Here is a 55,517-nt window from a genome sequence, read left to right as displayed (position 1 = left end):
CAGCCCGTCATCACCTTGCCGGTCATGTCCATGATACGCGCGCCCGGCCGGGTCAGTGCCTCGGCATAGCGCTCCGGCCCCACGCGGACATGCATCTCCTCATTCGAGGTGCCATAGCTCATATGGCCATTCACCATCAGGGCGATACCGCCGAACATCCGGCGGCGCGCCGGCATGGCACCGCGCGCGACCAGGGCGGCCTCCATGCGGTCGGCAAGGTCAGGATCAAACGTCACTGGTTTTCGCCTTGCGGCGCGCCCGGAAAAACCCGCGCAGGAGCGCCGCGCTCTCCTCGGCCAGAATGCCGGATGTGACCTGCGGGCGGGAGTGGCAGGTGGGTTGTTCGAAAAAGCGCGGCCCGTGCGCAACCGCCCCGCCCTTGGCATCATCGGCCCCATAGACCAGACGGCCAATCCTGGCGTGGCTGATGGCGCCGGCGCACATGGCGCATGGTTCCAGCGTCACGAACAGCTCCAGTCCCGGGAGGCGATAATTGCCAAGCCGGGCCGCTGCGGCGCGCAAGGCGAGTATTTCTGCGTGCCCGGTTGGATCATGGCCCGCAATCGGGCTATTATGCGCGCTCGCGATGATCTCGTCCGTGGCCGGATCGACGATGATTGCACCGATTGGCGTTTCGCCAGCTTCCGCTGCCGCTTGCGCCAGGCGTAGTGCCGCCTCCATAAACCCGGTATCTCGCGACGTTGTCATATTGGCGGCGTAGAGCGCCGATGGGAAAGGGTCAAGTTTGACCGACGCAGCAGAGACCGGCGAACGCATCGCCAAATACCTCGCCCGTGCCGGCGTCGCTTCGCGGCGCGAGATCGAACGCATGATCGAGGGCGGACGGGTGAAGGTGGACGGCAAGACGCTCGACACCCCGGCCTTCAAGGTGACGGGCCGCGAGACGATCGTCGTCGACGGTGTCCTGGTGGAAACGCCCGAGGCCACGCGCCTGTGGCTGTATCACAAGCCCGCCGGCCTGGTGACGACCCATAGCGACCCGGAAGGGCGCGAAACCGTCTTCGACAAGCTGCCGAAGGAAATCGGCCGGGTGATCTCGATCGGCCGGCTCGACCTGACATCGGAAGGCCTGCTTCTTCTGACCAATGACGGCGCCCTCGCCCGCGCCCTGGAATTGCCCTCCACCGGCTGGACGCGGCGCTATCGCGCCCGCGCCTTCGGCACGATCGACAATGCCGCCATCGCCAAGCTGCAGGCCGGCATCACGGTGGAAGGCATCAAATACGGCCCGATGGAAGTGGAAGTCGAACGCGAGACCGGTTCGAATATCTGGCTGACGATCGGCATCAAGGAAGGCAAGAACCGCGAGGTGCGCCGCGCCCTCGATGCCGTCGGCCTGCGCGTCAACCGGCTCATCCGGATCGCCTATGGGCCATTCCAGCTCGGTACAATCGATCGCGGTGAAGTCAAATCCGTCGCCTCGCGCGTCCTCAAGGACCAGTGTGGACATCTGATGGAAGACGGGCATGTGTTCGAGGAGCTGGCCGCCGCCAGCACCCGCCCTGCCAAGCGCCCGGCCAAGCGCACCATGGGCGGTGCCGGCCAGCCCGGCTTCGCCAAACCGGTGCAGTATCTCGAGGATTCCCGCACGCGCGGCCCACGGGCCCGCCCGGATTCCAAGCGCCCCGATCCCAAACGTGGTGATCCCAAGCGTGGCGGGCCGAAACGCTCGGACCCGAGAGCGGCCGCGGCCGAGCCGGTTGATACCAAGCGGGCCGATGGCCGCAAGTTCGGCGGCAAGCCACCGGCCGGCAAGACGGGCAGCAGCAAGCCGAAAACCGGTTTTCAGCTCGCCGGCAAAAACCGCAATCCCGCCGCCAGACCCGGCAGCTCCACCGGCAAGCCCGGCACCGACCGCAAGCCAAGGGGGCGCAGCTAGGCCATGAGAATTGTTGGTGGATTATACAAGGGCCGCACCATCGGCGCGCCCAAGGGACGCACGACACGTCCGACTTCGGACCGGGCCCGCGAAGCGATTTTCAACGTGCTCGAACATGCCGAATGGGCTCCGCCCCTGGTCGGCAGCCGGGTGCTGGACCTGTTTGCCGGTTCCGGCGGACTCGGCCTGGAAGCCCTGTCGCGCGGCGCGGCCTACTGCCTGTTCGTCGACAATGAGGCCGGTGCACGCTCAGCGATCCACGAGAACATCCAGACGCTCAAACTCTTCTCCCAGACCGGTCTGCACCGCAAGGATGCCACCGCAATGGGCTCCAGGCCGGCCGCGATGGCCGAACCCTTCGATCTGGTGTTCCTCGACCCGCCCTATGGCAGCGGGCTCGGCGAAAAGGCACTTGGCAAACTGCTGACCGGCAATTGGGTGGCTGAAGATGCCGTCGCCATGCTGGAAGTGGGAATCGAGGAAAAGCCGGAAACCCCCGGCTGGATCTGCGCCAATGAGCGCGAATATGGCGCCGCCAAGGTGATGTTCCTCGAACGCGACAACTGAGCCGCACCTTCCGCCCCCGTCCGCGGGAGCGCGGACCGGGCGCACCCGCATTAACCGTAAATTCGAATTTGTCCCCAATTCTCCCGGAGATAGCGTTCAGCTGGATGCACACGTGACCGGGGCGGACATGACAGGCACGCATCAACTCAGAAGCTTGCATCGCCTGGCCAGGACAGCCGCATCGGCGCGCGTCCTGAACCTGCACGAAATTGCGCGTCTCAATGCGACGAACCCGGCGCACGCCGCCTCGCCCCTGTTCAGCTGCCGGCGGCTCAATGATGCCATCCTGCTGAAACATGCGCTGCGGGCCCAGGACCGGCCCTATGTCCACACGCATCGCGCCACCGCGACGAAGATCGTTTTTCCGTTCAGCAAGTCTGACCTCAAGCTCGGCGGCTATGCCCTGTTTGTCGAGCAACCCAATCTGGACTCGGCCTTTCGCGAGGCAGTCGGGCCGAACACGCCCAATGAAGCGATCAGCCGCGACCTGGAACTGCTGCGGGAAATTGCCCGCCTGCCCTCGCTCGACCCCTATCTGCTGCGCGATGTGACCCAGGGGCTCGGCCGCCAGGTGGCCGATTGTTATTTCGACATTTCATTGCAGGATATCCGCGCGGTGCGCTCCTTCCTGCGCCGCGACATGCGCGCCCTGGTCGACCGGGCCAGCGGAGCGGCGGGGCTGGATATCGATCTCACCGCCGACCGTCTGACCCATCTGATGATGGAAGATCCCACCAACCCGGCGCTCGCGCCGCTGCGTCACGCCCTGCGCTTCGGCATCGATGATTTCGAGCGGTCGCTGAAGGGCTGGAAGGGCGTGCTGTACTACAAGTGGTGCTATGCGCGCCTGCTGCAGGGCTTCCCGGCTGTTGCCACCCGCATGGCCAGCATGCGTCTTGCCAGGGCCAGCCAGGAAGACAAGGTCTTCATCTATGGCCTGGTGCGGCGGATCCTGCAGCGCCTCGACGAGAATTTCGCCTCGGTCAAAGTCCATCTCGTCAATTACGACACCGTGTTCCAGTCACTGATCGACGAGAATGATCCGCTGCCCTTCCAGACCTTCCTGCGCGGTGCCAGCCAGTCCTTTTCCGAGATCGGGCGGGCGATCGGCGAGATCTCGCATGCCTGCGATTTCTGGAATTACCGGCAGGGCAAGGACACCGAGACGCGCGTCGATGTCGACATCGCCAATGAACTCATCGGCGAGCTGGCCCACTCCCTCGATCTCAGCTTCGACAAGGCAACGGACCGGCAGGCCTCAGCCTAGCGCCGTCCGAACAGGCGTTCGATATCCGCCAGTTTCAGCTCGACATAGGTCGGGCGGCCATGATTGCACTGGCCGGAATGGGGTGTCGCCTCCATCTCGCGCAGCAGGGCATTCATCTCTTCGCCATTGAGACGCCGTCCGGCGCGCACCGAGCCATGGCAGGCCATGGTGCCGACGACATCCTCGAGTTTTTCCTTCAGGGACAGCGCCTGGTCATATTCGGCAAGATCATCGGCGAGATCGCGGATCAGGCCCTGGACATTCAGCTTTTTCAGCAAGGCCGGCGTTTCGCGCACCGCGATTGAACCGGCACCGAAGCCCTCGATCACCAGACCCAGTTCGGCGAGCTCATGACTGCGGTCGAGCAGGCGCTGGGCCTCAGCCTCTTCCAGATCGACAATTTCCGGCACGAGCAGGCGCTGGCGCTGCACACCGGTCTCGGCGATCATCGCCTTCATGCGTTCATAGACCAGGCGTTCATGCGCTGCGTGCTGGTCGACGATGACGATACCGTCGGCCGTCTGGGCGATGACATAGGTCTCGTGCAATTGCGCCCGCGCAATGCCCAGCGGCCAGTCCGGCGCCGGAGCCTGCGGCTGGCCCTCCATGCCCGCAGGCAAGCCCGGAGCGTCTTCCGGCGTATCATCGCGCTCGATCCGCGCCGACATGCCCGGCTCGAACACGCCCGGCTGATGCGGTTCCGGCATGCGGCCCCAGAGCGGTGAATGGGTCGGCGCCTGGTACTGGGCGCCCTGTAGTGGCCGATACCCCTCCGGGCGCACCGCACCAAGGGCATGGCCGGCAACGGTCGTGGAGGCCCTGTGACCGGCCCCCGCGAGGGCATGGCGCAGCGCCCCGACGATCAGCCCGCGCACCAGGCCGGCATCGCGGAAGCGGACCTCGGCCTTGGCAGGGTGGACATTGACATCCACCTGGCTGGTCGGGAGTTCGACATTGAGGGCGACGACGGGATGGCGGTCGCGGGCAAGGAAATCCTGATAGGCGCCGCGCACGGCACCGCCGAGCAGCTTGTCGCGCACCGGGCGGCCATTGACGAAGAGATACTGGTGCATCGCATTGCCGCGTGAATAGGTCGGCAGACTGGCGAAACCGGTCACCCGCACGCCTTCGCGCACCTGATCGACTTCCAGCGCATTGGCGCCGAAATCGGCACCGATCACGGCCGTCATCCGGGCCTTGTGCGCCTCGGCATCATCGCCGCTCTCGGCGGCAATCGACAGGCGCTTGCGTCCGTCCTGGACCAGGAAGAAGCCGACATCGGGCCGCGACATGGCCAGACGTTTGACGACATCGGAAATGCCGAGATTCTCCGCCCGTTCACTCTTGAGGAATTTCAGGCGCGCCGGGGTCGCATAGAACAGGTCGCGCACTTCGATTCGCGTGCCCGGACGTCCGAGCGGGGCGACGGGGGCGACGTCTCCGGCCTGCCCGCCCTCGACACTGACCGACCAGGCATCGCCGGCACCGCGTGCCTGGCTGACAATGGACAGACGGGCAATCGAACCGATCGAGGGCAGCGCCTCACCGCGAAAGCCCATGGTGGCGATATTGAGCAGATCGTCCTGACCATCTTCACCCAGGGGGAGTTTCGAGGTTGCGTGGCGCTCGATGCACAGCGCCAGCTCCTCGGCGCTCATGCCCTTGCCATTATCCTCGATCAGCAGGCGCGTAAGGCCGCCACTGTCGGCGACAATATCGATCCGGGTGGCGCCGGCATCGAGGGCGTTCTCCACCAGTTCCTTGACCACGGAGGCAGGCCGTTCGACCACCTCGCCGGCGGCGATGCGATTGACGGTCTGCGCGGGCAGGCGGCGGATGATGGGCTGGGTCATGGTCAAAGACATAGGGCCAACCTTTCGGCTGGCCCTGAGTCGGTCAAGTCCGCGACGGGGTCGCGATCAAAGGCCCGGCAGTTTCGGCAACAGCCGGCGATCGCGTTCGATCTCGACATCGCCGCCACCGGTGGTGTTGAGGATCTGCTCCTGGCGCAGGGCCTCGGCACCGGAATCAAGCGGTGTCGCATCGACGGGCGGGACATATTCGCCATTGCGCCAGAACAGGACCTGGTCGGCAAAGCTGCGGGTCTTGTGCACGACACCGGCGGTTTCGCCATCAATGATCGAGCGGATGAAGGGGTCAGCCGCGCCGCCACCGGCATGGGCGACAAGCAGGGCCTCGGCATCGCTGCCCTGGAATTCACCCTGGGAACCCAGCAGAGCCGCACGGGCCATCTGGTCGGGATAGATTTCGTCGGGACGTGGCGCACCGGGCTCCGGCGGACGCAGATTGAATTCGGGCGGCACGCTCAGCGGCGCAATGGTGACCGTGCGGAATTCGTCCGGCGTGACCTTGCCGCCACCGAAACCCCGCTCAACAGCGGCACAACCCGTCAGGGCGAAACTGGCCGCGGCAGCGGCGATGAGTACGGATGGCAAACGCATGTCGACTAGCTCCAGTCATTCTTCAGATCATATGTAGCGAAGAGTCTCGTCGATCTCCAGCCCGTAGACCATTACATCTTCGTCTACCGCTTATCGCGGTCGAGAATGAACACATCCAGGATGATGGCCGCAACGCCGAGATTGATCCCGACATCGGCGATATTGAACACCCAGGGAAACATCAGGCCCGAAAAGTTCAGGAAATCGGCGACGGCCCCGTAGAGGGCCCGGTCGATGGCATTGCCCAGGGCGCCGCCGATGATCAGGCCGAACGCGATCGCCTGCCAGCGCCGGGCGACCTTGAACGGTCCCACCGACAGCAGGCCGGCGACCAGGGCCAGGGCCACAGCGACCGAAAACCCGACCAGCAGGAACCGGCCAAGCGGACCGTCGGCACCGAGCAGGCCGAAGCTGACGCCTTTGTTCCAGACCATGGTGAGGTCGAAGAAGGGCGAGACTTCGATATGGCCGCAATTATTGGCCATGCTGGCGCGGGCGGCCGCGTCGGCGCGCTGGAAATCCAGACAGCCCGGCGGCGAGAAGGCGAGCCGGTCGAGCACCCACCATTTGCTGAGCTGGTCGAGCACCAGCACGGCCCCGGCGAGGATCAACCCCAGCCGGGACTCAGGTGTGAGCCGGATCGCCTGTCTCATCGCGCGCAGCCGCTCAAGCATTCATCGCGTCCCAATGGGCGACCGCTTCGGCATCGCGCGGGGAGAGTTCGGGATAGCGGCTGTCGCTGCCGACCTCGGTGGAATATTTCCACGAGCGTGCACACTTGCGGCCGACCGCACGGCCGGGAATGACCGCGATATCGGCGACATCCTCGAGACGGAAAGCCCCGTCCGGAGCCGGTTCATCGTGCAGGCTGGCCTGGCTGGTGATCGCGATCTCGGCCAGATAGTCCTCGATATCGCCGTCGGCTTCCTGCGCCAGGGCATCACGATAGGCCGGGTCGGCGACATAGACCTGCGGTGCGGCTTCGAGGCTGGAGCCGATGCGCTTTTCACGGCGCTCCACTTCCAGTGCCCCGTTCACGACCCGGCGCAGGCGGCGAATGGTCTGCCAGCGCTCGGCACGGCTGCCATCATGCCAGTCGGATGGCGTGTGCGGGAAGGTGCGCAGATGCACACTGTCGGTGTCGGACGGGTGCAGGCCGAGCCAGACCTCTTCCATGGTGAAGGGCATGATCGGCGCCATCCAGGCCGTGAGGCGGTCGATGACTTCATGCATGACGGTCCGCGCCGACCGGCGGCGCAGGGCGTCCGGGCGGTCGCAATACAGGCTGTCCTTGCGGACATCGAGATAGAAGGCCGACAGGTCGACGACGCAGAAATTGAACAGCGCCGAATAGACCTTCTTGAAGTCATAGGCCGCATAGCCCTCGCGCACGATACCGTCGAGTTCATGCAGGCGATGCAACACCCAGCGTTCCAGCGACGGCATCTGATTGTGCGGGACGGTTTCCGACTCCTCGAAACCATCGAGGGCACCGAGCACATAGCGCATCGTATTGCGCAGCTTGCGATAGGCATCGACCGAGGTCTGCAGGATCTCCTCGGAGATGCGCAGATCATCGGTGAAGTCCTGGGCCGAGACCCACAGGCGCATGATCTCGATGCCGTATTTCTTGGCGATCTCGTTCGGTGCCAGCGTATTGCCGAGCGATTTGGACATCTTGCGACCGTCACCGGCCATGACGAAGCCATGGGTGAGCACGGCGTCATAGGGCGCACGGCCGCGCGTGCCGCAGCTTTCCAGCAAGGATGACTGGAACCAGCCGCGGTGCTGGTCGGAGCCTTCAAGATAGAGATCGGCCGGCCATTTCAGATCCGGACGCGGTTCCAGCGCAAAGGCATGGGTGCAACCGCTGTCAAACCAGACATCAAGAATATCGGTGACCTTTTCCCACTCATCAGCATTGTACTCCTCGCCGAGGAATTCAGATGCCGGACGCTCGAACCAGGCATCGGCCCCGTCCTCTTCGACGGCCTTGATGATACGGGCATGCACCTTGGGATCATTCAGCACGCGCTTGGTGCCGGCCTCGACGAACAGGGTCAGCGGCACGCCCCAGGCGCGCTGGCGCGAGACCAGCCAGTCCGGCCGTCCCTCAACCATGGAGCGGATGCGGTTTTCAGCGACCTTCGGCGTCCATTCGGTATCGCCGATCGCCTTGAGCGCAGCTTCGCGCAGGGAGCGGCCATCCTGCATCGGCCGGTCGATGGCGACGAACCATTGCGGCGTATTGCGGAAGATGACCGGTGCCTTGGAGCGCCAGGAGTGCGGATAGGAGTGTTCCAGACGCCCACGCGCCAGAAGCCGGTTCTGGGCGATCAGGGCATCGATCACCGCCTTGTTGGCCGGCCCGTCCTGGCCCTGCTTCTTGCCGTCGACACGGATGATGTGCAAGCCGCCGAACAGCGGGATCGTGTCGTAAAACGCACCGTCCTCGCCCACGGTCTGGGGCACCGGCATATTGCGGTCATGCCATTCGGGATGCGCCATCCAGGCGACATAGTCCTCGGCGCCATGGCCCGGTGCCGTGTGGACGAAGCCGGTACCGGTCTCGTCGGTCACATGGTCACCGGCGAGCAATGGCACGCCATAGCTCCAGTATTTGTCGGCATTGGCGAGCGGATGGGCGCAGACAAAACCTTCCGGTTCGACGGTCATGATCCGGTCAGCGCGCTTGATCATGGCCGCGGCGGCGGTCTCTTCCCACAGATTGTCGGCGACGATCAGGCGATCACCGGGCATCGCCCAGGGCTTGAACTCGCTCTCGCCAACCGCCGTGACCTCATACAGGCCATAGCTGATATCGGGCGAATAGCAGATGGCGCGATTGGCCGGGATCGTCCACGGAGTCGTGGTCCAGATCACCACATGCGCACCGATGCACGAGGCCGGAATCGCGGAGCCATCCTTACGCAGGCCGCGCAGCGGGAAGCGGACATAGATCGTGGTCGAGACCTTGTCGTGATATTCGACTTCGGCTTCAGCCAGGGCAGTCTGCTCGACCGGCGACCACATCACCGGAGCGGAGCCGCAATAGACCAGGCCCTGTTTCACGAAGCTGAGGAATTCGCGCACGATGGCCGCTTCGGATTCATAGGCCATGGTGGTGTAGGGATCATCCCAGTTCCCGACACCGCCGAGACGCTTGAACTCCTCGCGCTGGACATCGATCCAGCCGGCGGCATAGGAGCGGCATTCGGCGCGGAACTCCTTGGTCGGAACATCATTCTTGTTCCGGCCCTTGGACCGGTAGAACTGCTCCACCTTCCATTCGATCGGCAGGCCGTGACAATCCCAGCCCGGTCGATAGGGCGCGTCGAAACCGGCCATCTGGCGCGACCGCACGACAAAATCCTTCAGGATCTTGTTCATGCCGGTGCCGATATGGATGTGGCCATTGGCGTAGGGCGGGCCGTCATGCAGCACGAAGCGGGTGCGTTTCTCGCCCTGCTCACGCAGGCGCTTGTAGATTTCCAGCTTCTCCCAGCGCTCGAGCCAGCGCGGCTCCTGCGTCGGCAGGCCGGCGCGCATCGGGAAATCGGTCTTGGGCAGAAACAGGGTCTCGCGATAATCGCGGCTCTCGGCAGTTTCGCTTCCGGTATCGGCGGTCTTATCCGTCATCGGATCAGGTCCTTGCGGTCAGTATCGTGGAGGGTTCTGGAGGAGAGGCAGTCTCCCGGAACCGCCAGGATCAATCCCGGCGGCCCGGGCCGCTAATTCGCCGGACAAGGGATGCCGGAGACAGCTCCGCATCGCATTTCTTCAATCGGGAACAAACCATGCTCCGCGTATATCCGAGCCCGTCAGGCCGGTCCAGCCACACGCGTCAGCACGTCGCGGGCGCGGGTGGCATCCAGGGCGATCTGCGCCTTGAGAGCATCGAGCCCGTCGAAGCGCCGTTCGGCACGCAAATGGTCATGAAACTCGACCGCCAGTTCGCGCCCATAGAGATCACCGTCAAAGTCCAGCAGATGGACTTCCAGCAATTCCGTCACACCGTCGACCGTCGGCCGCGTTCCGATATTGGCCACGGCCGGGCGGTCTGCCGGCTGGCCGTCAATGCCGACGCGGACGGCATAGACCCCGTAGGCCGGGCGGACATAATCGCCCAGATCGATATTGGCGGTCGGGAAGCCGATCGTGCGGCCACGCTGATTGCCCTGCACGACAATGCCGTCCACCGTCCAGCGCACGCCGAGAAGTTCGGCTGCGGCCTGCATGTTGCCGTCATGGATGGCCTGGCGGATCCGGGTCGAGGAAACCTTGTCGGAGCCATTGCCCTCCAGCTCGGCGAAGGCCGACTGAATGCCACGCGCATCACACAATTGCGCCAGCTCGACGGTCGAACCGGTGCGGCCGGCGCCGAACCGGAAATCGGCCCCGGTGACGATACCATTGATCCCGAGACCGTCGGCGAGGACCGTCTGCACGAACCCCTCCGGCGTCATCTGGGCCATCACGGCGTCGAATTCGAGCACATGCAGCTGGTCAACGCCGAGGGAGGCCAGCAGGGCATCGCGGCGCGCCGGGCTCATCAGCCGGAACGCCCTTGCCTCGGGCGCGAAATAGCGCCGCGGATGAGGTTCGAACAGGGCGACGCCGAGCTTTGCCCCGGCCGCGCCGGCCAGATTGCGCGCAACATCGAGCACGGCGCGGTGCCCCAGATGCACGCCGTCGAAATTGCCCAGCGCGACAACCGCACCGCGGTGTCCGGCGTCAATCCGGTCATATCCGTGAAGCGTCTGCATCAACAGCTACTCAACCGGGGCACGGCGCCGCTTGCGGACCATGACTTCCGCCTCGGCCTGCATCGCGACCTTGCCCTCGACCGTGCAGACACAGTCCATGACCAGGCGCCGGGCCTTGATGTCGATATCCTTCACCGTGACGCGCGTCAGCACCTCGTCACCGATCCGGACCGGCTGGAAGAAGCGCATGTTCAGCGCCAGGAAGATCGCGCCCGGTCCAGGCAGCTGGTTGCCGAGCACACCGGAGATGTGGGAGGCGACCAGGGCGCCGTGCACGATCCGGCCGCGGAACGGCGTCGTGCGGGCATAGGCCTCGTCCATATGTACCGGATTATAGTCGCCCGACACCTTGGCAAACTGGTCCAGATCTTCCTCAACAACGACTCGCACTGCTTCCGCAGATTGACCGATTCGCATGTCTTCCAAGGCAATTGCTACGATTTCCGCCATGACTCTCTCCGTGTCTTCGCTCGCTTTAACCGATTTTTATCCGCAGTTGTCTAGGGTCATCGATGAAGACAGCGGAACAAGCTGTCTCAGGTAACACGCCGAGTGGATGGAGACTTAGCATGGCTGTCGATATGACAATGTCGATCCTGGTTGTGGACGACTACAAAACCATGATCAGAATCATACGCAACCTGCTCAAGCAGATTGGCTTCGAGAATGTCGATGATGCCTCTGACGGGCAGGAAGCATTCGCGAAGATGCAGGAAAACAAATATGGACTGGTCATTTCCGACTGGAACATGGAACCGATGACCGGCTACGAGCTGCTGCAAAAGGTTCGCGCTGATGAAGGCATGAAAGCCACGCCCTTCATCATGGTGACCGCAGAGTCCAAGACCGAGAATGTTGTCGCGGCGAAACGAGCCGGCGTGAACAACTACATCGTGAAGCCGTTCAATGCCGGCACCTTGAAATCGAAGATGTCCGCTGTTCTGGGTGATTTCTAGGCCCTGGCCTGAACGACACCCCGTTTGAACCTGCTGAGCAAGGAGGGCCGCATGCCCGCCGCCAATGTCGCCGCGCAAGTCCGCACATCGCTCGCCTCCCTGAAGGCCGGCGATCTGCAAGGTGCGCAGATCATGGAAGTTCTGAAGCTGGCCCACCAGCTGACGGATACGATGAAGCTGTTCTTCAGCTCCCTCGACCAGTCGATCTGCCAGGAATTCAATTATATCGCCGAGTATATCTCACGGACGCGGGACGAAATTGCCGCCCTGCGCCCCAATGATATCAAGACCCAGCGTATCCCGACCGCCGGCGCCGAGCTGGAAGCCGTTGTCGGGGATACCGAGAAGGCCACCGAGACCATCATGTCGGCGGCCGAGGATGTCCTCTGCGATGACAACGAAGATTTCGCTGCCTACCGGGCCAATGTCGAGGCGCAGATGATGACCATCATCGAAGCCTGCAGTTTCCAGGATCTCGCTGGTCAGCGGGTTTCCAAAGTGGTCAACAGCCTGCGCCATGTCGAAGACCGGGTCGCCCGCTTCGCCGAGGTGATGGGTGTCCGCGACGCTGACATGACCCCGCAGGAAGAAACGCCCGAGGAAAAGCGTGCCCGCGAGCAATTGCTCAACGGTCCGGCCATGGGCGGTCCTGAAACCAGCCAGGATGATATCGACGCCATGTTCGCCGCGATGGATGCGCCACCGGTCAATGATCTCGACCAGGGCTCAATCGACTCGCTGTTCGACTAGGCCGACCAGACCAGTTTGGGCGCCCACCAGCGCGCCTGCACCCCATAGTCATCCAACATGTCAGCGACAGTTTCGGAATCGAGACTGTCGCTGTTCAGGTCTGCGGCGTGGATGCCGTCGGCGATGAAGACCGCATCGATGCCGATGCGCATGGCACCGGCGATATCGGTCTCCGGCCCGTCGCCAATGGCCAGAACCCGCTTTAGGTCGACAGACCGGCCCGACGCCTCGACCCTGGCCCGTGCCAGTTCGTAGATCGGCCGGTGCGGCTTGCCCGCGACAATGCTCCGCCCGCCCATCTGGGTGTACAGGCGCGCAATGGCACCGGCGCAATAGACCAGCCGGTCCCCGGACTGCACGACAATGTCGGGATTGGCACAGACCAGATCGAGATCGCGCTCAAGCGCCGCTTCCAGCACGCCGCGATAGTCCTCCGGCTTGCCGTTCCAGTAATCATCCGGCCCGGTACAGCTGATGAAATCCGCGTCGGCGAGGTCGGTGAAGCGGATGTCCAGCCCCTCATAGAGCGCGTCATCATCATCCGGCCCGATCCGCAGGGCGCGGCCGGGCATTCGCTTGGCCAGCTCCGCATGGATCGCATCGCCCGAGGTGACGATCGCATCGATACTGCCACCGGGCATGCCCATCTGGTCCAGGTGGGCCGCCAGGCCGCGCGCGCGTTGCGGCGAGTTGGAGACGAGGCAGACAAATCCGCCCGACTGGCGAAAGCGGATGAGGGCGTCGACAGCGGCGGGCAAGAGCCGGCGGCCATCACGGATCACGCCCCAGACATCGCAATACAGGACGTCATAGCGGTCACGTAGCTCGGACAGGCAAACAGGCTGGGTCATGAGCGGGTTGAAGCAGCGCCGCCGCGTCAGGTCAATCCTGACCCGCTGGGCGCTTGCTAGCTGGCCATCCGGACAACATTGCCGGCTTCGTCGAGCACTTCGTCACGCACCGGGCGCGGCTCGCCGAACAGATGGCCCTGGCCGTAGGCGACGTCGAGCTCGAGCACTTCGACCACGGTCGATTCGGATTCGATCTTGTCGACGATCAGGTCGATGCCGTGGCGGGCAAACACGCCGGCCATGTCTTCATGGGCAATCGAACCCGGCTCCAGTCCGGCAATCGACTCGAGATTATTGACCGCATCGAGCAGGCGCTCGCCGGCGATCTTCACGAAACGTACGCCGGCCCGCTGCATCTCGGCGAGATCGACATCGACATCCGTGACCTGGTCGATCGAGAAGCGGAAACCGAAATCGACCATGCGCGACATGTTGCGCGCCGCAATCGCATTGCGCTCGATGAAGGCACGCTGCGGGATCTCGAAAATCAGGGCCCCGGCGAGGTCATTGTTCTGGCGGATGAAGTCGAGGAAGGACGGGAAGAAGCTCTCATCGGCCAGCGAATGGGCCGAGACATTGCAGAAGATCCCGACACGGCGATCCTGTTGCGTCAGACGGCGCAGGATCTGGACACACCGGAACAGCAGGAGATTGTCGACCTCGGTCATCAGGCCGGCGCGTTCGGCGGCCTCTATGAAGACGCTCGGCGCCAGCAGGCGGCCAGCCGCGTCGCGCAGGCGGGTGAAACTTTCATAAAACATGATCCGCCGCTGCGGCAGGGTGACGATGGGCTGCAGGTAGAGATCGACCCGATTCGCCTGGAGCGCCTCGCGGATGATGTCGATATTGACCGCCTTGCTGCTCGCCTCGACGGCCGGTCCGGTCCGGTCCGGGAGTGGCTCGCCGACACGGCGCACCAGATCCTCGAGCACCTTGACCTCGTGCACGAAGGCATTGTCGCGCTCGACAGCCTCGCAGCGCAGCTCGTCGGTGATTTCATCGAGCCGGCGCTGCGCCGCCTCGAATTCCTCTGCCAGGGCAAGATTGGCCGATTTGAGGCCGCGGATTTCCTCTTCCGTCGCCTTGCGTTCCGCCGCATGCGAGGCTGCGGAATGGGCCATGCCGGCAACGATGAACACGATCGCGCCCATCATCCAGGCTGTCGCCGTCGACATCAGGCCGAAGAACTCGAACCCGACCGCGGCGACGACCGCGATCATCACATAGGTGAGCAGAATGAGAATGTCTGATGCGCGGGGCATGGGCAGCCTTGTTGAACCGGCAATGCCGAAAACGAATCGGTGGCAATGCTTGATGCTAGGCTGATCCTCTACCGGTTGTCGTTTGGTTAACGAAGGTAAACCGCCACCCGGCCCCGCTTTTCCCCGGCAAGAAAAAAGCGGCCCACCGGAGTGGACCGCTTTCTTCCAGTCAGCTGATACCCGGATCAGGAAACCGTATGCGGGCGGATCAGGATTTCGACGCGCCGGTTGCGGGCCCGGCCCTCGGAGGTGTCATTGCTGGCGATCGGCGAACGCTCGCCCATGCCGGCGATGTAGAAACGGTCGCGCAGCACGCCCTGGGAGATCAGATAGCTGCCCACCGACGAGGCCCGCTGTTCGGACAGCGTCTGGTTATAGGCATCCGCCCCGGTCGAATCGGCATGACCGATGACATCGACATAGGTGGCGGGATAGCGATTAAGGACTTCGGCGGCATCATTGAGGATGCGGTAGAAGTCCGGCTTGATCGAGGAGGAGTTGGTGTCGAAGGTCACATCGCCCGGCATGATCAGCAGCAGATCATTGCCCTGGCGGCGAACGCCGACGCCGCTGTCCGACATCGCCTCGCGCATCGCCGTTTCCTGGCGATCCATGTAATTGCCGATCCCGGCCCCGGCGAGACCGCCAATGCCGGCGCCGATCAGGGCGTTGGTACGGCCTTCCTGGCTGTCGGACGTATTGGTGAGATAGCCCAGCGCAGCGCCGGCGGCAGCGCCGATCAGCGCGCCACGTCCAGTGTAATTCGGGCGAACTTCGCCGGTATAGGGGTCAGTGGTGGTGCAGGCCGTCATGGCCAGCGCAGCCAGGGTAGTCATCAGCGCAGTACGGATCTTCATGGGTTCGACCTCTCAGCTTCGCGGTCGCGTCGACCGTCAGAGCGTTATTATCACAGGCATTGCGACGGAGCGATATCAATCGCGCGATGAACGGAAAATGACCGGCAGAAAACGCGGCGCCGTGTTTCCGCTTCCCGGCACACATCGGCGCCCTTGACGCCGTCATGGCGACTGCTTATCTGCCCCTCTGTTAGCAGTCGACGGTCGTGAGTGCCAAACTCACTTCCGAGCTGTTTTTGATTTTCTGTCCTCTTGTTGGAGATACACCAAGATGAGCTTTCGTCCTCTGCACGACCGCGTCCTTGTGAAGCGCCTCGAAGAACAATCCACCACCAAAGGCGGGATCATCATCCCTGACACCGCCAAGGAAAAGCCCCAGGAAGGCGAAGTCGTCTCCGTGGGCACCGGCGCGATCAAGGATGACGGCTCGGTCCGTCCCCTCGACGTCAAGGCCGGCGATCGCATCCTGTTCGGCAAATGGTCCGGCACCGAGGTCACCCTCGACGGCACCGAGCTGCTGATCATGAAAGAATCCGACATCCTGGGCATCGTTGGCGCCTGAGCGGCCGCCCCGATCCCTTCTGACCCACTCTAGCAAACGGAAAAAATCCCATGGCTGCTAAAGACGTACTCTTCGGTTCCGACGCCCGTGAGCGCATGCTGCGCGGTGTCGATATCCTTGCCAACGCCGTCAAGGTGACCCTCGGCCCGAAAGGCCGCAATGTCGTCCTTGAAAAATCCTTCGGTGCCCCGCGCACCACGAAGGACGGCGTTTCGGTCGCCAAGGAAATCCAGCTCGCCGACAAATTCGAGAACATGGGCGCACAAATGCTGCGCGAAGTCGCCTCGAAGACCAATGACGAAGCCGGTGACGGCACCACGACCGCCACGGTCCTGGCCCAGTCCATCGTCCGCGAAGGCATGAAGTCGGTTGCGGCCGGCATGAACCCGATGGACCTGAAGCGCGGCATCGACAAGGCTGTTGCCATCGTCGTCGCCGAGATCAAGGCCTCTGCCACCCCGATCAAGGGCACTGCTGAAGTTGCCCAGGTCGGCACCATTTCGGCCAACGGCGCATCGGAAATCGGTGACATGATTGCCAAGGCCATGGAAAAGGTCGGCAATGAAGGCGTCATCACGGTTGAAGAAGCCAAATCCCTCGACACCGAACTGGACGTCGTTGAAGGCATGCAGTTCGACCGCGGTTACCTCTCGCCTTACTTCATCACCAATGCCGAGAAGATGACGGTCGAGCTCGAAGAGCCCTACATCCTGCTGCACGAGAAGAAGCTCACCTCGCTTCAGCCCATGCTGCCGATCCTGGAAACCGTTGTTCAGTCCGGCCGTCCTCTGCTGATCATCGCGGAAGACGTTGAAGGCGAAGCCCTGGCGACCCTCGTGGTCAACAAGCTGCGTGGCGGCCTGAAGATCGCTGCCGTCAAGGCACCGGGCTTCGGCGATCGTCGCAAGTCGATGCTGGAAGACATTGCCATCCTCACCGGTGGCCAGGTCATCTCCGAAGACCTCGGCATCAAGCTTGAGACCGTCACCCTCGACATGCTCGGCACGGCCAAGCGCGTTGGCATCACCAAGGACGATACCACCATCGTCGACGGTGCCGGCGAAGGTGCCGCGATCGAAGCCCGGGTCACCCAGATCCGTCGCCAGGTCGAGGAAACCACCTCCGATTACGACCGTGAAAAGCTGCAGGAACGTCTGGCCAAGCTGGCTGGCGGTGTTGCCGTGATCAAGGTCGGCGGCGCGACCGAAATGGAAGTGAAAGAGAAGAAGGACCGCGTCGACGACGCCCTCAATGCGACCCGCGCGGCCGTTGAAGAAGGCATCGTGCCAGGCGGTGGTGTTGCTCTGCTGAAGGCTTCCCTGAAGCTGATCGGCATGAAGGGCGACAATCCTGACCAGACCCAGGGTATCGCAATCATCTCGCGCGCCCTGCAGTCCCCGATCCGCCAGATCGCCGAAAACTCCGGTGTCGAAGGCTCGATCGTGGTCGGCAAGGTCATGGAAAACGCTTCTCTCACCTTCGGCTTCAACGCCCAGACCGAAGAGTATGGCGACATGCTCGCATTCGGTGTCATCGACCCGGCCAAGGTTGTCCGTACCGCTCTGCAGGATGCCGCTTCGGTTGCTTCCCTGCTGATCACCACGGAAGCCGCTGTCGCCGACGCACCAAAGGATGAGTCCGCTGGTGGCGGCATGCCCGACATGGGCGGCATGGGCGGAATGGGCGGAATGGGCGGCATGATGTAATCACGCCGTTCAGCTCCGGCTGAATGTCAAAGGAAAGGCCGCTCCCGCCGGGGGCGGCCTTTTTCTTTGCTGGTTCCCATCCCACCCTGCGCTATGATGCGCGCAACATGGATTTGGGGAGATGAGCATGAAGTATTTCGCAATCAGTGCGGCACTCGCACTCGGACTGGCGGCCTGCCAGCCCGCTGACCAGGCTCCGCCCGCCGCCATCGATGCGCCGGCGCCAACGGTGACGCGATACGATGCCGCCACCTTCTTCATGACCACCAGCTTCGGCATGGCGGACAGTGCGGGCTTTGCCTTTGCCGCCTCCGATGGCCGCATCCTCATCTCCTCGGACGAAACCGGCGTCTATAATGCCTATGCGGTCGATCCGGTTTCCGGTGAGCGCGAGGCGCTGACGGATTCAACCACAAGCGCGACGGCGGCGATCAGCTGGTTCCCGAATGATGATCGCGTCCTGGTCACCTTCGATGGCGGCGGCGACGAGCTCAATCATGTCTATGTCCGCGAACTCGATGGCCGCCTGAACGACCTCACCCCCGGCGAAAACGTCAAGGCCCAGTTCATCGGCTTCTCGCCCGATGGCAACGATATCTGGATTGCCACCAATGCCCGCGATGCCGGTGCCTTCGATGTCTATCAATACGACACGCTGAGCTATGAGAGCAGCGTCCTGTTTGAAAACACCGACGCCCTCTCGATCAGCGCGGTCAGCCCGGATGGTCGCTGGCTTGCGCTGGTGCGCAATCGCACCTCGGCCGATAGCGACATCCTGCTGGTCGACCGCGCCGCGGACAATGCGGAGCCGGTCCTGATCACGGCCCATGAGGGCAATATCGCCTATAGCGCCTACACCTTCACGGCCGACAGCAGCGCCCTGATCTATGCCACCGACGAATTCGGCGAATTCTCCCAGGCCTGGTCATATGACCTCGCCACCGGAGAGCGCGCCCCGGTGGTGACCGCCGACTGGGACGTCCAGTTCGTCACCTACTCACCCTCGGGCCGTTTTCTGGTGACCGGCATCAATGCCGATGCCCGTACCGAGGTGACCATCACCGATCTGCAGACCGGCCAGGCGCTCGCCCTGCCCGATCTGCCGGCCGGCGATCTCGGTTCGGTCCGTTTTTCCCGCGATGAGGGCTCGATCGCCTTCATGATCAATGCCGCTACCTCACCCTCCAACCTCCATATCGTGGACCTGGCCACCCAGGCCCACACCCAGCTGACCCAGGCCCTCAATCCGGCGATCAGCGAGGCCGATATGGTCGATGCCGAAGTGGTGCGTTTTGCCAGTTTCGACGGCGTGGAAATTCCGGGCATCCTCTATCGCCCGCATGGTTCCAGCGCCGACAATCCCGTGCCCGCCCTCGTCATGGTCCATGGCGGGCCGGGCGGTCAGAGCCGGATCGGCTATTCGGCGATGATCCAGCACCTCGTCAATCACGGCTATGCCGTCTACGCCGCCAATAATCGCGGCTCCTCGGGCTATGGCAAAACCTTCTTCCACATGGATGACCGGCGCCATGGCGAGGAAGACCTGCAGGACATTGTCGCGGCCGGCGATTATCTGCGCTCGCTCGACTGGGTGCGCGACGACCAGGTCGGCGTGATCGGCGGCTCCTATGGCGGCTTCATGACGGTTGCCGCCCTCGCCTTCCATCCCGACGCCTTCGAGGTCGGGATCGATATTTTCGGCGTCACCAATTGGGAGCGCACCCTCGCCTCCATCCCGCCCTGGTGGGAGAGTTTCCGCGAGTCGCTCTATGATGAAATGGGCAATCCGGCGACCGATGCCGAACGTCACCGCGCCATCTCGCCGCTCTTTCACGCCGACAGCATCACCAAGCCGCTGATGGTCATCCAGGGCGCCAATGATCCGCGCGTGCTACAGGTGGAGAGCGATGAAATGGTCGCCGCCGTGCGCGCCAATGGCGTGCCGGTCGAATACGTCCTCTTCCCCGATGAAGGCCACGGCTTCCGCGGCCGCGACAACCGCATCACGGCGTCAGAGGCCTATCTCAGCTTCCTGGATACCTATCTGCGCGGTGAAAGCGAATAGGCTGGCAGCCCGGGCGCACCGCAAAGGTGACCCGGGCTGCTTCAGCATCCGGTCTGTTCACTCCGGCAGCGCACCGAGTTCAGCGAGGCCATTGGTCGAGTCCGCACACCAGAAACACGTCCCGTCCCGAGGCGCCAGTTCAAGCGCCCGGCGAAATTCCGCGATGGCAGCGTCAAGGTCACCGGCCCGCTGATAGGCCGTCGCCAGGCTGTCATGGAGATTTCCGTCGCCCGGGAAGCGTTCGGTATTGGCCCGCAGAACCGCGACGGCCCAGCCATGACGCCCCTCAGCCAGCAGGCGGAAGCCGACGCGATTGAGCACCCATGCTGCCTCAAGCGCCCGGCCAGTTCGCGCCTCGATGAAGGGAATAAGCGCGGGAGCATCACTCACATCATGCGAGGCAGCAAAATCGAGCGCCAGGCGGAGGGCATAGGGCGGTATCGGGGCGGGTTCGAAAGCCGGGTCGAAGATCATCCGGCCGACATCATAGCCCATCCGCTCGATCTCGCGGCTGGCCTCATTGGTCATGTGAATGACGAGAATATCCTCCTGGACGTAGCGGTGGATGGACGCGAAGAAAATTGAATTTCCACCATTGTGACTGAGCACCGGCGTTCCTGCCGGACTGGTCCCGACCGCCCAGCCATAGCCATAATGCGTGAACCCCTGACTCGCCGGTGCGACCCTTGGCGAATGGGGCGCCTGGTAAAGCCGGAGGGAGGAAGGCGACAGGATACGCCCCTGCTGCAACGCCTGGTGCCAACGCTCCAGATCGGCGGGCGTGGAGTGGATGCCGCCATTGCCCAGCAGATGCCAGGTAACCGGCTCGTTCTGCCAGAGGTTCAAAAACAAGTGCCCCAGATCTGCCCGTTGCGGATCGGCGCGCCGATAATCATAGCCGCGGGCGGCCGTGTCCTCACTCCACTCCAGCTGACGCTGTCCGGTATTGTCCATGCCGGCGGGCTCAAACAGGACCTGCCGCAGGAAGGTCTCGTAATCCTGACCCGACACGTGCTCGATGATCGCGGCCAGCACGGAATAGCCCGCATTTGTATATTCATAACGCGTACCCGGCTGTGAGGTGAGCGGGCTGGCCAACACCATCGCCATGACTTGCTGCTCGGAAATGAAGGGATCGAAATCCGACCCGGCAAAGGCGCCGGTATCGTCCGACAGGCCGGAGGAATGACTCAACAGCTGGTCGATCGTGATCGAGGCCTTGTCGGCCGGCACATTGTCGAAATACCGGTCCAGCGTGTCCGTCAGCGCGATCGCGCCTCGGTCGGCAAGGATGAGAATCGCCGCTGCGGTGAATTGCTTGGTGAGCGATCCGATGTCGAAAATCGTGTTCTCGTCAAAACCACGCCCCGCGGCGCGATCGGCGAGCCCGTAATAGGCCTCGTAAATCCGCTCCCCGCCTCTCGAGACGATGATCGCACCGGGGACGACGCCATTCTGTTCCGAGGTCGTGAAATAGCGATCAATGCGGTCGCCGAGTTGGACCGTGTCGATCACGGGCTGGGCGATGCCCGGGCCGGGGGAAAGGGTCAGCGCAGCGCACACGGATGCAGCTGCGATCGCTCGCATTTGAAACATGGTCTTCTCCTTGAAGGGTAAGTCGGGTCGCGGGGTTGGCGCGACGCCGCGTCATCGCCGGCAATGTGCGGCGACAGGCATTACTTCCAGCGGAAGCTGATGAAGAAGCAACCGAAGCTGCCGAGCAGGAACATCAAGCCAGGCACAGCGAACCAGCGAAGCGGCGACTCGATGACAACGCGAACATAATCCACGGGTTCAAAATACCGCCGCCCGCCCTCGACGCTTTCGTAGAAGCCGTCACCGCGGGCCTCGCGCAGGGTTCGAAACTCTTCATCGACCCGTTCCAGCATCTCGATCTGCCGGGCGCGCAGTGCTGTCTGCCCCGCGCCCCCGGTCACCATTGCTTCACCTTCCGGCTGCGCCGGACGCGTGAGGACGTCGTAAACATCCGGATGTTCACCCGCCGCGATCACGCCGATGGAGCGGTAGAGATACTCCTCATAGCTCACCTCTTCGGCGAGCGAGGCGAGGCCGATCGAACCACCGCCGAGAAAGAGGCAGGCCAGACCCGCAATCATCCAGCCGCGCGACATTTGAACTGCCCGCCGCAGGATGGAATTTGCCGCAGCATGGACCGGTGCCACGTCACGCAACTGGGCCAGTTCTGCCGGATCAAGCTGACGGGCGATATCGGCCGGGTCGAGCCCATAGACCGATTGCAGGCGGGCAAATACCTCCGAAGAGGGGGAGGACTTTCCGGTTTCCAGCTTGGACAGATAGGATTGCTCGATCCGGACCTTCAGGGCCGCCTCGGGCTGGGTCCAGCCACGGTCTTCCCGGACGCGTTTGAGGTAATCTCCGAATTTCATCTTGCCCCTCGCCTTTCATCACACGCCAGGGGCATATCGCCCTGACCTGCCGCAGTCTTGGAAAGTCACACCGGGAATGCCAGATGAATATCGCCGAATGCCCGTGAAACTGCAGGAATTTCCTTCCGAATCTGGGGCAGGAGGCAATCATTGCGGGGCTCCGCTCGCGCCTAGAGAGGGGCCACCCTCCGCAGCGCCGCAATCCGCGCCACGGACTGATCAATCCTGGCCTCGGTAAAGCGGCCCTCGGAAATCGCTTCGATCACCCAGTCGACAATCCGCTGTGGCAGCTCCGGATCAGGCGCCGCCGAGTTGGACAGCATGATGATGTCATTGCCGGCCTCGATCGAGCGCAGCACGGCTTCACGCTGGCTGTAATTCTCGCGGATCGCGGCCATGTCGAGATCATCGGTCATCACCGCACCGGTATAGCCCAGCTGCCCCCGCAACAGTCCCTCGATCACCGGAGCGGAGAAGGTCACCGGCACGTCGGCCGGGTCGAGCCCGCGCTGGGTGAGATGCCCGCCCATCATCAGCCGCGCCTGACCGGCCTCGATCAGACGCCGGAAGGGATCGAGTTCGGCATCGCTCCAGGTCTCGGTGATATCGACAAAGCCGGCATGACTGTCGCCGCGCGAATGCCCGTGACCGGGGAAATGCTTGATGGCGCAGACCGCGCCGGCCGCACGATAGGCATCGATGAAGGCGCCGGCATAGGCGGCAACCGTGGCGCCGTCATCGCCATAGGAACGGCCATGCCGGCCGATCACGGCATTTTCCGGATCATTGAGGTCGGCAACGGGCGCGAGATTCATGTTGAACCCGGCGTCGCGGAATTCCTGTGCCGCGGCGGCATAGACCGCCCGTGCGGCTTCGGCATCGCCGGCCTCGGCGACCAGCCGGGCGCGCGGTACGGCGCCATAGCCCAGATCACGCGACAGGCGCTGCACGACGCCGCCCTCCTGGTCGACCGCCATCCAGGCTTCCGGCGCCACCGCCCGGAAGCGTGCCGTCAGGCCTTCAACGCCCTCGCGCGTGCGCACATTGTGGCGCAGGAACAAGACACCGCCGATCCGGCCTTCGCCGAGGTGAGCGGCAATCTGGTCGGCACCCTCGGTGTCCACCGTTGAACCGATAAAGCCGAGCAGCAACATCTGGCCGATCCGCCGGTCCAGGCTCATCTCGTCCGCAAGGGCGAAGGAGGCCGGCAACAGGCTCATGCCGGCCGTGGCTGCGGCCCAGCGCAGGACGCTGCGGCGGTCCGGTCCGCAAAGGGGGTGCGTCATCAGTCTCTCCAGGGCCAAACAAGTCTGCGGTTACCATGCAAAGCCAGGGCCGCGCGCGCAAGTCGCCATGACGTCTGCATTGCCGAAAGGTCACACAGCAGCAAGGCTGCAGTCGGACAGGTTCGGGCAATCTCCATCTCAGCCGTTCTTTTCACGATCAACGGCCCCTTTATTGACTGGGCGCGACACCTGAACGGTGTGGCGCCCTCTTTTTGCCGGCGTGCGCCTTTCCAAAAGTTCAGCCCGGAGCCAAGGCGCGGTAACACGGCGAGGCCCAGTGTGGAGGTGAGATCCAATGAAAGGGACATTTCATGAAGACGATCCTGCTTGCTACCGCTGCCGTCACATTGGCCGGCACGGCCGCCTGGGCGCTTGACGATGACAACCGCCATACGCGCATCCGCATCGCTGGCGACATCACCGCTGACACGCTCCATCCGGGCACCGTAATCGAAATCCGCGGCGAGGAGGGCGAGCGCACCATCCACCTCCAGGGCGACGCCCCCGCGACCCGCCTGACCGTCAACGGCCAGACCGTCGAGATCGACGGCTCCCGCGTCATGATCGACGGCCAGCTGGTGGAGACCGATGGCGCCGGCGTCATCATCGTCGAGGGTGACGAGATCCAGGTCATCCGTGACGGCGAGCGCGGCCGCTTCGATGGCCGCTTTGCCCGTCACCGGGCCGAGCGGGCCGAACACACGGCGCGCCTGGCCGAGCGGATGCAGGATTTCCACTTCGAGTTTGATTCCGAAGGCATGCGTGCCGACGTCCTCGACTCGCTCACGGACGCACTCGCGGAGCTGGATTCCGGCGCCATGCTTGCCGGCAATTCGCGCGACTGGGACGAATTGTCGGAGGCCGAACGCGAAGAGGTCCGCGCATCCTTGGAGACAGCGCGCGCGGAAATCCGCGAAGCCATGCGCGAAATGGAAGTCGAGTTTCGCGAGGCCCGCGATGAGGGCCGCCGCGTCCGCGTCGAACTGATGATGGATGAGGCGCGCCGTGACCAGGCCCGCGCCGAACGCGACGAAATGCGCAGCCATCGTGAGCATGCCCGTGCCGAACGCGACGCGGTCCGTGCGGCCCGCGACGAGGCCCGGGCTGCGCGGGATGAAGCGCGCGAGGCGGCCCGCGAGGCACGGCACCAGACGATGCGCTGGCGATCGACAAGCGATGAAGATGGTCGCAGCGAACAGAGTGTGCGCATCGAGCGCAGCGATGACGGACGGCGTCAGGTCTGGATCGATGGTGAGGAACAGACGGGCGACAGCCTGGTCGACTGGCTCAACCGGATCGAGGCCGAACGGCTCGCCGGCGGCCCTGCCGAGCGTCCCCGTGAACGGCGCATCGTGCGCTTCGACCGTGATGATGGCAGCAGCCACGAGGTCGACCTCACCGGCCGCCAGGTCATCGTCCTGCGCGATGACGATGGAGACGGCGTCCGCCGCGTGTTCGACTTCGAGTTCGAGACTGACGAGCCTGATGAGGAGAAGTAATCAGCCACCCGAGGGTGCTGGTTTGTGAGAAAGCCGGCGCGAGCCGGAGATCGCCCAAAAAGGCGGGGCTGGCCTAAGCCAGCCCCGAAATTTGCGGTTGGTCGATAAAGGACGTTTCTCCCCGAAACGCCAAGGACTAGACGGTCAGGCCCGGTCCAGATGCGAGGTTGACGTAGACGTCATGTGAGGTCAAGTCCAGTCACCACGTTTTGCCACAGCCCTGATACTTATCAACAGTTCAGACGCTATTGCCGTCGCGTCTCGCAACTTCCCGGACCGCTTCGACCCAGGCGTCAGCGGCGACCGTGATCTGTGCCGGCTGCTCCTCGCGCCATTCGCGATTATCGCTGATTTCTGCCGCCAGCCGGGCACCAAGCTTGAGATCCTTGATTGTCACCAGCCCCTGCTCGCGCTCGTCCGAACCGATGATGACGGCGGCAACGGCGCCGCGCCGGTCAGCGTATTTCATCTGCTTGCCCATATTGCCGCCACCGGCAAAGGCTTCGGCACGGAAACCGGCTGCGCGCAGCTCGGCGGCCATGGCCAGATAGCGCGCCGACTGGTCTTTCTCCGCCGCGATCACGATCACCAGCGGGCGTTCCTGCCCGGCACCGGCGCGGCCCAGCGCTGCGAGCGCAGCGGCAAAACGGCTGACACCGAAGGAGAAACCGGTCGCCGGGACGGCCTGGCCGGTAAAGCGGGACACCAGATCATCATAGCGCCCGCCGCCACCAACCGAGCCAAACTGGATCGGCTTGCCATCATCATAATGCGCCGTCGCCAGCAATTCGGCCTCATAGACGGGTCCGGTGTAATAGCCCAGACCGCGCACCACAGAGGTATCCAAACGCCAACGGTTGTCACCGACACCGAGGGATGCGAGGCAACTTTGAATTTGCCCCATAGCTTCGATCGCCTCTGATCCGGTTCGTGAATTGGCGAAGAAATTCGACATCTCATTTAGGATTTGAAGGTTTGACGCAGGAGCATCCGAATTAAACGTTTCGTGAAACGCATTTGCGTCACTCGAATGCTCGATGAACTGTGTCAGCACACGGATGTTGTCAGCGGACAGCCCTGCCCCCTCAGTTGTGTCGCCCGATTCATCACGACGCCCGGCTCCCAGGAGCTGCTCGACCCCTTCCCGCCCGAGGCGGTCATATTTGTCGAGCGCGCGCATGACCTTGAGCTTTGTTTCCGGTTCATCGACGCCGGCCATTTCTAGAACAGCATCCAACAGGCGCCGGTCATTGACGCGGATCAGGTATTCGCCGTCATTGAGACCGACAGCACGCATCACTTCAGCGGCCAGCGCGATCATTTCCGCGTCGGCGGCCGGTCCAGGCGCGCCGACCGTATCGGCATCGCACTGGACAAACTGACGGAAACGCCCCGGACCGGGCTTTTCATTGCGCCAGACATCACCGGCCTGGTAGCGGCGATAGGGCTTGTTCAGCTCCTGGAAATTCTCGGCGACGAAGCGGGCCAGCGGCGCGGTGTGGTCATAGCGCAGTGACAGCCACTGGCCGTCATCATCCTCAAGCGCGAACACGCCCTCATTGGGACGCTCCTCATCGGGCAGGAACTTGCCCAGCGCGTCGGCGAATTCAAACGCCGGCGTCTGCAGGGGCTCGAAACCCCAATCGTCATAGACGCGGCTGGCTGTCTCGACCAGATGCCGTTCGGCGCGCAGCACGGCACCGCCGCGATCTTCGAAACCGCGCGGGCGGCGGGCCTTGGGACGAAAGGGTTTCTTCGCGCTCATGGACGTCTCCGGCTTGATCAATAGGCGACCGCCCCCTGTAAAGCAGGCAATCGGCCGCGTGTCAGCGGTCTTCAATATCGGACCAGCCCCTGCGGGCCAGCGTTTTCACCAGTTGGGGCACGCCTTGTGGCGCGATTCACCGGCAGTAAAACTCTTCCTGCTAGGTTTGACCCTCATCGTTCGCTACCGGAAGCATGCGTCATGCGCCACCTCCTGCCTGCCCTCGCCTGCGCCCTGCTGGCCAGCTCGGCCGCCCTCGCCGGACCAGGAACCGATCTGGCCGCCACAGCGCGCAATATCGCCAGCCAGGCACAGGAGCGCGCCGACTATGCCGCCGAGCGGCCCGGCGCACCGGCAAGCCTGATCGATCTCGACGATCCGCTGCAATATGATCTCGACCAGTTCTCTGCCGACGCCATGCGGCTCAGCCGCGCCATCGACGAGGCGGGCGGCCCGATCGACCTGCGTTGCATTTTCCGCGGCATGTCCGGCGATGCCGCCAGCCGGCTCGAAGCCCTCAATGCCGCCGAGACCGCAGCCGACCAGGCGCGCGTCTATCGCGAGATTTCAGCCCTGATGCACGACGCCGCCGAAATCGCTCCGGCCGCTGATGGCGAAGATCTGCCGGCCACGCTGGGCCCGCCGGGCAGCTGCCCGGCTACACGCGACTGAAACGGGCTAGCCCGCCGCCTCGGCCAGAGCCGTGACGACGATGTCGCGCGTCAGGACTGAGGGCAGCACCCGCGCCGGCCCGCCATCGGCCGGATAGACCAGATAGAGCGGAACCCCGGCCTGGCCATGCTCGGCGATCAGGGCTGCGATCTCGTCATTGCGATTGGTCCAGTCGGCCCGCATCTCCACCACGCCATAACGCTCGAAGGCCTCACGCACCGCGCTGTCGCTGAGCGCGCCGAGCTTGTTGACCTGGCAGGTGACGCACCAGGCGGCGGTGACATCGATAAAGACCGGCCGCCCCTCGGCGCGCAATTCGGCAACCCGCTCGCGTGACCAGGCCTCTTCCCCGGCTGACAGGCTGGGCGCATTCGTGGCCGCCGGCAGACGGGCAATCGCCAGGGTCGCGCCCAGGCCGATGAGCACCGACACGACCGCCAACATGGTCCAGGCCAGATGATTCTGCTTGCGGGCCCAGATCGCCAGGGCCAGGGCCAGCAGGGCAATGCCCAGCAGCAACAGGCCGGTCGGACCGGACTGGATCACCAGCACCCAGCTCAACCAGATCACCGAGGCGAACATCGGGAAGGCGAGAAATTGCTTGAACTGCTCCATCCAGCGGCCGGGCTTGGGCATGAAGTTCTGCAGAGCCGGCACGAAACTGACCAGCACGAAGGGCGCCGCGAGACCGGCCCCCATGGCGGCCGAGACCAGCAGGACGATGATCGCCGGCTGCGTCAATGCCAGCCCCAGCGCTCCGGCGGCCAGGGGCCCGACGCACGGCGCCGCAACGATGACGGCCAGCACGCCGGTGAAGAAGGCGCCGCGCGCGCCGGGTTGCTGGCTCAACTCGCTGCCAACACCCTGCAGGCTGGTGCCGATCTCGAACACGCCGAGCAGATTGAGACCGATCGCAAACAGCAGCAGGGTCAGGGCGGCGACGACGACGGGCACCTGCAGCTGGAAGCCCCAGCCGACCGGCAGCCCGAATTCGCGCAGTCCGACCAGTACGGCGGCCAGGGCGACAAAACTCAGGATGACCCCGGCCAGGAAGAACAGGGCATGGCGCTGCACCCGGCGCGGATGATCATGCGCGCCCTCGACAAACTGCAGCACCTTGATCGACAGGATCGGGAAGACGCACGGCATCAGATTGAGGATCAGCCCGCCGCCAAAGGCGAGCAACAGCAGTCCGATCAGGCCCGGGGCCACGGGCGGAACCGACACCCCGGGAACGCTGCCCGCCGCCGCAACGGGTAGCGCCATGGCCCGGTCGGGCTCGGCCCAGATTTCCACGGAGACTTCGCGGGCGGCAGCGCCGCGGCCGAGCGTGTATCGCAACACACCGCCACGCGCGGAATCGCGCTGCGGCTCCGGATTGAAACCCGGCGTCAGGATCAGCCGGGCAAGCCCGGCGCCGCGCTCGTTGCGCTGCTCTGCCGCGTGCTGGATCAGAGCGCCGTCATAGGGAAAGAAGGTCAGCTCGTGCCAGTCCGGCTCCGCGGCTGAAAAGTCGCCGCCCTCCAGCTCAAGCACAATGGCGCCGGCAGCAAAGCCGATCCGTGCATCCAGCCCCTCGGCCGGCTGCGGCACCGCATCAAGCGCGGCCTGGATATACCAATAGCCGTCCGTATCGCGTTGCGATTGCGCGCCTACCGGCAGGGTCAGCGACAGGGTCCGCTCCTCGGGCACGCAGATGATCTCGCACACCAGCCAGCTGGCATGCCCGGTGACGACGAGCTCGCCAGCCGCGAGACCGGGATCCAGCTCGACGGGGAAAGGCAGAACCACTTCGCCGTGATAGCCGTAATCCATGATGGTTTCGGCCAGCGGCATTTCTTCCGGTGCCGGCCATTCGATCGCACCGATGCTCACACCCTCCGGGACATCCCAGCGGACCTCGGTCGGCAGGCCGTTATCGCCGGGATTGCGCCAATAGGTGTGCCAGCCCTCGGGCATGACCTGGCGCAGGCCGATATGGAATCGCTCGCCCGGGGCCACGACCGCGCGGTCCGAGACCAGGCTTGCATCGACGATCGGTTCGTTATTGGCCCAGCCCGGTTGCGCCAGCGCCTCCGGTGCCTGCCCGGCGATGAGCGCGAAGAGTGTGGCTAGACCGGCAAGGAAACGCATGAACTGACCTCAGGACTGGAGCGGAAGCAGGAAGACTTCCCTGCCATATACTCATGATTTGCCCAAGCCCGAAGCCTGATCGCGCAATGGTGATCGCACACAAGCAAACGGCCGCGCTTTTCAGCGCGGCCGCAGCCATCACAAGGATATGTGCAATGCCTAGGCCTTGGCGGCCGGAGCGGCAGCTGCCTGCTGCTGCATGGAGGCGCGGCGCATGATGCGCTCCCAGCGTTGCAGCGACATCAGATGCGCAGAGATCGCGAACAGATCGCCATTCTTGTGCATCTCGACGAGCTTTTCGGTTGGCAGGTTGCCGAATTTCTCTTCGGAAACGCCCCAGTATTCCGCCACAGTGATCGTGTTGTCCGGATTGTTCGGATCGGCCACGCGCACGTTTTTCTGCTCGAACAGGTCGAGGGCGTTGAGACGCTCGACAAAGCTTTCGGTGATCTTCGCGTCGCTCTCGAACGCCGAGACGAATTCAACCGCCTTGGACGTGTATTCGGTCGGCTCGCCATCTTCCTTGAAGAATGGAACTTCCGGGTCTTTCTTGACGACGAAAGGTGCATCGACATCAACACAGACGGTGGACGGCTGGTCCATCGGGTTGGAGGCGCTCACGAACGGATAGCGGCGCACATAGGCCGGCACGTAATGATCGCTGTCGAACTGGCCGTCTTCGCTGACGAAGACATTCGTGCCCTGACGCAGACCCATCACCAGGACCGGCATTTTCTTGTCGCCGAGGAAGATGATCGGATAGCTGCCACTGGCAACCGAGAATTCGCCGGCGATGGCGGGAACGAAATGCCATTCCTTCAGGAAGCTGAAGGGTTGCGGAATCGATTTCACGCCATAGGTCTTGTGTTTTGTACGGTTGAGCGGCTCCACGGTCTTGTAGAGCGGGACCGTACCGGTGAGGCGTGGCTCGGTGGTTGGTGCGTCGGCCATAGTAGAAACCCTTCATTGCTTTCGGCGCTAGATAGCGGATATGCCCGATGGCGGCAACGCGGCCACGCAGGGACTGGAACCGGAGGGGTTTGCAAAAAAAATGCCGGACCCCGCAACCGGGATCCGGCATGCCCACTCGGAGGGCGAAAGGCCTAGAAGCGGCGGCCGAAACCGATACCCAGGATCACTGGATCGATATCGACATCCGCCGCAATCGCGCCGTCGATCAGGACGTCGGTGTCGATGTCGATATATTTGACGTCGACATTGAAGAACCAGTCATCCTGCAGTGCAAAATCGATCCCGGCCTGGGCGGCGAGGCCAAAGCTGTCATCATAGCTGATAGTGGTCAGCGCCGAACCGCCGGGCAGATCCTCGTTGAAGAAATGCGTGTAATTGACGCCGGCACCGAGATAGGGACGCATCTGGCCGTCCGGGTTGAAATGGTATTGCAGCGTCAGTGTCGGCGGCAGCAGGGTCACGTCACCCAGATCGACATCGCCAGCGGCGGTGCCGACAGCCTGGACGTCATGGGGCGTCACACCGAGAATGAGTTCGACGGCCCAGTTGTCCTGGACGAAGTAGGTAATGTCCAATTCCGGCACGATTTGGTCGGAAATGTCGACATCGCCGCCGATCGTGCTGATGGTGGCACTTTCATTGGGCATGACGTCGATGGCGCGCAGCCGGACAAGCCAGTCGCCGCTTTCGGCCTGGGCCGGAGCTGCCGTGACAGCCAGGGTGCCGAGGATAGTCGCGCAAAGCATAAGGTGTTTCATGAGGGAGCCCCTTCATCCATAAAAATTGTATGGCCTTTATGGGCGACGGCCTGCGAGTCCGGCAGTGTGCGTTTCGCCGCGCGTCAGCCTGTCGCACGCATCAGGGCACGGCCGGACACCGGCCCTGCCCGGCGCTGCGTATCTGACGGGTGTGTTTTGTCCCGAACTGGGTTTAGATAGCCTGACCATGCACGCTGATTCCATGCTCACCGCCCTCGAGGCTGCCGAAACGCTTTGCTCCAATCGGGGCGAACGGCTTACGCCGGTGCGCCGCCGTGTGCTGGAACTGGTCCTGTCCGCCGATGGCCCGGTGAAGGCCTATGACCTGCTCGAGGCCTTGAAGCCTGGCGCGGGCTCAGCCAAACCGCCCACGGTGTACCGGGCGCTCGATTTCCTGATGGGGTTGGGCCTGGTTCACAAGGTCGAGGCCCTGAACGCCTTCGTCGGCTGCACCACCATCCACACCCATCCCGATGGCTGCGCCGAACTCTTCATCTGCACCCATTGCGGCGCCGTCGAGGAACGGCATGGTGCCCCGGTCAGCACGAACCGGCCGGCGGGCTTCGTGATCGAACGTTCGGTGGTCGAGCATTTCGGCCACTGCAGCAAGTGCCAGCACTGACGGGATCGACTCGATGATTGAAATCTGGCGCGGCAATGCGAACGCCTGGGAATGCGACGAGCTCGGGCACATGAATGTGAAATTCTATCTGTCGAAGGCCAATGAGGCCCTCGGCGGCCTGGCGGCGCAGACCGGGCTGAAGAATATTCATCGCGCCGACGCCAATGCGACCCTGCTCCCCAAAGCCCTGCATGTCCGTTTTCTCGCCGAAGCCCGCCCGGGCGCGCCCTTGATGATCGAGGGCGGCTGGACCGGCATCAGCGATACCGGCTGTTCGGCCGTCCTGGTCATGCGCCATGGCGGCACCGGCAAGCCGGCGGCGAGCTTTCGCATCGATCTCGACCACATCTCGCCACGCGACGGCCGCGCCTTCACCTGGCCCAGCTATTTCCCCGCCCAGCTCGAGGCCCGCAGCGTGACGGTGCCGGACTTTGCCGGACCGCGCGGCGTTGCTGACACATCATCCGGCACGACGGCGGCCAGCCTTGAGCGCGCCGACGAACTGGGGCTGGCGCATGTCGGCCTCGGCCGCTTCACCCCGGATGAGGTCGATGTCTTCGGCCGCATGCGCACCGAGGTCCTGCTCGGACGCATCTCCAATTCGGTCGTGAATTTCAGCCAGGCCTTCCCCGAGGAATGGGCCTTCCACCAGGGACAGACCGAGGCCAGCATCGGCTCCGCCCTGCTGGAATGCCGCATCCTGCCACACCGCTGGCCGCGCGCAGGCGACGGCTATGTCGTGCGCTCGGGCCTGAAGTCCTTTGGGCCGAAAGTGCGCAATATCGTGCACTGGGTTCTCGACCCGGTTACCGGCCGGCCATGGTGGACCATGGAAGGTGTCGCCGCACCGATGGACCTGGACGCACGCAAGATTCTCGACCTGTCGCCCGCCGTTCGCCCGGGCCTGGACGCGGCCTGTATCGCGGGCCTTGAGGCCTGAGGCATCGTGTCAATTTCGACACACACGTGGCCCGGAAGCGACAAATTGCCATGCCGCGCCTTGCCCGGCGCTGCGGGGACGGTGTAACCACCGCCCCAGGACCAATCGACATATTGGAGCAGACCCATGAGCAAGATTATCTGACCATCGAAGGCGGCAGAACGTGCCCCCTTCGCGTGCCATCACCCCGCGCCTGCATCCAGGCCCGGCCCGCACGGACTCGCTGACGTTCGCCCGCCACAGGTTTGATAGATTGCTTTCATGAGGACGGACCGCACGGTCCGCGACTGCCATGTCCATTGCCGATACCGAAACGCCCACCCAACATACGCTGACCAACCTCCAGGTGCTGGGATATTTGCGCCGCCAATGGATGCGACGGCCCTGGCTTCTGGCCGGGATCATTGTCTTTATGGTGCTGGCGACAGTGGCCGAGGTCTATATCCCCGTGGCCGCGGGCCATCTGATCGACGCGCTGGCAGCCGGTCCGGAAACGGGCCAGCCTTGGCCGGCCTTTGCGCTCTATCTTGGCACGGCTGTCGCCTATTACATCGTTCGCCAGTCGGCCTCGCGCTGCGAAGTACCCTTCTCGTCGGCGAACATGGCGGACCTGACAACCGAGGCCTTTTCCAAGGTGCAGCGGCTCTCGCTCGACTGGCATGCCAATACCTTTGCCGGCTCGGTCGTGCGCAAGATCACGCGCGGGATGTGGGCCTACGACACCATCACGGTCAATATCTTCCTCGGCCTGGCGCCCTCGCTGGGCGTGATGTTCGGCGTCGCGGTGGTGATGGCCGTGCGCTGGCCGCTGGTTGGCGGTGTGGTGCTGGTGGTGATGACGATCTTCATCGCCTCCTCGCTGATGCTGAGCCGTTTCTATATCCGCCCGCAAAACATGCGCTCCAACGCCCTCGATTCCCAGATCGGCGGCGCCCTCGCCGATGCCGTCGGCGGGATCGCGACCGTCAAGAGCTTCGGCGCCGAGGCGCGCGAGGATGAGCGCTTTCACGAGCTGACCTGGCGCTGGCGCACCGAAACCAAGAAGACCTGGCTGCGCTTCGTCAATTCCTGGCTGGTCAATATCGCCACCGACCTGTCGATGCAGGCCGGCCTGGTCGGCCTGCTGGTCTGGCAATGGTCGCGCGGGGCGGCCACGGCCGGCGATGTCGTCGCGGCGTTGGCCTCCTACATGCTGGTGTCGGGCTATATGCGCCGCTTCGGTGAACAGGTGCAGGCGATCCAGCGCTCGATGGATGAATTGCAGGATCTCGCCGTGTTCGACCTCCAGGAAAGCACGGTCGAGGACGCCGCCGATGCCCGCGAATTCGAACCGGGATCGGGCGAAATCCGCTTTGACCGCGTTGGCTTCACCTATGAGGGGCAGGCGCGGCCGCTCTATCGCGACTTCTCGCTCACCATCGAACCGGGCGAGAAAGTCGCGCTGGTCGGGGCGACGGGCTCGGGCAAGTCGACCTTCGTCAAGCTGGTGCAGCGCCTCTATGACGTCAATGAAGGCTCGGTCGAGATTGACGGCCAGGATGTGCGCGAGGTGGCGCAGGCGAGCTTGCGCCAGAATGTGGCACTGGTGCCGCAGGACCCGGCGCTGTTTCACCGCACGATCGCGGAGAATATCGCCTTCGGTTCACCGGATGCGAGCGAGGCGGAGATCATCGCCGCCGCGAAGGCCGCGCACGCGCACGCCTTCATCGAACGTCTGCCGCTCGGCTACCGGACGCTGGTGGGCGAACGCGGGGTGAAGCTGTCTGGCGGCGAGCGCCAGCGCGTCGCGATCGCCCGCGCCATCCTCGCCGATGCGCCGATCCTGATCCTCGACGAGGCCACCTCCAGCCTCGACAACGAGACCGAACGCGATGTGAAACTGGCCATGGAAGCCGTGATGAAGGATCGCACCACGATCATCATCGCCCACCGGCTGTCGACCATCCGCGATGCCGACCGCATTCTGGTGTTCGACAAGGGACGTATTGTCGAGCAGGGCAGCCATGACGAACTGGCCAGCCGTGATGATGGTACCTATGCGCGCCTGGCCTCGCTGGCCGCGGGGTAATGCAGGCCGCCGCGCCCTTCACACCAGCTTGACTGGCGTTGCAGGGCGCGGCGTGCTTGTCTCGTGACCAGAGTCATTTCGAGGTCCCCATGCGTCTGATTGCCAGCCTGTTTGCCCTGTTCCTGATCGCGCCGGTGGCGATCGCCGAGGAGCACGCACCCTCCCCGTCGCCCTTCGACCAGAACTATTCCGCCATGGAGCAGGTCGATGCCGCGCTGGAAGAGGCTCGCGCCGCCGACAAACGCCTCCTGCTCGTCTTCGGGGCCAACTGGTGCCATGACAGCCGCGGCCTGGCCGGGCATTTCCAGGACCCGGAGCTGGCCGCAACCCTGCGCGATCATTACGTCACACGCTTCATTGATGTCGGCTGGCGCGACCAGAACCAGGACGTGATCCGCCGCTTCGGCGTCGCGGCCCTGTATGCGACCCCGATGGTGATGATCATCGATCCGGCCGACGAGACCCTGCTCAATCGCGATCAGCGTGAAGCCTGGGGCACGGCCGCCTCGACACCGGTCGAAGAGGCGCGCGCCTATTTCGCCCGCTGGGCCGGCGAAGTTCCGGCCACGGGCGGGGTCGTCGAGAGTTCGCTGATCTATCAGGCAATGCTGATCGAGATCGAGGTCTTCGAGGAAGAGGAAGGCCATCGCCTCGCCCGGGCCTATGTAGATGTCGGCCGTTGGCGCGCCCTGCCCGAGAACGAGCGGCCGGAGGATTTCATGGCCGGCTATGACGAGGTCGATGAATGGCGCCGCGCGCTGCCCCGCCAGATCGCCCGGCTTCGGGCCTCGGCGCGCTCGATGGTCACCAATGCGCTGACCGAACTGGCCGGCGAAGCGCCGGTTTCAAGCGAGATCGTTGCCGTGTTTGACCACCGGAACCCCGACCTCCATCTCGAATTCCAGCCCCATGAAAGCGCGCGCTGGTAGGTCTTGCCTGCGCCGCACGGGACATATCCCATGTCGTCGATACCCTATTTCGAAATCCATGCCTTTGCCGAACCGGGCCAGGCCTTTACCGGCAATCCCGCCGGTGTCTGCCTGCTCGAGGCCTTCCCTGACGACCGGATCCTGAAGGGTATTGCCGCATCCAATAATCTCTCGGAAACGGCCTTCCTGGTGCCGGGCGGCAAGGATCGCTGGCAATTGCGCTGGTTCACCCCGGCACTCGAGGTCGATCTGTGCGGTCATGCAACGCTGGCGGCCGGGGCTGTCGTCCTAACCGAAGGGCGGGTCGCCGGAGATGCCGCCGTGTTTGACACCCGCTCGGGCGAGCTCCGGGTCCGGCGCGATGGCGCGGCCTTCGCGATGGACCTGCCGCAGATCGGCTTCCAGCCAGGCGGACGGAACCAGGCTATCGAGGCCGCCCTTGGCGTCGAGACGGGGCCGGTCGCGGTGATGAACGTCAATCGCATCCATGGCGCGCGGTATCAGATGTGGGTGATGGCCGACGAGGCCGCTGTGCGGCTGGCCGAACCCGATCACGGCCGGCTGCGTCAGCTCGACACCAATATCATCCTGACGGCGCCGGGCGGGCACACGGATTTCGTGTCCCGCTTCTTTGCGCCGGCGTCCGGGGTCGATGAGGACCCGGTCACCGGTTCAGCCCATTGCACCCTGGCCCCCTATTGGGGCGAACGTCTCGGCAAGACGCGCATGAGCGCGCGCCAGATCGGGCCGAGGCCCGGTGCACTCGAGGTCGAACTCCAGGGCGAACGCGTGGCCCTGTATGGCCACGCGCCGCGCTATCTGGAGGGCAGGATCACGCTCTAGTGGCGCCGCGGATGACCGCGATAATTGTCGCGGCGATAACCGGAGCGCCCGGTGCCACGTGGATAGTCGATCACCACATCGACGCGGTAGGTCGCGCCATGCCGGTTGCGGGCATAATAGCCACCGGCGCGGTCACGATAGACCGTCAGCGGCGCGGCGACGCGCTGCAGGGCAACACGCTCGTAGCGATCCGGTGCATAGCGCCAGGCATGAGCCGGGCAGCTGATGACCTGGCGGTCCCGGCGATCCTCACGCAAATCGCCCCGGCCGGTATTGCGCCGGGCGTCGAACCGGTCCTCTCGCAAATCCGGGCAGGCGGCAGCGTTGACATGCCAGGTGCCGGCGCTGGCAACAGCTGGCAGGGCTGCCATGCCCGCGAAAGCGAGAATGGCAGCGGCGGCGATCTTGAAACGGGCTTTCATGGGGCTCTCCTGTGATGTCAGACTTTCCGGAACCGCCACTCCATCAAACCCCGGCTGAAACGGTCTTGAATGCGCCGTTCAGCTGTCAGTCATCTTCATGAACGATAGAATGGCGGTTCAGGCTTGGTGCAGGCGGGCAATTGCCCGATAAGCAGCCAGGCAAAGGGGACAGGAGTTTGAGTTGATGCGTACAGGTCTGATCGCGGCATTGGCCGCCATTTTGTGTGTCTCCGCGAGCCAGGCCGATGAACCGGCCCTCGCCGGCGGCCCCGCTGATGCCCTTTCCAGCCGCGAGATTGGCCGCTGGCTGCACCGGATCCAGAAACCCCAGCGCCCCGGCGATGTCTCCACCTCCAGCTATCGCGGCGTGGATACCTGCCGCTGGGCCAATGATGGCGAATGTGACGACCCGGGCATCGGCACCGGCGCCTGCGACCAGGGCACGGACTATTCCGATTGCTGGCGCATCGCCGATGGCGTCGAGGATGACAGCTGCCAGTGGGCCAATGATGGCGAGTGCGACGAGCCCGGTTTCGGGACCGGCGCCTGTACGCAGGCCACCGACCTTTCCGATTGCGGCGCCATCATCGGCCTGCGCTTCCGCAATGACAGCTGCGACACCGCCTTCGACGGCGTCTGCAATGAGCCGGGCACCGGCGATGGCAGCTGCGACGCGCGCACCGACCGCGCCGACTGCTATGGCCGCGAACGTCCCCTGACCATCAATGATCACTATTTCGGCCACGACGACCGCGTCTTCATGGATACCTCAGCGGCGCCGTGGAACGTCGTCGGCCAGATCGATCTCGACAGCGGCGGCGCCTGCACGGCGACGCTGATCGCCGACAATGTCCTGATCACCGCATCGCATTGCATCAATGAAGACGGCGTCACCGACGCCAGTGCCGTCTTCCGCACGGCCTATGACCGTCGCGGCGGGCCGCTGGAAGCGCGCGTCACCGGCTATATGATCGACCCTCGCTGGGATGAGGAGCGTTTCAGCAATGGCAATGATCTCGATGGCACCGACTGGGCCCTGCTCCGCATCGACCGTCCGCTCGGCGCCGAGCTTGGCCATGCCGGAGTTCGCGGCCTGATCCAGACCCGGGGCAATCGCGAGGCGATGCGCGCCGATCTCTACCAGGCCGGTTATAGCTGGGATACCGGCGCCCATCTGTCGGGCAATATCGGCTGCCACATGACCGAGATTTTCAACGACAACACCATGGCCCACAATTGCGATACCACCCGCGGCGATAGCGGATCGCCCTTCATGGTGCGCGAAGGCAACCAGTATTTCGTGGTCGCCACGGATTCGAATTTCCGTCCGACACCGGGTGAGCCGATGAAATATATCGCGGTGCGCTCGGAAGCCTGGCTGCAATATTATGATGACTTCGTCGCCGGACGGATCGGCACGAACGGCACCAGCGCGCAGCCCATCGGCAAGCCGGTCAAATAATCAGTCCGCAGGTCCGTAAAGCGCCTGCAGACTGTCCGCCAGCGCCAGCCGCCAGGCCGCGATATCATGGCCGCCGGGATAGATCCGCATACGGGTCTCATAGCCGGCGGCGGTGAGCGCTTGGGCCATGTTGCGATTGGTCTCGAGCATCACATGACCCTGATTGGTCGAAGTGACGACATATTCCAGTGAACCGGCGGCAAGCTGGAAGCGCGGGGCCCCGGCCGGTGCTTCGCCCAGCTGACGCGCCAGCCATTCAGGCGCTTCATCCGGTGGTGCCCAATAGAATGAGCCCGACAGTGACACGACCGTCCCGATCGCCTCGGGCCGTGTCAGCCCGGTGATGGCCGCCGACAGCCCGCGCCGCGAGGCCCCGCCGAGCAGCACATCCTCGCGCGCCAGGCGCCAGCCGAATTCAGCACGCAGCCAGGGCAGGAGCTCGTCGGCAATGAAGGCGGTCTGGTCGGCATAGCGGCTGTGTTCGCTGGCCGGGTCGAGCTGGTCGATCAGCACAACATGCATGGGCGGGATGCGCCCGGTCTCGGCGAGATTGTGCACGATCTCCCAGGCCGGGGCCCGCTCACCCCAATTGAAGGCGTCATAGAGGATCAGGACCGGCGCATCGGCATCGCCGGTGGCAGCGGGGTGGATGTCCAGCATGACCGGCCGGGCCAGTGCCTCGCTCTCGATCTGCCGCATCTGCCCCTCCGGCAGGCGGTATGGCGGCACCGGTAACAGCGGCGACAGATCGCCGGCGCGATCAAGGGTCAGCAACGCCTCGGCAGCACCGCCGCGCAAGCGCCGCGAATTGCGTGGATCGCTGACGCGCCGGGTGCCGCGTGGCCCGGTGACGAGAAAACTGTAACTGGCCTGGACATCGCGCGGCACATCAAGCGTCAGACGCCAGATCGGACTGCCGGCAATGCGCTGCATCGGCAGGGCAAAATCGCGATTGAAATCCTCGACCGGCCAGTCGACACGCACGGCATTGATGACGCTGTTGAGCCGCACATCGGTGACCTCGCTGCCGGCCTTGTAAAGAAAGGTAACCCGCGATCGCCCGTTATCCCCGGCGATCGGCTCGATGCGCGGCAGACCATGGTGGCTCAACCGGGTCCAGGCCAGTTCGACGGCACCGGGCTGCTGGCTCAACAGGGTTTCGATTTCCGCGAGGCTGACAGCGGCGTCCGGAGCCGGCGCGTCATCCATCGCGGCCGTGGCCAGCACCAGGGCGAGCAAAACCGGCATTCCCGTCATGAATTTACCCCTTTGCCGGTCCTCGCTGCCAGTCTAGCCTGCCACGCAATCAGGGGGGAAGACCATGACTGCCACACCGATCACCATCGCCCGGGACCAGACATCGCGGCTGATCCTGCTCGCCGCCCTGGTGCTGGGCGCGGTCTATCTGCTCGATGATTTCGGACTGGGCGCGCCTTATCCGCTCAATGTCTTCATCAAGGCCGGCGGCGTGGTCCTGCTTGGTGTCTATGCCCTGAAACAGGGCCGGCTCTGGCTGGGCCTCGGCCTGCTGGCCGGATCGGCCGGTGACGCCTTCCTGGCGCTGGAGCCGACACAGCAGGCGCTCGGGATTGTCGCCTTCGGCATCGGGCATCTGATCTATATCGGCCTGTTCGCCGACCAGTGGCGACGCAAGGGCAATCGCGGCCTGCCGGGCTATCTGGCAACGGCGGTCATCATCGCGTTCGGCGCGGCGATGCTGGTGGCGCTGCAGCCCCATTTCGGCGAGCTGCGGATCGCGGCGAGCATCTACAACGGGATTATCCTGTTGATGGTGGCGCTGGCCCTGATCGGCCGGGCACCGAAGCTGGCCGTCATTGGCGCGCTGCTATTCCTGGTGTCCGACGCGGTGCTGGCCTGGCGCATGTTTGCCGGCATGCTCGACTGGGCGGGACCGGTAGTCTGGGTCTGCTATTTCGGCGGCCAGGCCTGTATCGCCCTCGGACTGAGCCATCCCGAAGACAGCGCCCGGACCTGAAGCCGGGCGCCGTTTCGCAAGGGTGTGATCAGGCGTCGGCCATCAGGCCCTGTTCGGCCGCCATTTCCTTCATCGCCTTCTGAAGCTTTTCGAAGGCGCGAACCTCGATCTGGCGGATGCGCTCGCGGCTGACGCCGAAATGCGCGGCCAGTTCTTCCAGGGTTTCCGGCTCTTCCGACAGGCGGCGTTTCTGCAGGATATGCTGTTCGCGCTCATTGAGCTCGCCCATCGCCGATTGCAGCAATTGCATGCGGGTGTCGAACTCATCGCTCTCGACCAGCTCGTCTTCCTGGCTTTCGGCATTGTCGTCGGCCAGCCAGTCCTGCCACTGGCCCTCGCCCTCGGTGCCGCGCAGCGGCGCGTTGAGCGAGGCATCACCGCCGGCCATGCGACCATTCATCGACATCACCTCATCGGTGGTGACGCCGAGCTTGGTCGCGATCGCCTGGGCCTGTTCCGGCTTGAGATCATTCTCGTCGATCGCCTGCATCTGGCTTTTCATCCGGCGCAGGTTGAAAAACAGCTTTTTCTGGGCCGCGGTCGTGCCCATCTTCACCAGCGACCAGGAACGCAGGACATATTCCTGGATCGAGGCGCGGATCCACCACATCGCATAGGTGGCGAGGCGGAAACCCTTTTCCGGGTCGAATTTCTTGACGGCCTGCATCAGGCCAACATTGCCTTCGGAAATCACTTCGGCGATCGGCAGGCCATAGCCGCGATAGCCCATGGCGATCTTGGCCACCAGGCGCAGATGCGAGGTGACGAGCTTTTCCGCCGCTTCGGCATCCTGATGCTCGCGCCAGCGCTTGCCGAGCATGAATTCCTCATCCTTCTCGAGCATGGGAAAGCGGCGAATCTCGGAGAGATAGCGCGACAGTCCCTGTTCGGGAGACAGCGAGATTGACAGTGCATTGGCCATGATTTTCCCTATCCCTGCTGGGAAAACGGCGCCCTTGTGCAAGGCGCCATTTCCCTGTCCGAACCCTATTTAGGAAGCCGGATTTGCAATTGCGAGTGTATCACAACCCTGTGACCGCCATTGATGGGCATATTGCCGCGCATGGCGGGTATTCACCGATGAAATGCGCGAATTATTCGCCCTCCTCCGGCGCGAAGACCAGCCGCAGGGCCTGCAGTGTCGCCGGATTGTAGATGGTGTTGTGGTGCTCGTCATGCATCGGCTGATACCACCAGGTGAGATCGTCCGGCGCACCGGCTTCAAGCGCGGCAACCAGGCGGTCCATGCTCGTCTGCATGTCTTCGCCTTCATCGGCGATGGTCAGGAAGAGCGAATGGCCGCCGAACTCGCCCGCCGCGAGCAGGTCGGCCGCCTCATGGCTCAGGCCTTCGGCGCGCCACCAGAGCGAGGGGCTGACGGCGATATAATGATCGAAACTGGTCGGCGCGCGCAGGAAGGTCTCGGTGATGAAGAGGCCCGCCAGGCTCTCACCGATGATCGCGTTCTCGCCGGAGGTGCGATAGCGCTCTTCGATCCAGGGCCTGACCTCATCGAGCATGTGGCTGCGGTAATCGGCGGCACCGCCATTGTCCGGCAACCAGCGCAGATCCTCGGCCAGGTCTGAAGGCGCGGTGAGCTCGACATAGCGATTATCGGTCTGCACCCCGACCAGGATGAATTCGCGGTATTGCATCGACAGGCTGCCCAGTGCCGACATGCCGGCCATGGGGACAAAGTCCTGCTGCGCGCCGCCATCGACGAGATAGAGCACCGGATAGCGGCGATTGCCGTCGCCATAACTCGCGGGCAGCGAGACGGTGATGGTACGCGGCCCGCCATAAATGGCGGAGTCGAGCACGATCTCATGGCCGATGATGATCGGGGTCTGCGTCCCCGGCTCGGGTGCCGGCTCGGGCTGGCAGGCCGCCAGGGCGACGGTAGCGGCAGCGAGGCCAAGCAGTCGGAAAAACGGGTTCGGGCGCATCGATTATCTCCGGCGAAGGTGTGTCTGGCCTGTCTTGCCGCAAACACACCCGTCTGCCAACAGCTGTCTGGTCTAGCCCCCGTGGCGGGCCTGGCTGCGGACCAGCTGCAACTCCAGCCGCTTCACTTCCCGGATCACCCGGTTGTTCAGCAATTGCTGCCCCATGAACCCTTTCATGAAGAGGCCGACCTGCAGGGCTGCCAGTGTGGCGACGCCCCAGCGGATCGCCATCAGCGGATCGGTAGCCGTGACCACATGCCAGCCGGCCCAGATCGCCAGTCCGGCAGCGGCAATATTGACGACATAGGTCACCCACACCACCCAGCCGAGCCGGCCGCCAAACAGGCTGATGGCCTGGGAAAAATAGCCTGGCTCCTCGCCGAACTGCTCCAGCAATTGCCGGTCCTCGGCATCGAGCGCCTCGGCAATCATGGCATCGAGATCCTTGTCACTTCCGGTCATCACGACCTCCTGGGTTGGGTGTTGGGGTATCGGGCATTTCCAGCGCCGCACGCATCTTGCGGCGGGCATGCATGAGGCGGGTCTTGATCGTGCCCACCGGGACGCCGAGGGCGACGGAAATCTCCGCGACCGTGAAGGCGTCGATATGGAAAAGCGCCATCACCGTACGCTGCTCATGCGGCAGGGCGGCCAGGGCACGGGCGAGAGGCCCGCGATCGGCGGCGCTTTGCGCATCCCGTTCGCCGGGATTCTCTCTTGCCGGCTCCGCTGCGAGCGCGGCGCTGGTCTGGCGCCGGCGCTGCAGACCGCGAATGCTGCGCGCACTCTTGCGGGTGACGATACGATAGGCCCAGGCGGGAAAGGCGGCGGCGTCGGCGAGGCCATCCAGGCCGCGAAAGATATCGATCCAGGCGTCCTGCAGGGTGTCGCGGGCCAGCTCGCCATCACCGGTCAGGCGCAGAGCGTGACGCAGCAGGGCGGGCTGCCAGAGCTGCGCCAGTTGATCACAGGCCTTGCGGTCGCCGGTTTGTGCCGCGATGACAAGATACTCGCCAAGAACCCGTTTGCTGTCGCGTTGCATCCGCCCTGCCACCCCGTCCGTCGGGCCTCAGACGGCCCCGTTCAGACTATAGGTGTGCGGCGTGGCGAAAAGGGTTCAATCCGTTGTGCGGATCATTCAGCTCTTGGCGGGCAGGCCCTTGTGATAGGTCAGGTAACCGCGCTCGACCATGCGGCGCATGGCTTCATAGGCTTCCGACAATTCATCATAGACGCCGCGCAGATGCGACAGCCGGGCCAGTTCGGTCGGCTCGAGATCCCTGTGGGTCCTGGCGAGCTCGACTGCGGTGCTTACCCAGGCTGTGCGCGCCTTGGCAGCGGTCAGGGCGAGATTGCGGAAATCCTCAATCGAGACGTGATGGATTTCCTTCTGGATCACGGCCTGATTGGCAGCGGAGACCGTGTAATCGATCTGTTCGAGATGACCGCGCAGCTTGCGCTGCTCGGCCGGGTCCTGGACCAGATCGGGTTCGAAATGGTCGGAAACGCGTCTGAAACTCGACGTCACGGACTTGCTCATGCCTCACCTCTACAGGCAAACAGGGCTCAAGCTTGCCACAAACCGGTTAACGGAGCCTCTAGCGCGCCAGTTGCACGAGCCAGGCGCGAAACTCGGCCATGGTCATCAACTCGGTCGGCGTACCCATCGCACCGCCCGGATCGGATTTGCGGCCCGGCGAAACCTCGTCATGACCGAACACCCGTTCCAGGCTGAAACTCTCGGGAAAGCGGCGCGACAGCCAGATGCAGATCCGGGTCAGTGATGCGAATTGCTCGGCGCTATAGGGCAGATACCAACCCTTGCTGATATTGCCGCCCTCGCACAGCCGCACCTCATAGTCGCGATACCACTCGCCGTTTTCGTCCAGGCGCGTGCAGCGCCCGTCATCATCGAGCACGACGCGGCCATGATCATCGCGCTCGGCATTGAACCAGGGGCAGAAGACACCGGTCTGGCGCGCCGGGTACAACATGCCGGGATTATTGAGCTCGAAGCCGACATAATATTGCGAGACGCCCTTGCGGCCGGTAACCGGGCATTCGCTGGCGCCGGCATGATACCCCCAGCCTTCCCAGCTGAAGCCCTGGGGCAGGAAGATACGGCCGGAACGGCTGATCCCGCCATAATGATAGCCCTGCTCGGCGGCATACCGCATCACGGCAGTGGTCGAGCGATCACTGTCGGGCAGGGTTCGCGCCGCGTCGAAGTGCACGATCAGCCCTTCCAGACCCTCGGGCCGATAGCCGCGCACCTTGTGGAACACACCGGGCAGGGTCTCGAATTCCGGCTGCATCACCTCACCGAGTTCAAAGCGGGGCGGACGTTCTATCTCGTCCTCGTCATCGCCGGGCGGCGCCGGTTCGTCGCGATAGTCCTCACAGGCGCCGCTCCAGACAAAGACATTGCCGCGACAGGCATACCATTGGTCATTGCCGCCAATATCCTGGCCGCTCACCGTCGCCGTGATGAATATTTCGGTGCCCGCGTCCAGTATCTCGCGGATCGGCGCCGACAGGGCTGGCGCGCCCATCCGGACATTGACCCGGGCGTTCGTGCGCCCGCGCGCGATAATTTGATCCGTCATGTGCCCTCCCCAGAACAATTAGGGTTCTTATACAACTGCTTCGCGTCCCGGGTACAGGGGCTCGCCCGACACGTGCACCAGCATAACCCCGTCCGGGACAGGCGAGGACAAACACGCCCGCCGGCGGGCAGTGAAACCGGGTCTGTGCGTGCCGCTGCTTCTCGCCTATCCTGCCGGTGCCGGATGGACAGCACAGGGCTGCCGCAAGCGGCCAGGCCAGGTTTCAGGAGACAGCCCCATGGTTCAGTGGCGCGGACGGCGTGAAAGCCGCAATGTGATCGACCAGCGCGGCACCCGCTATAGCGGCGGTGGTGGCGGTGGCGGCGGGCTGCTGGCCCTCCTGCCGCTCCTGCTGCGCATTTTCGGCTGGAAGGGTGTCGTCCTCGCGGTCATCGTTGTTGGCGGTATCGGCCTGTTCAGCGGCGGCGTGGATACCGCGCTCAACAATCTCACCGGCGGCCCGTCCGAGCCGGCCACGATCGAAGGCGAAATTCCCGCCGGCACGGAAGAGGCAGCGCGCTTTGCCGCCGTCATGCTCGCCGATACCGAGGAGGTCTGGACGGCCGTCTTCGCCGAGGCCGGCCAGCAATATCGCGAACCGAAACTCGTGCTCTTCTCCGACGCCGTCTCCTCAGCCTGCGGCTTTGCCCAGGCGGCGATGGGGCCGTTCTATTGCCCCGCCGACGAGCGCGTCTATATCGATGTCCGCTTCTATGACGAGCTGGCGCAAATGGGTGCCGGCAATGGCGACTTCGCCCAGGCCTATGTGCTCGCCCACGAGGTCGGCCATCATGTCGAAAACCTGCTCGGCATTCTCGACCGTGCTGACGCCGAAGGCCGGCGCGGCGGCGGGGCTGCGGCCAATCTGATGCAGGTGCGCGTCGAGCTGATGGCCGATTGCTTTGCCGGCCTGTGGGCGGCGCGCGCGGATCAGCGCTTCAACCTGCTGGAACCCGGCGATATCGATGAAGGCATGGCCGCCGCCGCAGCCGTCGGCGACGACACCATCCAGCGCCGCGCCGGCCGCAGCGTCGTGCCCGACAGCTTCACCCACGGCTCCGCCGCCCAGCGCCAGCGCTGGTTCATGCGCGGCTTCGACAATCCCGAAGTCTCGTCCTGCGACACCTTCTCCGCGGCGCAGCTCTGATCATCACACCTGCGGAGGCTGCGGATATGGAACAGCCCGGCCCTGCCCGTCCCGGCAGCAAGATCCGTCTCACCGATAGCGGGCTGGAAACCTGGCTGGTGTTCGATTGCGGCCTCGACCTGCCGGAATTCGCCGCCTTCCCCCTGCTCGAGACCGCCGCAGGCCGCGCCCGGCTGACCGACTACTGGGAGCGCCATATCGCCATCGCGCTCAAGCACCGGCTCGGCTTCATCCTTGGAGCCCCGACCTGGCGCGCCAATGCCGACTGGGGCGCGAAGCTGGGCTATGATGCAATCGGCCTCGACCACATCAATCGCGAAGCGATCGGCTTCATGCAGGCCATGCGTGACACGCATGAGACCCCCTCCAGCCCGATGCCGGTCCAGGGCAGTATCGGGCCGCGCTTTGATGCCTACCATCCCGACACCGTGATGAGTGCCGATGAGGCCGAGGCCTATCACACCGCCCAGATCGCCAGTTTCGTGGCCGCCGGCGCCGATGGCGCTGCCGCCATGACTGTCACCCATTCCAGCGAAGCGATCGGAATTGTCCGCGCCGCACAGGCGGCCGGCCTGCCCTGCATGATCAGCTTCACCACGGAAACCGACGGGCGTCTGCCCGGCGGCCAGTCGCTCGGGGAGGCCATAGAGGCGGTGGATGCGGCGACCGGCGCGGCAGCCGAGAGCTTCATGATCAATTGCGCCCATCCGGACCATTTCCGCGACATCCTCGACGGCGGCGAAGCCTGGACGCGGCGCATCACCGGGCTGCGCGCCAATGCCTCGCGCAAGAGCCATGCGGAACTGGACAATTCAACCGAACTCGATCCCGGCGATGCGCTCAAACTGGCCGCGCTCTACCGCGATCTGCGCGCCAAACATCCCGGCCTGACCTTGCTTGGCGGTTGCTGCGGCACGGACGACAGACATATCGCCGCGATCAGCGAAGCCTGCGTCTGAAATCCGGCCGGCATAATAACAGCTCTATCGCGCCGCCCCGGGCCAGCGTATTATCAACCCACGCGGTCCGCCGGACCTCGCTCAAAGGAGCATGACATGGCCAAGGGTCAGATGAAGTCCAACAAGGAAACCAAGAAGCCGAAAGCGGAAAAGAAGAAAACCATCGCCGCCGCCCCATCGACCAAGGGCACCATCGTGCCGCCGGGCAAGAAATAGCGAACATGTGAGGGGGCTGGCCCCGGCTGCAGGACGGCCGGGCCTCCCCCGATTGCCGCCAGTGCCTGTGGCCCTGCCCGTCCCTGATGGCGGCGGACCTCAGTGCGGGGTCAGCTCCGACGGGTTGATGAAAACACCCTGCGCTTCATCACCGAGCGATTTGATGCGCCGGTCCCCGGCGACCGCAATGACGTAGAGCCGCTCGCGGCGCTGCTCGTCGGTGATATAGCGGCCATAGATCTGGCGCTCTTCCGGCCTTGAGAGCCCGGTGGCGCGATAGCCGCGCTCCAGATAGCAGTCATCCCAGGCCTCGACGGCCCGCTCGTCATGAACCTCCGTGCCGGAATAGGTATTGAGGCTGTTGGGGGCCAGACCGCCGCCACCGAAGTAATCGCGAACCGCGGCCGGCGGCAGGGCCTCGCGATAGACGGCCCCGCATGCCGCAAGATCAGCCTCGAATTCCGCCTGCGCCACACCGGGTTTGTTCCAGGCATAGCCAGGCGGGGCCAGCGGCACTTCGCGCAGCTGCAACATCATCATTATCGCCATAGCCAACATCACAACCTCCCTGCTGCCACACCCCATCATTCCCGCTTAACGGGCATGGCGTCAAGCCGGATCAGGCGGGCCGTCTGCCACCGCGTGCGCAAGGCGGGAGGCGCGTGGTGCGGCGCTGAAAGGCGGGCGTAAACTGGCGGGATTTCGCGGGCGGAAAACTCCTCCGCCTAGCCCGCCATCGCTTCACTGCGATCCGAGATAACGGTGAGGATATTGCGCTGGATCCCGCCCAGGATGATCTCGCCCCACACGGCACTATAGTGATTGGCCGGGCTGGTGGCGCGGTAGCGCGTGGTCAGCGTGAGACGGGTACGGCCATTGGCGAGCGGCGTGAGCGTATAGCTGCCGGTCTCGATGCCGAGAAATTCGCTGTCTGGCCCGATATGGGCGTCGGTATAGCGCGCGACCGAGTCGTCGGGGAAGACGAAGCGCCAGGCCAGATGGTCGTTCTGCGACCAGCCCGTCACATGCTCCTCGAACCCGATATGCTCGCCCCAGCGCGCCAACCGCACGGCCCCCACGCCCTCACCCACTACCAGCGCCGAGCGTGGCCGCGGAATGCGCAACACGTCCTGGGCAATCGTCCAGACGCCCTCATCGTCCGAGAGATTTTCCAGCGCCAGAAGATGCGGCCAGATCTGATCGGGCGCCGCCGCGATCACCACCGAGCGCCGGACCTCGAAATGATGTGTCGGATTGGCGGCGAGCGGTCCCAGCAAGAGCATGGCAAAGGGCAGGACGATCAGGCCCGCGCTATGCAGCACGGCGCGCTGGCGAAAACGCGCGTGCAGCCCGCTGACAACCAGTGCGCCCAGCCAGGCACTGATCCACCACGGCACCGCCAGGAAGACCATGCAGATCAGGCCCTCAAGGAAGAAGACACCGACAATCACCATCACCGCCAGCAGGAGGAAGCCGACGATGACCCCGGTCCCGCTCGCTTTCGCCTTGCCATCGGGACTGATCGCAAACTGGATAATGGCACCCAGGCAGAAGGGCAGGCCGAACAGGGTGGTAAATCCGCCGGCAAGGCCCGCGCCGGCATCGGTGCCACCGAGGGCGTAGAAGAGGCCAGCCAGCAGGACCAGTTTGGCAAAGACGAGCAAAAGCCGCACGCCCACCCAGATCCAGGCCTTTCCCGGTCGTTCGATTTCGCTCATGCCCGCCCCCTCATGCCGACGCTCCCGCCGGCGTCGCGAGATTGCCGTGAATGGCGCGCGGACGCCAGTGCGGCGTGATCGCCGTACCGCCGGCGGTAGGGATCAGTCGAAGGCGTAGAGCAGGGAGATGTCCAGCCGCGCATCCGTCGGTTCATAGCCGGGGCGCACGTCGAACTCGTGCTCGATGCGCAGGCCGGTCTGGACGGCCCAGTTGCCGAACAGGCGATTGGTCAGGGTGAAGCGCTGATCGATGCGCGAACCGCCGCCGAGAAAGGCGGTCGTCTCCGAGCCGAAGCGGGCCGTTTCGGAAATCTGGTAGTGCAGGCTCGATCCGGCCTCGGCGACCCAGTCGGTATAGGTCTCGCCATTGAGGCGGTCCTCACGGAAACGCTGGCCGGCACCGGCGCGCAGCACCCAGTCCAGCTTCGGCCCGTCCAGCGCATGCCAGATCCCGCCCGCGGTGACGAAGGCGGAGCGTTCATAAAGGCCCACCAGGTCGCGCTCATAGGAGCCGCCGCCATAATAGCCGATCCCGCTGTCGAGTTCGCGCGTGGTGCGGAGCTCGACCAGCCAGTTGTCGCGCGTGGTGTTTGCGGCGTTCTCCGACAGGAAATATTCGAACTGGCTGTCGATGCGCCAGCCATGTTCAAGCTCGCGGTCGAGTTCGATGGCGAAGGTGAAGTCGGTGAGTTCGGAATTGCCGCGTTCCAGCTGGAGGCCGGCGCGGACATGGCCGGCCCAGCTGTCCGGGCGCAGCATGCGGATCGAGCCGGCCAGCCAGCCACCGGAGCCCTCGGGCGCTTCGCTCAGATCGATCGGGGCACCGCCAAGATCACGGTGCTCGGGCTGTGGCACCGGCGTGGAGGCCGGGGCCGGGGCTGCGACAGGGTCAGGCAATGGCCAGTCGGCGACGGCGCCGGCGCGGTGCGGCAGATGGGCGAGGATGTCGGCATGCACGGCCGCGCGTCCGCCCTCGACCAGCACGGCGACCATGTCGGCGGTCTCGAGGAAACGCGCATCGTCATCCTGGCGTTCGGCCGCCTCGGCGAGCAGTGCCTGATAGGCCTGCGGGATGTCGGCGGCGGCCGGTGCGCCAAGGGCGATGACACTCAGAAAAGCGGCCGCAATCGGGGCCGGAAGAGTCGTGGGCATGGCAGTCTTCCCGGTTGGCTGCGGCCCCGGGAAGGCCGCCTCGCTCTGGCACCAGAGCTAGGCAATCATCCTTAAGATTTGGTGGCTTGCCCCGCCTGGCGGCCCACCCGGAGCCTATTCCGTGCGCGTGATGCGCCAGGCCAGATCGCCACCGTCCGGGCCAAGCCAGCAGACGCCGGTGGCTTCCCAGTCACCGCCGACGGATTCGATATCGGCGCCGATCGGATAATCCGGCCAGCTTCTGCAGATCGGGCTGCCACCCCAGGGGTCCATCCAGAAGATGGAGACGCCATTTGAGATCTCGCCGTTGGATTGCTCTTGCCAGTCGCTTGTCCACGGGTCGGACCCCATCGCGTCGGAAATACCGGAAACGGTGACACTGCCACCTTCCTCGAAACGGATCGTCGCCGTCTGGCCGGTGCGGGCGAAATCGGTGTCCCGTGTGGCAACCGCCGTGAAGGTCTGGCCGGCGGGGCCGTCATCGGCGAGGGCGACGGGGGCGGCAAGGACGAGGGTCAGGCTGGCCAGGAGCATGGTTTTCATAGGGTTTTCCGCTTCTTTCCGGGATCGATTCGGGTTCGGGACGGGTCTAGCGGACGGGCGTTAAGATCGCACTTAGCGGCCATGCCGCATTTTATGCGTCGGCCCGGTCACTGCCGCTGTCGTGATAGCGCCAGGCGGCGGTAAAGCCGATCATGCACAGGCCGGTCAGCGCGGCACCGGTCGCCGTCAGGAGCAGTCCCGCCGCGATATCGCCCGCGAACAGGACATCAACGCCATGGCGGAGCGTGACGATGGCAGACATCACCATCAGGCCGGTGGCAATACGCGATGCCTTGAGCGCAAACAGGATCAGGAGGGCGGTGAAGACCGGCGCCACGACCAGGATATCCGCCGGGTCATAATCGCCCAGGGTGGCCGGATTGAACACGCGTTGATAGATGAAATGCACGGCCAGGAAGGCGGCATAGCCGCCGGTCAGCCACGCGCCGGGCAGGATGGCGCGCCGGGCGCCATCCAGCGTGCTGACATCGGGATTATACCAGGGCGCACTTGCCACCGCGCTGGCGGCCGGGGCCGGGTCTGGTGTTTCCGGAGCACCGGGATCCTGGGACATGACATGCTCGCCGAATTGCTAAGCCGCTACGTTTTCACGCGTATCCGGGCCGGTCAATCGCGGCCGGAGGCTCAGGTGAACAGGCGGGTCAGCATGGTGGGCGCGGCGTTGGCGATGGCGAGCGCCTGGACGGCGAGCTGTTCGCGGGTCTGCAAGGCGGTCAGCCGGGCGCTGTCACGCGCCAGATCGGTATCGACCAGCTGGCCGCGCGCGGTCTCATACACGTCCGATTTGCGCGACATGAAGGTGTGCTGCATCTCGGCCGAGCGCAGCGTCGTACCCATGCGCGCCGACATTTTTCCGAGCGCGCCGAGCAGTGTGCCCAGCGAGGAGACCCGTCCCTTATAGGCCGTGGCATCGGCGGGCGACGGGGTGTCGATACCGGTAAAGGAGCCGGAGATATCATCCTCGAAGGCGGCATGTTCGGCATCGAAGCTGAAGGGGTTGGGCGGCGCCACAGCGCCATTGTGGATGGTGCCATTGACCGCACCGCCGAGAATACCGCTGAAGGTGCCGTAGAGTGTGCCGTTGAAATTGCCGTCGATGATACCGTCGAAATTTCCGTAGATATCGCCGTTGAAATCGCCACCGATAATGCCGCTGACATTGCCCCAGACATCGCCGGAGAAGGTGCCATGGTCGATGCCGGAGAAGCTTCCGGTCACGGTACTGGAATAATTGGTGTAAATCCCGAACACATCGACGGCAGCCGGGCTCGAGCTGACGCCGGTCTGCAGCAGGGAGACAAGATTGCCGCTGGCGATGGCGTCCATGCCCAGAGGTTCCAGCGACACGGTCGAGCCGTCGAGCAGGTTGATACCGTTGAAGGTGGCGCTCTCGGCCATCTTGACCGTCTGTTCGAACAGGGCCCCGTATTCCGCTTCCAGCGCCGCGAATGAGGCGGCGTCCAGCGAGTTGTCGCTCAACGCCAGCGCCGTCTCGCGCATCTCCATGACGATATCGCTGATCCCGTCGAGCGCGGCGAGCGTGACCTCGAGCGTCGAGACCGTGCGGCTGACGCTGTCCAGCTCGGTGCCCATATCGACGATATCGGAGCGCAGCCCGGCGGCCATGCCCCATAATCCGCCATCATCCGCTGCAGAGGAAACCTTGAGCCCTGTGCTCAAACGGGTGCGCACCGAAGCAAGGTCGGTGTGTACTGAACTCAGGGAGCGCAGCGCGGAAGACGCACCGGCATTGGTGTTCATGCTGAGCATTCTGCCCTCGAGACTGGGTGGCTTCTGCCAACCGGATCTGCCACCCGCTATCCGGGCTCGGGGACTATCGCAAAAATATGGAAAACGAAGTGTTAATCGCGCCCGGCATCGCGAAAATCAATTCTTTGAAGCGCTTGTTTTCGGGGCCGGATCCGGGTTCGAACCCGCCCGTCAAGGCCTGCTGCCGCTACTTCTGGTTCACATCATCTTCGTTGAATTGATACTCGGTTGAGGCCGCGCCGGCGCCGCCGCCAGTCAGGATGATACCGAAATCCTCGGCCGCCTCCGCCGGCTCTCCCCCGCCGGCGCAGCGAAGCCGGTTTCGCCCTGCGCCGGCAGGGCGATGGCCCCGCCCGGACCTGATCCGAAGGCGCGCTGAATTTATTGCAATTTCAGGCGTTTGCCGCCGGCGGGCACCTATTGCAGCAGGAGCGGGCCATAGCTGACACCATTATGGCTGAACCAGCAGGTCTCCTCCTCGCCGGAATAATCCGCCGCCCAGCTCTCGCACATCGCCGGACCGCCATCGGGCAGGAAATAGAGCGAGCCGCTGACCGTCACCGAACCGTCCGCCGCCTGGCTCCATTGCCCCAGCATGCCGAATTCCAGGCCGGCCGGCGGCGGGTAGGGCATGGTGTCGAGCTGGGTAATGCTCACCGTGCCCCCGCCCTCGCCCTCGCCACTGCCAAACTCGATCGCCAGCCTCGACGACGTCTCGGCCCCGAAGCGCGTCTGATACACCTGCCCCGACGGCGAGGCCGATGACTGGGCCGCGGCGGCCGGCACTGCAAATGGCATCAAGACCACCGCACAGCCCGCAAGCGCCCTGAAACAGCCGGTGTAGATGGAAATGCGCATGGGACCTCCCCGAGGTTTTGCTCAAGCGCCAGCCAAGCACGGGCGGGATTAACGGGGCGTGTGGGCGGGATGAGGCGCGGACGACACGCCCGCCCGCTCCCCGGGGAGAAGGACGGCGGCGAGGCCTCACGCCTCCGCCTCCTCCGCAACCTCCTCCGCAGCCTCCGGCCCGACACCAGAGGCCTCCAGGATTTCCGCGTCCTTCTCCTCCGGCGTCATCCAGGCAAACTCACGCTCGATCTGCTCATAGTCCTCGTGATGTTCGTCGGAGAAGTCCCGCTCGATCGCGTCCAGCGCGTCGATCCAGTCACAGCCGCGGCGTGCTGCCGGCAGGCATTTGAGCAGGGTGGCGGCGGTGCGGACGGCCGCGGCATTCTCCTCATTGTAGAATTGCCGGTAGAGGCAGCGCAGCATCAGTCTCAGCGCCTCGTGTTCATACAGGGCAACCAGCGGATCAGAGGCCGGCGCTTCGGCCGCGGCGGTTTTGGCTGCCGGTGCAGGATTGTGTCGTGTCATGGGGGATCCCTTGTCTCGTGGCCGCGCCCGCACACGGGTGCGCGCTTCGCGCGGCGTTCGCCGAAGTGATGGGAGGCAAGCGGGATGCCGGCGATGCCGGTAACCGGTAATGGAATAGCGCGTGACATCGTGACATCCCGCTCGCGGAGTTTTCCCGGGCTGTCTCCACCCCGTTTCCAATCCTCACACGTACTCGGGTCGGTCGTTTAGTGCCCTCGGACGTGAAGAGAGGACGCCCTGCCAGCGCTTTCGATCGTCACATCGATCGCCCGGACAGGCTCCGCTCGCTCCCGGGCATCAGTGACGTGGCCTGCGCCTCCCACCCCGGGAACCGTTGACGATTATGCGCGCGGGTCGAGGGGCCGGGGACAAGTCGGGGCGGATTTTCCGGGTTGGGCTTTGGGGGCGGGGGTTTGCGGGCGGTGTGGGGCGGGGATAAGGGCGCCGACGCCCTGCCCTCTCCCTGGGGAGAGGGTGCCCCGCAGGGGCGGGTGAGGGTGGCCGCGCCCCGCTTGCAGACGGAAACATGGCCCGCCTCATCCGCCCCGGATCAAATCCGGGGCACCTTCTCCTCGCGGAGAAGGAGGGCGTGGGTGCGTGATCCTGCGTCCCGGCCTGCGCTGGGATGACGATGAGATTGGCGTTGAGTCAGCCAGATGACGACGAGCATGTCCCCTTGATGATCCCCGGCGAGCCGTCGAACACCCTTGTGTCCCAGCGCTCACTCAGCTCGGCAATGACATCGTCCTTGAAGCGCTCCAGCTCCGCTTGCGTGTCTCGACGCGCAAAGGACACCAGTATCTCATGATCGTCGAGCCCGAGATTTGTCGCCTTCATAACGACCTGCCGGCGCTGATAGAGCCCGGCATGGAGGGGATCGTCAGGCAGTATTCTGGCGGCGCCCCCACCCGTCGCCCTCAAATCGCGCGCGACCTGGTCGCCATTCTCCTCAAACTCGAATCCATGGCGCAGCGACAGGTCGAGCATAAAGCCCCGCATGTCCGCAGGTCCCGTGCCCGCCGGCAGGCAGACCAGCACGCTTTCATTGATCCGAAGCGGGTTACAGGCTGCGAGGAGCAGCGCTGAAACCAGGCAGACCAGGCCATACAATCTGAATTTCTTTTGCTTCATCCTGAGCCTCCGCCCGGGCGAGGCCATCCCGTAAACCCCTTGCCAGCCAAAAGGCCTCAGTGGACAGGTGCGGTCAAGGGTGAAACCGCGAAGCGGCGCCTGCGGCGCCCTTGACCGCGCCTGTCCCCTGAGGCGGACTCTCGGCATGGGGTTTAAGGTGGGGTGTGGGTGGGGGCTTTTGAAAGCGG

Annotated in this window: 54 protein-coding genes (1 of these 54 running past the window's edge); 19 read left to right on the top strand and 35 right to left on the bottom strand. The window is 64.3% G+C overall.

The genetic code is table 11. The annotated features are described in order from the left end of the window. Positions 1-236, bottom strand: the 5' portion of a protein-coding gene (locus ACN0YF_RS09605; RefSeq protein WP_417494200.1) for a TfoX/Sxy family protein. 97 nt of this gene lie to the left of the window's left edge; only the first 236 of its 333 coding nucleotides appear in the window; its start codon is at positions 234-236; the stop codon falls past the left edge of the window. Further along, positions 226-708, bottom strand: a complete 483-nt coding sequence (gene tadA, locus ACN0YF_RS09600; protein WP_417494199.1) for a tRNA adenosine(34) deaminase TadA — start codon at positions 706-708, stop codon at positions 226-228. The genes ACN0YF_RS09605 and tadA overlap by 11 nt, the downstream gene beginning before the upstream one ends. A 37-nt stretch (positions 709-745) precedes the next feature. On the opposite strand from tadA, the gene ACN0YF_RS09595 reads away from it, so the two are divergent. From ACN0YF_RS09595 to ACN0YF_RS09585, 3 genes are all read left to right on the top strand, one after another. Beyond that, entirely contained in the window at positions 746-1,900 is a 1,155-nt protein-coding gene (locus ACN0YF_RS09595) for a pseudouridine synthase (protein WP_417481062.1), read from the top strand. A gap of 3 nt (positions 1,901-1,903) precedes the next feature. Continuing rightward, the gene (gene rsmD / locus ACN0YF_RS09590) at positions 1,904-2,467 is read left to right on the top strand and encodes a 16S rRNA (guanine(966)-N(2))-methyltransferase RsmD (RefSeq protein ID WP_417494198.1); all 564 of its coding nucleotides are present in this window, start codon (positions 1,904-1,906) and stop codon (positions 2,465-2,467) included. 127 nt (positions 2,468-2,594) lie between these two features. After that, positions 2,595-3,734, top strand: a complete 1,140-nt coding sequence (locus ACN0YF_RS09585; protein ID WP_417494197.1) for a hypothetical protein — start codon at positions 2,595-2,597, stop codon at positions 3,732-3,734. On the opposite strand, the gene mutL is transcribed toward ACN0YF_RS09585, so the two are convergent. From mutL to ACN0YF_RS09555, 6 genes are all read right to left on the bottom strand, one after another. After that, entirely contained in the window at positions 3,731-5,599 is a 1,869-nt protein-coding gene (gene mutL, locus ACN0YF_RS09580) for a DNA mismatch repair endonuclease MutL (RefSeq protein WP_417494196.1), read from the bottom strand. The two genes, ACN0YF_RS09585 and mutL, sit on opposite strands and share 4 nt — an antisense overlap. A 54-nt stretch (positions 5,600-5,653) precedes the next feature. After that, a complete protein-coding gene (locus ACN0YF_RS09575) occupies positions 5,654-6,196 on the bottom strand; it encodes a DUF3035 domain-containing protein (protein ID WP_417481058.1) in 543 nt (180 codons plus the stop codon). 83 nt (positions 6,197-6,279) lie between these two features. Continuing rightward, a complete protein-coding gene (lspA, locus tag ACN0YF_RS09570; protein ID WP_417494195.1) occupies positions 6,280-6,849 on the bottom strand; it encodes a signal peptidase II in 570 nt (189 codons plus the stop codon). Between the two features lie 13 nt (positions 6,850-6,862). Next, positions 6,863-9,835, bottom strand: coding sequence for an isoleucine--tRNA ligase (ileS, locus tag ACN0YF_RS09565; protein WP_417494194.1), 2,973 nt, complete (start codon positions 9,833-9,835; stop codon positions 6,863-6,865). Positions 9,836-10,017: 182 nt separating this feature from the next. Beyond that, positions 10,018-10,962, bottom strand: a complete 945-nt coding sequence (locus tag ACN0YF_RS09560) for a bifunctional riboflavin kinase/FAD synthetase (protein ID WP_417481055.1) — start codon at positions 10,960-10,962, stop codon at positions 10,018-10,020. A gap of 6 nt (positions 10,963-10,968) precedes the next feature. Further along, positions 10,969-11,379 (bottom strand): MaoC family dehydratase, encoded by a 411-nt coding sequence (locus ACN0YF_RS09555; RefSeq protein WP_417494213.1) that lies wholly within the window; start codon positions 11,377-11,379, stop codon positions 10,969-10,971. Between the two features lie 152 nt (positions 11,380-11,531). On the opposite strand from ACN0YF_RS09555, the gene ACN0YF_RS09550 reads away from it, so the two are divergent. After that, on the top strand, positions 11,532-11,918 hold the full coding sequence (locus ACN0YF_RS09550; RefSeq protein WP_417470890.1) for a response regulator: 387 nt from the start codon (positions 11,532-11,534) through the stop codon (positions 11,916-11,918). 51 nt (positions 11,919-11,969) lie between these two features. Beyond that, positions 11,970-12,668, top strand: a complete 699-nt coding sequence (locus ACN0YF_RS09545; RefSeq protein WP_417481053.1) for a protein phosphatase CheZ — start codon at positions 11,970-11,972, stop codon at positions 12,666-12,668. Here the strand turns inward: ACN0YF_RS09545 and ACN0YF_RS09540 are convergent. The 3 genes from ACN0YF_RS09540 to ACN0YF_RS09530 form a co-directional block, all read right to left on the bottom strand. Next, entirely contained in the window at positions 12,665-13,519 is an 855-nt protein-coding gene (locus ACN0YF_RS09540; protein ID WP_417494193.1) for a TIGR01459 family HAD-type hydrolase, read from the bottom strand. The genes ACN0YF_RS09545 and ACN0YF_RS09540 overlap by 4 nt on opposite strands. Positions 13,520-13,575: 56 nt before the next feature. After that, positions 13,576-14,781 carry an EAL domain-containing protein gene (locus ACN0YF_RS09535; protein ID WP_417481051.1) on the bottom strand — a complete coding sequence of 402 codons (1,206 nt, stop codon included), beginning with the start codon at positions 14,779-14,781 and terminating at the stop codon, positions 13,576-13,578. A gap of 185 nt (positions 14,782-14,966) precedes the next feature. After that, entirely contained in the window at positions 14,967-15,638 is a 672-nt protein-coding gene (locus ACN0YF_RS09530; RefSeq protein ID WP_417481050.1) for an OmpA family protein, read from the bottom strand. A 271-nt stretch (positions 15,639-15,909) separates the two neighbouring features. Here ACN0YF_RS09530 and groES point away from each other — a divergent pair, with 271 nt between their 5' ends. The 3 genes from groES to ACN0YF_RS09515 all read left to right on the top strand — a co-directional run bounded on the left by groES (position 15,910) and on the right by ACN0YF_RS09515 (position 19,971). After that, the gene (gene groES, locus ACN0YF_RS09525) at positions 15,910-16,200 is read left to right on the top strand and encodes a co-chaperone GroES (RefSeq protein WP_417481049.1); all 291 of its coding nucleotides are present in this window, start codon (positions 15,910-15,912) and stop codon (positions 16,198-16,200) included. A gap of 50 nt (positions 16,201-16,250) precedes the next feature. Further along, positions 16,251-17,906 (top strand): chaperonin GroEL, encoded by a 1,656-nt coding sequence (gene groL, locus ACN0YF_RS09520; protein WP_417494192.1) that lies wholly within the window; start codon positions 16,251-16,253, stop codon positions 17,904-17,906. 127 nt (positions 17,907-18,033) lie between these two features. Further along, complete coding sequence (locus ACN0YF_RS09515; RefSeq protein ID WP_417494191.1) at positions 18,034-19,971, top strand: S9 family peptidase; 1,938 nt, start codon at positions 18,034-18,036, stop codon at positions 19,969-19,971. A gap of 57 nt (positions 19,972-20,028) precedes the next feature. Here the strand turns inward: ACN0YF_RS09515 and ACN0YF_RS09510 are convergent, their stop codons facing one another. From ACN0YF_RS09510 to ACN0YF_RS09500, 3 genes are all read right to left on the bottom strand, one after another. Then, on the bottom strand, positions 20,029-21,567 hold the full coding sequence (locus ACN0YF_RS09510; RefSeq protein WP_417494190.1) for a serine hydrolase: 1,539 nt from the start codon (positions 21,565-21,567) through the stop codon (positions 20,029-20,031). An 80-nt stretch (positions 21,568-21,647) separates the two neighbouring features. Further along, positions 21,648-22,379 carry a helix-turn-helix domain-containing protein gene (locus tag ACN0YF_RS09505; RefSeq protein ID WP_417494189.1) on the bottom strand — a complete coding sequence of 244 codons (732 nt, stop codon included), beginning with the start codon at positions 22,377-22,379 and terminating at the stop codon, positions 21,648-21,650. 170 nt (positions 22,380-22,549) lie between these two features. Then, positions 22,550-23,665: a glycoside hydrolase family 3 protein gene (locus tag ACN0YF_RS09500; protein WP_417494188.1), complete on the bottom strand. Its 1,116-nt coding sequence runs from the start codon at positions 23,663-23,665 to the stop codon at positions 22,550-22,552. 311 nt (positions 23,666-23,976) lie between these two features. Between ACN0YF_RS09500 and ACN0YF_RS09495 the strand changes: the two genes are divergently transcribed. After that, a complete protein-coding gene (locus ACN0YF_RS09495; protein WP_417494187.1) occupies positions 23,977-25,164 on the top strand; it encodes a hypothetical protein in 1,188 nt (395 codons plus the stop codon). 238 nt (positions 25,165-25,402) lie between these two features. Here the strand turns inward: ACN0YF_RS09495 and hisS are convergent, their stop codons facing one another. Beyond that, positions 25,403-26,929 (bottom strand): histidine--tRNA ligase, encoded by a 1,527-nt coding sequence (gene hisS / locus ACN0YF_RS09490; protein WP_417494186.1) that lies wholly within the window; start codon positions 26,927-26,929, stop codon positions 25,403-25,405. A 201-nt stretch (positions 26,930-27,130) separates the two neighbouring features. Here hisS and ACN0YF_RS09485 point away from each other — a divergent pair, with 201 nt between their 5' ends. After that, a complete protein-coding gene (locus tag ACN0YF_RS09485; RefSeq protein ID WP_417481043.1) occupies positions 27,131-27,601 on the top strand; it encodes a hypothetical protein in 471 nt (156 codons plus the stop codon). Positions 27,602-27,607: 6 nt separating this feature from the next. Here ACN0YF_RS09485 and ACN0YF_RS09480 read toward each other — a convergent pair whose 3' ends face one another. The 3 genes from ACN0YF_RS09480 to ACN0YF_RS09470 all read right to left on the bottom strand — a co-directional run bounded on the left by ACN0YF_RS09480 (position 27,608) and on the right by ACN0YF_RS09470 (position 31,464). After that, positions 27,608-29,734 (bottom strand): protein-disulfide reductase DsbD family protein, encoded by a 2,127-nt coding sequence (locus tag ACN0YF_RS09480; protein ID WP_417494185.1) that lies wholly within the window; start codon positions 29,732-29,734, stop codon positions 27,608-27,610. Positions 29,735-29,893: 159 nt separating this feature from the next. After that, positions 29,894-30,685, bottom strand: a complete 792-nt coding sequence (locus tag ACN0YF_RS09475; RefSeq protein ID WP_417481041.1) for a SapC family protein — start codon at positions 30,683-30,685, stop codon at positions 29,894-29,896. 152 nt (positions 30,686-30,837) lie between these two features. Further along, entirely contained in the window at positions 30,838-31,464 is a 627-nt protein-coding gene (locus ACN0YF_RS09470; protein ID WP_417494184.1) for an OmpW/AlkL family protein, read from the bottom strand. A 187-nt stretch (positions 31,465-31,651) separates the two neighbouring features. Here ACN0YF_RS09470 and ACN0YF_RS09465 point away from each other — a divergent pair, with 187 nt between their 5' ends. From ACN0YF_RS09465 to ACN0YF_RS09445, 5 genes are all read left to right on the top strand, one after another. Beyond that, complete coding sequence (locus tag ACN0YF_RS09465; protein ID WP_417481039.1) at positions 31,652-32,086, top strand: transcriptional repressor; 435 nt, start codon at positions 31,652-31,654, stop codon at positions 32,084-32,086. A 13-nt stretch (positions 32,087-32,099) separates the two neighbouring features. Beyond that, a complete protein-coding gene (locus tag ACN0YF_RS09460; RefSeq protein WP_417494183.1) occupies positions 32,100-33,026 on the top strand; it encodes a thioesterase family protein in 927 nt (308 codons plus the stop codon). A 292-nt stretch (positions 33,027-33,318) separates the two neighbouring features. Then, positions 33,319-35,094 (top strand): ABC transporter ATP-binding protein, encoded by a 1,776-nt coding sequence (locus ACN0YF_RS09455; protein ID WP_417494182.1) that lies wholly within the window; start codon positions 33,319-33,321, stop codon positions 35,092-35,094. 89 nt (positions 35,095-35,183) lie between these two features. Further along, positions 35,184-36,023: a thioredoxin family protein gene (locus ACN0YF_RS09450; RefSeq protein WP_417494181.1), complete on the top strand. Its 840-nt coding sequence runs from the start codon at positions 35,184-35,186 to the stop codon at positions 36,021-36,023. A 30-nt stretch (positions 36,024-36,053) separates the two neighbouring features. Next, complete coding sequence (locus ACN0YF_RS09445) at positions 36,054-36,866, top strand: PhzF family phenazine biosynthesis protein (RefSeq protein WP_417494180.1); 813 nt, start codon at positions 36,054-36,056, stop codon at positions 36,864-36,866. Here ACN0YF_RS09445 and ACN0YF_RS09440 read toward each other — a convergent pair. Next, a complete protein-coding gene (locus tag ACN0YF_RS09440; RefSeq protein ID WP_417481034.1) occupies positions 36,863-37,288 on the bottom strand; it encodes a hypothetical protein in 426 nt (141 codons plus the stop codon). The two genes, ACN0YF_RS09445 and ACN0YF_RS09440, sit on opposite strands and share 4 nt — an antisense overlap. Positions 37,289-37,472: 184 nt before the next feature. Here ACN0YF_RS09440 and ACN0YF_RS09435 point away from each other — a divergent pair, with 184 nt between their 5' ends. After that, the gene (locus ACN0YF_RS09435) at positions 37,473-38,750 is read left to right on the top strand and encodes a trypsin-like serine peptidase (protein ID WP_417494179.1); all 1,278 of its coding nucleotides are present in this window, start codon (positions 37,473-37,475) and stop codon (positions 38,748-38,750) included. Here ACN0YF_RS09435 and ACN0YF_RS09430 read toward each other — a convergent pair whose 3' ends face one another. Next, positions 38,751-40,007: an alpha/beta hydrolase gene (locus ACN0YF_RS09430; RefSeq protein WP_417494178.1), complete on the bottom strand. Its 1,257-nt coding sequence runs from the start codon at positions 40,005-40,007 to the stop codon at positions 38,751-38,753. A gap of 64 nt (positions 40,008-40,071) precedes the next feature. Between ACN0YF_RS09430 and ACN0YF_RS09425 the strand changes: the two genes are divergently transcribed. Continuing rightward, the gene (locus ACN0YF_RS09425) at positions 40,072-40,746 is read left to right on the top strand and encodes a lysoplasmalogenase (RefSeq protein ID WP_417494177.1); all 675 of its coding nucleotides are present in this window, start codon (positions 40,072-40,074) and stop codon (positions 40,744-40,746) included. 28 nt (positions 40,747-40,774) lie between these two features. Here the strand turns inward: ACN0YF_RS09425 and rpoH are convergent, their stop codons facing one another. From rpoH to ACN0YF_RS09395, 6 genes are all read right to left on the bottom strand, one after another. Then, the gene (gene rpoH, locus ACN0YF_RS09420; protein WP_417494176.1) at positions 40,775-41,668 is read right to left on the bottom strand and encodes an RNA polymerase sigma factor RpoH; all 894 of its coding nucleotides are present in this window, start codon (positions 41,666-41,668) and stop codon (positions 40,775-40,777) included. Positions 41,669-41,840: 172 nt separating this feature from the next. Then, positions 41,841-42,692 carry an alpha/beta hydrolase gene (locus tag ACN0YF_RS09415; RefSeq protein WP_417494175.1) on the bottom strand — a complete coding sequence of 284 codons (852 nt, stop codon included), beginning with the start codon at positions 42,690-42,692 and terminating at the stop codon, positions 41,841-41,843. A gap of 72 nt (positions 42,693-42,764) precedes the next feature. Further along, positions 42,765-43,154, bottom strand: coding sequence for a DUF6768 family protein (locus ACN0YF_RS09410; RefSeq protein ID WP_417481028.1), 390 nt, complete (start codon positions 43,152-43,154; stop codon positions 42,765-42,767). Next, positions 43,141-43,734 carry an RNA polymerase sigma factor gene (locus ACN0YF_RS09405; protein ID WP_417494174.1) on the bottom strand — a complete coding sequence of 198 codons (594 nt, stop codon included), beginning with the start codon at positions 43,732-43,734 and terminating at the stop codon, positions 43,141-43,143. The genes ACN0YF_RS09410 and ACN0YF_RS09405 overlap by 14 nt, the downstream gene beginning before the upstream one ends. 96 nt (positions 43,735-43,830) lie before the next feature. Then, complete coding sequence (locus ACN0YF_RS09400; RefSeq protein WP_417494173.1) at positions 43,831-44,232, bottom strand: hypothetical protein; 402 nt, start codon at positions 44,230-44,232, stop codon at positions 43,831-43,833. 58 nt (positions 44,233-44,290) lie between these two features. After that, complete coding sequence (locus ACN0YF_RS09395) at positions 44,291-45,298, bottom strand: N-acetylmuramoyl-L-alanine amidase (protein WP_417494172.1); 1,008 nt, start codon at positions 45,296-45,298, stop codon at positions 44,291-44,293. A 238-nt stretch (positions 45,299-45,536) separates the two neighbouring features. Between ACN0YF_RS09395 and ACN0YF_RS09390 the strand changes: the two genes are divergently transcribed. Beyond that, positions 45,537-46,445, top strand: a complete 909-nt coding sequence (locus tag ACN0YF_RS09390) for a neutral zinc metallopeptidase (RefSeq protein WP_417481024.1) — start codon at positions 45,537-45,539, stop codon at positions 46,443-46,445. A gap of 26 nt (positions 46,446-46,471) precedes the next feature. Beyond that, positions 46,472-47,404 (top strand): homocysteine S-methyltransferase family protein, encoded by a 933-nt coding sequence (locus tag ACN0YF_RS09385; RefSeq protein WP_417494171.1) that lies wholly within the window; start codon positions 46,472-46,474, stop codon positions 47,402-47,404. 315 nt (positions 47,405-47,719) lie between these two features. On the opposite strand, the gene ACN0YF_RS09380 is transcribed toward ACN0YF_RS09385, so the two are convergent. From ACN0YF_RS09380 to ACN0YF_RS09340, 9 genes are all read right to left on the bottom strand, one after another. Further along, positions 47,720-48,160 carry a hypothetical protein gene (locus ACN0YF_RS09380; RefSeq protein ID WP_417494170.1) on the bottom strand — a complete coding sequence of 147 codons (441 nt, stop codon included), beginning with the start codon at positions 48,158-48,160 and terminating at the stop codon, positions 47,720-47,722. Between the two features lie 185 nt (positions 48,161-48,345). Then, positions 48,346-49,338, bottom strand: coding sequence for an SRPBCC family protein (locus tag ACN0YF_RS09375; protein WP_417494169.1), 993 nt, complete (start codon positions 49,336-49,338; stop codon positions 48,346-48,348). Between the two features lie 102 nt (positions 49,339-49,440). Then, on the bottom strand, positions 49,441-50,490 hold the full coding sequence (locus tag ACN0YF_RS09370; RefSeq protein ID WP_417494168.1) for a DUF481 domain-containing protein: 1,050 nt from the start codon (positions 50,488-50,490) through the stop codon (positions 49,441-49,443). Between the two features lie 114 nt (positions 50,491-50,604). Further along, positions 50,605-51,033, bottom strand: a complete 429-nt coding sequence (locus ACN0YF_RS09365) for a hypothetical protein (protein WP_417494167.1) — start codon at positions 51,031-51,033, stop codon at positions 50,605-50,607. A gap of 91 nt (positions 51,034-51,124) precedes the next feature. Then, entirely contained in the window at positions 51,125-51,607 is a 483-nt protein-coding gene (locus tag ACN0YF_RS09360) for a hypothetical protein (RefSeq protein ID WP_417494166.1), read from the bottom strand. 71 nt (positions 51,608-51,678) lie between these two features. Next, positions 51,679-52,824 (bottom strand): flagellin, encoded by a 1,146-nt coding sequence (locus ACN0YF_RS09355; protein ID WP_417494165.1) that lies wholly within the window; start codon positions 52,822-52,824, stop codon positions 51,679-51,681. A gap of 417 nt (positions 52,825-53,241) precedes the next feature. Continuing rightward, complete coding sequence (locus ACN0YF_RS09350) at positions 53,242-53,682, bottom strand: hypothetical protein (RefSeq protein WP_417494164.1); 441 nt, start codon at positions 53,680-53,682, stop codon at positions 53,242-53,244. Positions 53,683-53,808: 126 nt separating this feature from the next. Then, on the bottom strand, positions 53,809-54,198 hold the full coding sequence (locus ACN0YF_RS09345; RefSeq protein WP_417494163.1) for a hypothetical protein: 390 nt from the start codon (positions 54,196-54,198) through the stop codon (positions 53,809-53,811). Between the two features lie 648 nt (positions 54,199-54,846). Continuing rightward, positions 54,847-55,329, bottom strand: a complete 483-nt coding sequence (locus ACN0YF_RS09340; protein ID WP_417494162.1) for a hypothetical protein — start codon at positions 55,327-55,329, stop codon at positions 54,847-54,849. Between the last annotated feature and the right edge of the window lie 188 nt (positions 55,330-55,517).

This window comes from Maricaulis sp., from assembly GCF_048270265.1.
GTDB lineage: Bacteria > Pseudomonadota > Alphaproteobacteria > Caulobacterales > Maricaulaceae > Maricaulis.
The sequence above is the reverse complement of the archived record's forward strand: the minus strand, read 5'-3'. Positions and strand labels throughout refer to the sequence as shown.

Excerpts from the sequence above, each read along its gene's own strand:
- ACN0YF_RS09435 (WP_417494179.1), top strand. The coding sequence starts at position 37,473 with ATGCGTACAGGTCTGATCGCGGCATTGGCCGCCATTTTGTGTGTCTCC.
- rsmD (WP_417494198.1), top strand. The coding sequence starts at position 1,904 with ATGAGAATTGTTGGTGGATTATACAAGGGCCGCACCATCGGCGCGCCC.
- ACN0YF_RS09360 (WP_417494166.1), bottom strand. The coding sequence starts at position 51,607 with ATGTCCCAGGATCCCGGTGCTCCGGAAACACCAGACCCGGCCCCGGCC.
- hisS (WP_417494186.1), bottom strand. The coding sequence starts at position 26,929 with ATGAGCGCGAAGAAACCCTTTCGTCCCAAGGCCCGCCGCCCGCGCGGT.
- ACN0YF_RS09465 (WP_417481039.1), top strand. The coding sequence starts at position 31,652 with ATGCACGCTGATTCCATGCTCACCGCCCTCGAGGCTGCCGAAACGCTT.
- ACN0YF_RS09555 (WP_417494213.1), bottom strand. The coding sequence starts at position 11,379 with ATGCGAATCGGTCAATCTGCGGAAGCAGTGCGAGTCGTTGTTGAGGAA.
- ACN0YF_RS09345 (WP_417494163.1), bottom strand. The coding sequence starts at position 54,198 with ATGACACGACACAATCCTGCACCGGCAGCCAAAACCGCCGCGGCCGAA.
- ACN0YF_RS09350 (WP_417494164.1), bottom strand. The coding sequence starts at position 53,682 with ATGCGCATTTCCATCTACACCGGCTGTTTCAGGGCGCTTGCGGGCTGT.
- ileS (WP_417494194.1), bottom strand. The coding sequence starts at position 9,835 with ATGACGGATAAGACCGCCGATACCGGAAGCGAAACTGCCGAGAGCCGC.
- ACN0YF_RS09425 (WP_417494177.1), top strand. The coding sequence starts at position 40,072 with ATGACTGCCACACCGATCACCATCGCCCGGGACCAGACATCGCGGCTG.
- ACN0YF_RS09540 (WP_417494193.1), bottom strand. The coding sequence starts at position 13,519 with ATGACCCAGCCTGTTTGCCTGTCCGAGCTACGTGACCGCTATGACGTC.
- ACN0YF_RS09445 (WP_417494180.1), top strand. The coding sequence starts at position 36,054 with ATGTCGTCGATACCCTATTTCGAAATCCATGCCTTTGCCGAACCGGGC.
- ACN0YF_RS09370 (WP_417494168.1), bottom strand. The coding sequence starts at position 50,490 with ATGCCCACGACTCTTCCGGCCCCGATTGCGGCCGCTTTTCTGAGTGTC.
- ACN0YF_RS09380 (WP_417494170.1), bottom strand. The coding sequence starts at position 48,160 with ATGATGATGTTGCAGCTGCGCGAAGTGCCGCTGGCCCCGCCTGGCTAT.
- ACN0YF_RS09440 (WP_417481034.1), bottom strand. The coding sequence starts at position 37,288 with ATGAAAGCCCGTTTCAAGATCGCCGCCGCTGCCATTCTCGCTTTCGCG.
- ACN0YF_RS09355 (WP_417494165.1), bottom strand. The coding sequence starts at position 52,824 with ATGCTCAGCATGAACACCAATGCCGGTGCGTCTTCCGCGCTGCGCTCC.
- ACN0YF_RS09415 (WP_417494175.1), bottom strand. The coding sequence starts at position 42,692 with ATGCGCCCGAACCCGTTTTTCCGACTGCTTGGCCTCGCTGCCGCTACC.
- rpoH (WP_417494176.1), bottom strand. The coding sequence starts at position 41,668 with ATGGCCAATGCACTGTCAATCTCGCTGTCTCCCGAACAGGGACTGTCG.
- ACN0YF_RS09530 (WP_417481050.1), bottom strand. The coding sequence starts at position 15,638 with ATGAAGATCCGTACTGCGCTGATGACTACCCTGGCTGCGCTGGCCATG.
- ACN0YF_RS09470 (WP_417494184.1), bottom strand. The coding sequence starts at position 31,464 with ATGAAACACCTTATGCTTTGCGCGACTATCCTCGGCACCCTGGCTGTC.
- ACN0YF_RS09495 (WP_417494187.1), top strand. The coding sequence starts at position 23,977 with ATGAAGACGATCCTGCTTGCTACCGCTGCCGTCACATTGGCCGGCACG.
- lspA (WP_417494195.1), bottom strand. The coding sequence starts at position 6,849 with ATGAGACAGGCGATCCGGCTCACACCTGAGTCCCGGCTGGGGTTGATC.
- ACN0YF_RS09450 (WP_417494181.1), top strand. The coding sequence starts at position 35,184 with ATGCGTCTGATTGCCAGCCTGTTTGCCCTGTTCCTGATCGCGCCGGTG.
- ACN0YF_RS09340 (WP_417494162.1), bottom strand. The coding sequence starts at position 55,329 with ATGAAGCAAAAGAAATTCAGATTGTATGGCCTGGTCTGCCTGGTTTCA.
- ACN0YF_RS09400 (WP_417494173.1), bottom strand. The coding sequence starts at position 44,232 with ATGAGCAAGTCCGTGACGTCGAGTTTCAGACGCGTTTCCGACCATTTC.
- ACN0YF_RS09500 (WP_417494188.1), bottom strand. The coding sequence starts at position 23,665 with ATGACGCACCCCCTTTGCGGACCGGACCGCCGCAGCGTCCTGCGCTGG.
- ACN0YF_RS09535 (WP_417481051.1), bottom strand. The coding sequence starts at position 14,781 with ATGCCCCGCGCATCAGACATTCTCATTCTGCTCACCTATGTGATGATC.
- tadA (WP_417494199.1), bottom strand. The coding sequence starts at position 708 with ATGACAACGTCGCGAGATACCGGGTTTATGGAGGCGGCACTACGCCTG.
- ACN0YF_RS09510 (WP_417494190.1), bottom strand. The coding sequence starts at position 21,567 with ATGTTTCAAATGCGAGCGATCGCAGCTGCATCCGTGTGCGCTGCGCTG.
- groL (WP_417494192.1), top strand. The coding sequence starts at position 16,251 with ATGGCTGCTAAAGACGTACTCTTCGGTTCCGACGCCCGTGAGCGCATG.
- ACN0YF_RS09585 (WP_417494197.1), top strand. The coding sequence starts at position 2,595 with ATGACAGGCACGCATCAACTCAGAAGCTTGCATCGCCTGGCCAGGACA.
- mutL (WP_417494196.1), bottom strand. The coding sequence starts at position 5,599 with ATGTCTTTGACCATGACCCAGCCCATCATCCGCCGCCTGCCCGCGCAG.
- groES (WP_417481049.1), top strand. The coding sequence starts at position 15,910 with ATGAGCTTTCGTCCTCTGCACGACCGCGTCCTTGTGAAGCGCCTCGAA.
- ACN0YF_RS09395 (WP_417494172.1), bottom strand. The coding sequence starts at position 45,298 with ATGACGGATCAAATTATCGCGCGCGGGCGCACGAACGCCCGGGTCAAT.
- ACN0YF_RS09390 (WP_417481024.1), top strand. The coding sequence starts at position 45,537 with ATGGTTCAGTGGCGCGGACGGCGTGAAAGCCGCAATGTGATCGACCAG.
- ACN0YF_RS09475 (WP_417481041.1), bottom strand. The coding sequence starts at position 30,685 with ATGGCCGACGCACCAACCACCGAGCCACGCCTCACCGGTACGGTCCCG.
- ACN0YF_RS09480 (WP_417494185.1), bottom strand. The coding sequence starts at position 29,734 with ATGCGTTTCCTTGCCGGTCTAGCCACACTCTTCGCGCTCATCGCCGGG.
- ACN0YF_RS09505 (WP_417494189.1), bottom strand. The coding sequence starts at position 22,379 with ATGAAATTCGGAGATTACCTCAAACGCGTCCGGGAAGACCGTGGCTGG.
- ACN0YF_RS09575 (WP_417481058.1), bottom strand. The coding sequence starts at position 6,196 with ATGCGTTTGCCATCCGTACTCATCGCCGCTGCCGCGGCCAGTTTCGCC.
- ACN0YF_RS09410 (WP_417481028.1), bottom strand. The coding sequence starts at position 43,154 with ATGACCGGAAGTGACAAGGATCTCGATGCCATGATTGCCGAGGCGCTC.
- ACN0YF_RS09405 (WP_417494174.1), bottom strand. The coding sequence starts at position 43,734 with ATGCAACGCGACAGCAAACGGGTTCTTGGCGAGTATCTTGTCATCGCG.
- ACN0YF_RS09550 (WP_417470890.1), top strand. The coding sequence starts at position 11,532 with ATGGCTGTCGATATGACAATGTCGATCCTGGTTGTGGACGACTACAAA.
- ACN0YF_RS09375 (WP_417494169.1), bottom strand. The coding sequence starts at position 49,338 with ATGAGCGAAATCGAACGACCGGGAAAGGCCTGGATCTGGGTGGGCGTG.
- ACN0YF_RS09365 (WP_417494167.1), bottom strand. The coding sequence starts at position 51,033 with ATGAAAACCATGCTCCTGGCCAGCCTGACCCTCGTCCTTGCCGCCCCC.
- ACN0YF_RS09545 (WP_417481053.1), top strand. The coding sequence starts at position 11,970 with ATGCCCGCCGCCAATGTCGCCGCGCAAGTCCGCACATCGCTCGCCTCC.
- ACN0YF_RS09430 (WP_417494178.1), bottom strand. The coding sequence starts at position 40,007 with ATGACGGGAATGCCGGTTTTGCTCGCCCTGGTGCTGGCCACGGCCGCG.
- ACN0YF_RS09485 (WP_417481043.1), top strand. The coding sequence starts at position 27,131 with ATGCGCCACCTCCTGCCTGCCCTCGCCTGCGCCCTGCTGGCCAGCTCG.
- ACN0YF_RS09455 (WP_417494182.1), top strand. The coding sequence starts at position 33,319 with ATGTCCATTGCCGATACCGAAACGCCCACCCAACATACGCTGACCAAC.
- ACN0YF_RS09515 (WP_417494191.1), top strand. The coding sequence starts at position 18,034 with ATGAAGTATTTCGCAATCAGTGCGGCACTCGCACTCGGACTGGCGGCC.
- ACN0YF_RS09460 (WP_417494183.1), top strand. The coding sequence starts at position 32,100 with ATGATTGAAATCTGGCGCGGCAATGCGAACGCCTGGGAATGCGACGAG.
- ACN0YF_RS09560 (WP_417481055.1), bottom strand. The coding sequence starts at position 10,962 with ATGCAGACGCTTCACGGATATGACCGGATTGACGCCGGACACCGCGGT.
- ACN0YF_RS09385 (WP_417494171.1), top strand. The coding sequence starts at position 46,472 with ATGGAACAGCCCGGCCCTGCCCGTCCCGGCAGCAAGATCCGTCTCACC.